The organism is Nodularia harveyana UHCC-0300, assembly GCF_034931085.1.
Lineage (GTDB): Bacteria > Cyanobacteriota > Cyanobacteriia > Cyanobacteriales > Nostocaceae > Nodularia > Nodularia harveyana.
Genome location: NZ_JAYGHG010000016.1, coordinates 1 through 57,671, shown reverse-complemented (window position 1 = coordinate 57,671; position 57,671 = coordinate 1). Strand labels below are relative to the sequence as shown.

Genomic DNA, 57,671 nt, shown 5'->3' with positions numbered 1-57,671 from the left:
TAGCTTCCACAGTCTCGGTTCCCGGTGTAATTATCTATGGTGGCAGACAATCTCTGCGTTTAGCTAAATGGTTGGAAGCAGCACATCCAGTTGCGTTAAATTACATACCCGGCGAGCCAAATGGTTTAATATTAGAAGCTGGTTTAGTAGAGAGATGGGTCGTGGCGACCTTTGAAGATGCAGATGTGGCTGCGGTTGGGAAAAATTACCAACAGCGCCAACAACAAAGCCGAGGATTACACTTTTTGCTAGTCCAACCCGATGATTCCGGAATGACTTCTACAGGCTTTTGGTTATTACAGACAGAAAAATAGGTTACAGATTTTTTATCTCACAAATTCCTCAATTTTTTCTGTTTTTGGTTGACCATAAGACAACATTTTTACTAACACTTGTTCCGCAACAGCTTTAACTACATTAATGCTTACCGAATTTCCAAGTTGGTGGTAAGCTTTATCATCATTGGGATGAAGTGAAAAACTATCTGGAAAACCTTGTAACCTTGCTGCTTCACGGGGAGTTAGTCGTCGCACTCGCTGATTATGATACACCCCTAACCTATTTGCATCACTGGCAACTAAGGTTACTGAAATTTTATTTGGATCTACGAATTTATAAACTTCAAATGAAAAATTACCAGATAAAGGTTTGTACTTTCCATTAATCAGTTTAAGATATTTTTTAGCAACTAGTGAGTCTAACACTTCTCGAAGATTAGGATAATCACAAAAACTAGCTATTTGTTCCTGAGTTAATAACTTACCATCTTGTTCTTTACCAAATTCCTTATTCCGTCTTTTTAATATGAAACGGTTCATCAATGCAATTTCTTCTCCACTACATTCACCACGCAGTCCTAATTCCCAAGAATGAATAGAGTTTCCTCCGCGATAATCAATTAGTCTCACGCCATGCAAGCGATTTAAATCATTGTTAAATATCCGTTTTAAAGCATTAATAAATGCTGGAGAACAATCATATTTACTACTAGGATTATTTTCTAAAATATCAACAACAGTTGCAGGTGGTTTTGGTTTATGAAACAAAGACATTTGTTGCGGATTATAAGTATGGGAATCTTTCGGTCCCACATCTGACATCAAATCAAACGCAGGTGTGGCATTTAGAATACCTATTAAATAGATTCGGACACGGTTTTGTGGTAAACCAAAGTTTGCGCTATTGAGCAAAAAAGCATCAAAGCTGTAACCTCTTTTTTTAATTTCGTGTTTAATAGTTGCTAGAGTTTTACCTTGGTCATGACTATAAATTCCTCGGACATTTTCAAAAATAAAAGCTTGTGGTTTATATGTATCAAGTAACCTAGTAATTTCAAAAAATAGTGTACCTCGTGTATCGCCAAAACCTTCTTTTTTCCCAGCATGAGAAAATGATTGACAGGGAAAACCAGCTAATAAAATTTCATGTTCTGGCAGTTTATCTATCAATCGGACATCACCTAATGACTTATGATTGAAGTTAGTTTCATAAACGAATTGAGCATCTGTATTGATTTCACTACTTAAAACACATTCACTTTCTATATTTAAGGAATTAGCTGCTTGTTCAAAGGCTAATCTAATTCCGCCTATTCCTGAAAATAAGTCAACGAACCTAATTTTTTGCATCTTTTAAATTATTTATTATGTAAGTTTATTCTTTAAACATTAAACCCATTTATTAATCTAGAAAATAGTCGTTTAAAAAATCACAAAATACATCAAGTTCCTCACGAGAAAATGCCACTGTACAATGACTATATGAACAAATTATCCTGAGAGCGTTTTCTCGCTGAAAGTTACCAGCACCATCGAGGACATAACCTATTTTATATCCAAGTGTTTCAATTTGCTCAAACCGCGATTTTGCTTGTCCTGCTTTTCGCTCAATCACACTATTTGTAGTTACTTGAAAGCTGATTTCTATAGCTACATACTTATTCTCTTTAGAAAGTACAATATCAAATGTTGTCGGATTATGATCTTCAGTATGACTTATTCCTGGTATCTGTCCATTTGCTTTTATATTAACATTTGGAAGATTAAGGTGATTTTCTAAATATTCTTTTACAAAAGTTTGAGTAATTTGTCCTAAACTATTTGATTGGGAACCAGCAGTAATCCGACTAACCCATATATATCTTTGTTTAATAAATTGTTGTAGTTTATCTGTTCTACCTATGTAGTTACCAATTTCACATTTTACTAGGATTTCTGAAACTTTTTCGTTTGTCGAATTACTACCAAACAAAATCAAAGCTATGATGTCTTTGTGCAATTGGGAAAGAGGTTGGTCTTCCAGGATTTTTTTGCCAGTTATACCAAGTTTAGTATTGTTGAGTTGACCCTGGACAGGCAAAACTTTAAAACTATAAGAGTAACTTGCTGTATCCCATAAATAGTCTAACTTTCTAGCCGGAAATATTGATTCAAACTGACTATTTAATCGGTGAATCATTTCACCCCCAAAATCAGCTAAAACAAGCAAATGTTTCAAAAATAGATTTGCTGGGAGGCTAGAAGATTCAATAATTTGAAATATTCCGTCTAAATTAGATACACTAACACTCAAAATAGCAATAAATTGGTCTTGCGTTTCTATAAGTTTGGGAATTACACTCAGTTCGGCTTCTTGTTTTGATAACTCTGAAGGCCAAAACATAGAGGCTAACTTACGTAAATCCTCAACATTTCTCTGATAAACTGGATTCAACATAATCAATGTGTTATGCTAATAGGCTGATTGGCTAACCCGAAGCTACTGCTGTTTCTTTCCATGAAACAGTTAGTTAATGATTTCTCTTTAATCATAATCACTGTCTTCGAGAGTCAAGATTATTACTGCGTATTAAAATTGACTATTAAAATTTTAGTATAGTTACTCAACCTGACCAGACATAAACTATGGTTTGAGCTTAACCAATACCATTATTACTGGGATTTAACCCGTGCTTGCTTGACCATTGCAATCAGAGTTTGGTGAGCATCTTCTGAGTCTACTAAAACATGATCAAATTCAATCCGCACTGGCACAGTTTCTGTATTTACCTGTGCTGTCAAATTCATTCCCTCAGCGTCAATTGATAGCATTTCTGCGCTGGTCGCATCTGTAATTCCCCCAAAAGCCTGGGCATAAAGAACTACTGCACTAGCATGATCTTCGTTCATGTGTGTACAAATGCGTGAGCTAATTTCAGCAGAGAAGTTATCAGGCATGGTATTATTAGAGACCAATTATGCAAGTGTTAGCACAATTTTACGCTAATTTGTCCAAAATTTGCAGGTGGGGAAATTATCACCAAAAACTTCCGTATCTAAACCGGATGATTTCACAACTAAAGTAAAAATTAAATTAAGATCAAAGTAAAATTTGTCAAATGCCGTTTATGTCTCTTTGCGGAAATTCAGCAACTGCAAGTGTAGCCCAACTATTCAAGCTAAAAGCCGATGCTCGAAACTAGTCAACGTCGAATTGTGATTGGGGATGTCCATGGTCATTATGAAGGTTTGATGAAACTGATGGAGGCGATCGCCCCCGGATCAGAAGATCAAGTATATTTTTTGGGAGACTTAATTGATCGTGGCCCTAAAAGCTCAGATGTAATTGATTTTGTCAAAGATAATAATTATTGGTGTCTGCTGGGAAATCATGAGCAGATGTTGTTAAAGGTTGTGACTGACAATAAGCTTTCTACACCGGCGATGCAAGCATGGCTGTATACTGGAGGGCAAGCAACTTTAGCTAGTTATAAGGACGCTTCTATTCCTCAAGAACATCTGGAGTGGCTGAAAACTTTGCCCCTGTACCTGGATTTGGGAGATTTTTGGTTAACTCATGCTGGCGTTGATCCTCGGATACCCTTAGCAGAGCAAACTGCCAAGCAATTTTGCTGGATACGTGATGAATTCCATAGCATCGAGAAACCATACTTTTCTGATAAGACGATAATCATCGGACATACTATTACTTTTACCTTCCCTGGCGTTCCTCCTGGGATGTTGGTACAAGGTCAAGGATGGCTAGATATAGATACTGGCGCTTATCATATCCGTAGTGGCTGGTTAACTGGATTGGATATTACAAATAACTTAATTTATCAAGTCAATGTTTTTACTAATGCTATCCGCTCTTTACCCTTAGCTGAAGGGGTGGTGATGGTGAAGCCGCCGAAAAGAGCAGCTCGCGGCGATAAACAGCGAGCATAGCTAATGGTTGGCATTTCAGCTAAAGTATGGGGCGGATGTTAGCTCGATAAGCTACATTATCTAACCCATCACGCTGATTGCTAGCTTGGGCATTAATCGCACTTTGGAGGGCATTAATGCGATCGCCTGTACCGGGGTGAGTACTTAAAAATGTCGGCATAGAACCACCTTTTTGCATCAACTTCCGCATAAAGGAAACCATACCCGCCGGTGCATAACCAGCCTCTGTCAACGTTCTCAATCCTCGATTATCCGCATCAAATTCATCTTTACGGCTGCGGGGACGATTGAGAGCCAATTCTAAACCAATTCCTACAGCTGCATTGCGATCTAAACCTGCGGCAGAAGTTACACCATTAGCCAGCGCTCTTTGCCGCATCTGTTGTACTAAGTGTTTACCAGTAATGTGACCAATTTCATGGGCGATCACGCTAGCTAATTCCGCTTCATTTTCTGCGGCTTTCATCAAACCTGTGTGGACATAGACATAACCCCCCAAAGTCGCAAAGGCATTAATACTATCATCCTCAACGACTTGGAAGGTAAAGGGAAGATCGGGGCGATCGCTATTAGCTACCAAGCGCTGACCAATTTTGTCCACATAGCGATTAATTTGAGAATTGCGGCTAAATTTAATATCACCACTTTGCAACTGCTGATTCATCTGCTTACCCAGATCAACCTCCTGGCGATCCGATAAATTAGACATCTGAATTATCTGTATTCCCTGGAAAAGAAGAGACCGGATATCAAAGGCTTTTCCCGGTAGAGATGTAGTTAGGCACAAACTCACAGCCACTACTACTGAAATTAATGGATGAAACCACTTTCGCCGTAAACTATGATGATTTGCCAAAAAGCTTTTCCAATTCATTGTTATCAGGTTAATAGGTTAAATAATTAGACGTATTTCGATGCTTCTAAGTTGCATTATTGGCTAAAAAAGCACCTTGTATACCAGTATTGTTTTGCTAAATTTACTCCTCACCAGTGATCAACTAAAGCAACTTCTCCTGTTGCTGACAAAACTTATTGCTAAAATCAATTATTCCGCTTATCTCTAGGAAAACTGTGTATGGCTATTTTAGATTCCAAAGGTCGCTTGTTCGGTAAAATTAATCTTCTTGACTTCGGTGCTGTACTAGTTATTCTACTAGTGATGATTGGTATATTTGTTGTTCCGGGACCTAGTGGTTCTGTAGCCCAAGTTGGGAGTACAACCTCACCCATAGAGGTAGATTTAATAGTTCGTGGTCTAAATATCCGCGATCCCGAACGGTTATTTGCTCAAGGATTTACCAAAGGTGGTAAAACTAACGTGATTATCCGCAATCAACCCTACGGACAAATTGGCATTAAATCTATTCAAGTCTTACCTCGTACTTTAACAGTTTCCCAACCTGATGGTTCCGTTAAAGAATTACCAGATCCGAGAGCAAACAACTTTAGTACAGATATGCTGTTAACTCTGGAGGGTAAAGCCCAAGTGACCGACAGTGGACCAGTATTAGGTAATAATAAAGTTAAAATTGGTACAACTTTTGAATTAGAAGGTTTTAACTACAACTTCAATTCTAGCGTTATTGATATTAGAGTCTTAGATAAATAGTTGCAAAGAAAGCTAGCCCCTAAATCCTATTTCTGAGGCTAGCCCTGGGCATTATCAGTTATCAGTTATCAGTCCAGAGAATTAATTGGGTGGAAATCCCTGACTAAATCGGCGTGATCACTGTTCCCTGTTCACTGTTCACTGATCCCTGTTCCCTGATGTAATCCAGCATTGGTAAAAATTGCCGAATTAACCCAATAGTTACAGCTGGGAGTTCCAACTGAGGCGTTAATCCTACATTTTCCACTGGTTGAAAGATTCGGATGGCTTCGGGGTTCTTCTGGGAAAGACGACGACCAATTTCGGGTCCAGTAAATTCTGATTGTTGTCCCCAAATAATTGCAGTGGGAGTTTTCAACTGTTGAATGTATAGAGACAAATCAAAACATAAGTCGCCACGAACAAAAGACAGGGCGGCATATTCAGCATTTGGTTGTTGGGCTGATTCCAGATAAGCGGCCACAATTTCCTCGTATATGCGATTAGGTTGGGCAAATTGCCGTTGTTCTAAAAAATTCCGAATACCTGCACTTGTGGCAATTCCAGTGCTGTAAAGTAACCGATCCAGAATCGGAACGCTAACTATCTGGGCGAAAACGCTGCGGGAGTAGTCTTGACCAAAATCGGATAGTCCGGCTGGTGTGATGAGAATTAGAGATTGAAATAAATCGGGATAGGCGATCGCCACCCGAATTGTCAAAGCCGCAGTTAGAGAAGAAGCGATCACCCTCACAGGCCCTGTACAAGTTTGTTGGAGAAACTCCCGAATCGTCGTCAGATAATCATCAATCGTATAGTTACGGACTGGATGTTCCGACCTACCCCAACCAATTAAATCTGGTGCGAGAATCCGATATTTCGCCGCAAAAGCCGGATAAACTTTCGACCATTCATAAGCAGAAGACCCCCCACCAAAGCCGTGGAGGAATACCAAAGTCTCCTTCTCATCTTGTTCGCTTAAATCCTCCTGCCAAGGTGAGCTAGTAGCAGTATAATAAACCATCTTACCTAGTGAGGTAATTATGGAGCGTTGTGCAAATCCTGGTGGCTGAAACATAAGTATTAATTGAATTTCTGTAATCCTGACTGGAGATAACGGAGAGTTGCTTTCACCCCAAGCACCAACCTGTGGAATGTCAACTTCCGACAATTATAATTATCGGCGAAACCATGATTATGCACCTCTGGCCTCCGTGAGATTAACATTTAACAAATGGCTGTTTCTCTCCCCGGTCCAGTTATTCTTATACATTAGTAATGATTGTAATTAAGTAAGGAAACACTATGGCAAAGGCTTCATTTTCTTGGCAGCAACTGATCAACGAGAGTCCTCACTGGTCGCTTTTAAACAAGACAGGAAGCCCAAAGCATCGCACCTTCAAGCCTTTATCTGGGCCGGGAGGCATTCTGGGCTTTTTCACAGTTATTGTCGCCATGCTGCTGTGGAACTGGAAACTGTTATTGGCACTGATGTTTGGCGTTGGGGTAATGTTATTAGTTTATTCAATGCAAAAATGGGATTGGCAATTGCGCTTATCCCGAATTTATCAGTTTTTAAACAGTCCCAATTCTCGTTTAGCCTTGGCAGTAATTAGTGGTGGTATTGCTACTATTAGCACATACATGGCTGCTGCTATTTGGGTGGATTCCACAAGTTCCTGGATTGCCGCCGGTGCGATCGTGCAAGGTTTGGCAACTTTATTAACTTTAGTTTTATTGATGTGGCAAATTGTCAGTTTTTACGGCAACCAACAGCAGAAAAACTTGGATCAGTTATTGATTAATTTAACGGCAGAAGATCCTTTAAAGCGTTTGATTGCCATTCGACAATTAGCTAAAATAGTCACCAGTCAGCGAGTTGACTCTCAGGTGCAGCAAGATGTTGTGCAGTGCTTGCAACTATTACTCAGTCAAGAACAGGAAACGGTGATCAGAGATGCGGCTTTAGAAAGTTTACAAGCTTGGGATAGCTGGCGATCGCTCCCATCCAGCCAAGTTACAGCTTTCACACCTTTATCGACAAAGTTAAAGGTTCCCATTTCTTAGGGAGTAGGGAAATCTGTTTCTTTCCCCACCTCCTTGGCGATCGCTACTTTTTACCAAAAAAATGGGTTTAAAGCCCCGTCACTTCGACAGGTGTTACAGTGAGCCTGTCGAACTGCTCAGTGCATCGCCTTCTAGGACGGCTTTCTGATATAGTAGTGGGAACAGGCAGGGCATTGTCTGTTGGGCGAGATGGTGTAAGACTGGCTATGCCTGCAACTGTTGTTTGAACCCAGAATCTCCGCACTTTTAGGGCGGGGAGTATGTCAATGTCGGTAAATCTTACCATTCCGCACTTGCACAACTGAGTGATTGCACCGACGCACCAATTGTTCATCGTGGGTAGTCACAATTACAGTTGCGCCAAAGGTATTTAACTTTTGCAGAATCTGCATGATTTGCCAAGAATTATCAGGATCAAGGTTTCCTGTGGGTTCATCAGCCACAAGTAAAGGAGGCGTACCGACAATAGCACGAGCAATGCTGACTCGTTGTTGTTCTCCACCAGAAAGTTGATCGGGAAAACAATCAGCTTTAGTCAGTAAACCTACTAGCCTTAAAGTTGGTTCTAAACGTCGGTGAATTTCCTGACGAGTATACCCTTGAGCTTCTAAAACAAACTTGACATTTTCCGCCACCGTTCGCTGGGGAATCAATTTGTAGTCTTGAAATACAATCCCAATACGTCGCCGTAATCGGGACAGGCGATCGCCCCGCAAAGTCCTGATATTACAGCCATCTACAACTACATCACCTTTTGTTGGTAATTCTTGACCATACAACAGTTTTAATAGAGTTGATTTCCCCGAACCACTTGGCCCTGTGATAAATAAAAATTCTTGCTTTTTGACCTCTAGATTCACATCTAATAAAGCCTCACAGCCATTTCCATAGGTTTTTGTCACCGAGCGCAACTGTACCATTGCAGCTTTAGTGCTACCATGACTTTGATTATTGTCTTCTGCCGTGTTGATAGATTTGTCCGTAGTCTTTGGGGTTATTGATACTGGCATTACGAAAGTTTCCTCACATCCTCAACCAATTGACACTCTTAAAGCCAGATCCCCCAGTGGTATTGGGGAAATTCCACTCGAAAGCTTAGTCATCAAGTCTATATCGCACCCCTAGCTGTAAAACGATAAATAAAAGCTTTCACAGCAAATTGTGGTAAAGCCAACATCCGTCGCCAACGCCAGGGTTCTTGATAAAGCCGATACAACCATTCCAAATTGTTATTTCCTAACCAAGCCGGAGCGCGATTTTTGTTTCCTGACCAAATATCAAAGCTACCACCCACACCAACCCAAATTGCTTGGGGACATAAATCACGGTTTTCGGCAATCCATAACTCTTGACGTGGTACTCCCAAACCCACAAAAATCACTTGTGGTTGCAATTCCATGAGTGTTTGTTTTAATTGTGCCTCCTCTGCCGGAGTATGATAGCCAGCATGACTACCTACTAAATTTAAGGTAGGAATTTCCCTCTGCCAAAATTCTGCGGCTTTTACAGCTATTCCTGGCGCTCCACCATAGAAAAAAACTTTTGTATCTATCTGCTGTTTTCCCAGTTCTTGCAAAAGTTTTTCTGCTAGCTCAATCCCTGGACAACGCTGGACTTTTTGCCAAAAGAGCCATCGTAAATACAGAACTACCCCCGCGCCATCTGGAATTACTAACTCGGCATTTTGAATCACTTCAGCCAGAGTGGGGTTTTGTTCCGCTTGGATAGTCATTTCTGCATTGAGAGTAACTACATGAGTACCTCTGCTTTCTTGCAGGCATTCTAGCAACCAGCCTGGATAGTTACTTGTGACATGAACTGGTATTCCCAGTACCGAAAACACTTGCAGAGGTTTAAACATAGACTATTTTTAATTTTAACTATACCCATATCAGATTCTCTCGACCGCTAGTTTATCAAATTTTTTCAGGGAGCAAAAAACAATTATTTGAACCTAGAGCAAAATGGAAAAATTAGTTACCTGAGATTATCTGACCCATGCCATGAGTCTATTTTGAATCCCCAATTGACTCAATAAAACCAGAGGTAGCTAAAACTACATGGCGATCGCATTTAGTAAGGATTCTAGTTTGTCAAGCCTGTAATTCTGAATATCATTCTGAGAAACCACCTCGGATATTAGTAATTTAATTTCTGCTGACATATTGGATATCCGGTTCCATACAGAAAAAGCGCCATAAATCAAGTACAAAAATGACTGAGACGCGATTGTTGCAATTATTACTAGTGTTGCTATTCGTTGTTAATTTACCATCCCCAACTACCGGGAATACCTTTGAAAGGCCCCGCAATATCACTTGTCACCCAACCACCATAAAAGTTACCGGGTTGCGGTTGCACTTTTTCTCCATCCACATAGCAAGCATCCATGAGATGAGCATAAAAAGCAACATGATCTTTAATAGATGCAAAAGTTGGTGTCGGGTCGGGATAAAACCAAGCCGCATTCTGTGCTTCTTTATCACCAACGCGGATAGTGTAGTAAGCAGCAGCGCCTTTCCACTCGCAAAAACTAGATTTTGGCATCCGTACTAGATGTGACATATTGATGTCATCAGGGGGGATGTAGTAACTCGGTGGATGACTGGTTTCTAAAACCCTTTTGGCATTGTGGGTTTCTGCAATTACGACTTCATTAAAAATGATTTGAATATGTTTACTTGTATCTTCTAGACGAGGAGGACGGGGATAATCCCAAACAGATTCTTGTCCGGGACTAGGGTTAATGCGTTGGGGATAAACCATAATCAATCAAGATGAAAATTTTACAAGCAGGTCAAATTAGCGAATAGCACCTACTCAAATTGTGCCAATTTCTTTTAAATATACCGTACTGAATGGTTCATCTGCTCCCAAGGTGTAGTCTTCAATTAACCCACGACGATTGATAGAAATGTCATTTTCTTTCTTGATAACTACGGTAGAATCATCGAATACATCCCGTACTAACATCATCTCTGTTGGTGTCGGGTTATCTAAGACCACCATTCTACTACCTTGATAAAACATCCCCTGTTTTTCCAGGACTGGTTCTTGATACTCAGTAATTAGTAAATCAAGTTGGCGATGACGCAGCAAAGCTTCTACGTTACTATTGTAATTTCTGCTGAATACTTTTTGGGAACGATTTATAAATACTGCATCATGGCAAACCGCTCCTATTGTCCAGTCAGGATGTTCCGCGAGAATATGGTCAATTGTGACTTGTAATTCGGCAACTGAAATTTTATTAAAGGTAATAATTGGGATTCTGGCTTCTGCACCAGACTCAAAAAAGGTTTCTAAAATCCGAGAAGGGACATCAACACTTTCACCAACCGCAGGATTAAGATGCATTAAAATTCCCGGTGCGGCGTTAATTTCCAAAATGGCGAAATTACTACTGGTCTTCCAAGATTCTGAGAGGTTTTCTGCAATCACATCAATGCCTAAACAAGTTAATCGAAAGTTTTGGGCAATGTCTTGAGCTAAGATGATGTTTTCCTCATGAATTGTGGATGTAGCATCGATGCTAATGCCACCAGCTGAAAGATTAGCAACTTTACGAAGATTAACTGTGCATCCTTTTTTGATCACACTATTTAAGGAATAACCTTGTTCGTCTAGGTAGATTTCCATTGCTGCATCACACTGGATTTTAGACATGGGTGAGGTGGGTGTATCCAGGCGTGCGGGTTGACGATTTTCGGCGCGGATTAACTCTGCAATGGTGGAGTAACCATCACCGATAACTGATGCGGGACGGCGTTCTATAGCGGCGACAAATTTACCGTTCACACACAATAAGCGAAAATCTGTTCCCGAAATGCTTTTTTCCACAATTATCCGCCTTGATTCGTCTTCGGGAATTGCGGCTAATGCACTCCTATAAGCCGATTCTAGTTCTCTGGAATCTCGCACACCAGCTGTCACGCCAATTCCTTTGTGACCAACTACGGGTTTAACTGCTACTGGATAACCTATTTCTTTGGCTACTTCCAAGGCTTCTGTTTGGGAAAAAACAATCTCACCTTCTGCTATTGGTAAACCCAAGGCTTGCATAAATATTTTGCATTCATCTTTGCGGGTGGTGAAATCTGAATCTAGATGGCTATCACAATCAAAGGTTGTGGCTATACCACGCACTTGTTTTTTACCGTAGCCATATTGCATGAGTGCTTCTGACCATAAATAAAAGGTGGGAATAGCTTTTGCATGAGCTGTTCGCAATAGGGCGTAAACTGTGGGGCCACCGTAGACAGATTCTCGGAATTGTTGTTGAAGAATTAACAGTTTTTCGTCAAGGATGAATTTTTTGTTTTGGGTGATGGCTTCAAACCAATCCCAGACTAGGAAAACTACTGCTCTAGTGGTGCGTTCATGTAGCGATTCTAGGCTAATCCTTGTGTAATCTGGATATGCTTTAAGATTCCAACGATTGAGGTGTAGTCCCATGTCTAGTTTACCGACTTCTGAGGCAAGTATGGCAAACAGATGGGCGTAGGATTGATAAGTTTGTTCTTGGAGATGGGGATAGCGATCGCCTATCCTGGAAATATAATCTTCAATGGCTAAGGGCTGTTTAGATTCAAGTACAGCAAAATCAAATACTAGCGCCCCTGTCTCTAAATATGGATTAGGTCCAAGGTAATTTTTTAAATTGAAAATATCAAATACATCATTTCTTCTAGCATTAATCCGGACTAAACCTTTACTTTTCTGTTGAACCATTAGATTATAAACCTTCAGTAAAACACCCTGAATCTGTAATTTAAGTTTTGGTTATTTAGATTTATGGATTATCGATGAGTTGTGATGATTATTTAGCAATTATTAAACTGGTTATGATTAGGCACTTTTATCCCTAAGCATTATACACTTATTGCATATAATTTTCAACTGTTCTCAGCCTGAATGACTGGGAAATATGAGAAATTATGCAACGGCTAATTCTACAGAATCTCCTACTGATTAAGCTCCGAATATACCAAAATAAATCGACAATTGCCAAGGAGTGAATCATGATCACTGCTTTTAGATGTTATAAACTTTTCTAGTTTAATTGAGGAAGAGCCAATGATTTAACTAGTTCTTAATCTGAGGATTAATCTCCTAATCTATCAAATGGATGATTTTCTGGATCTAATTGTCATGCTTTATTGAAATTAAATAATTTATATCACCAGCTATCATGACAGAGAATACAAATAAACGCCAACTAATAATTATTGGCGGGGCTGAAGATAGAGATGGAGATTCCGAGATTTTGCGGGAATTTGTCCGTCGTGCTGGCGGTATTAAAGCCCACATTGTAGTTATGACAGCTGCGGCCGAACTACCAAAAGATGTAGGCGACAATTATATTAGAGTCTTTGAGCGTCTAGGCGCTGAAACAGTGCGGATCATTGACACAGAAACCCGTGATGACGCTTGTTCATCCACTGCTTTAGAGGCGATCGCCCAAGCAACTGGAATATTTTTTACAGGAGGAGACCAAGCCCGCATTACCAGCATCCTCAAAGATACAGAATTAGATACAGCCATTCACCAACGCTTCTCCCTAGGTATGGTTATAGCCGGTACAAGCGCTGGAGCCGCAGTTATGCCAGATAAAATGATTGTAGAAGGAGATGCTCAAACCCATCCACGCATGGAAATTGTAGCTATGGGTCCCGGACTGGGTTTTTTACCAGGTGTAATCATCGACCAACATTTTTCTCAGCGCGGACGCTTGGGGCGCTTAATTTCAGCCCTAGTCCAAGAACCCGCCGAATTAGGATTTGGTATTGATGAGAATACAGCAATAGTAGTCACTGATAGTCAAATTGAAGTAATTGGAGAAGGTTCAGTGACAATCATTGATGAGTCTGAAGCCGTCTACAATAACATGAGCGAAATTTTAAAGGATGAGCCATTGGCAATTTTTGGAGCTAAACTCCATATTCTACCAAATGGTTATAAATTTGATCTTCACACCCGCCAACCTATACTAAATCAAAGGTCTGTAGCAAAAGTCCTTCCAGAAACATAGATCATAGACAGTTAATATATCCACATAACACCCTAGACAGTGAAAATACTCATTGCTGAGTCATAGCAGCAGGTTGAGGGCTGTGATATCATGGGAGACTGCTGCATACATTTAAAATAACTAGAAAGTGAATCGATCATGGCTCTGACGCAACAGCGCAAACAAGAAATAATGTCGAACTATCAAGTTCACGAAACCGATACTGGTTCTGCTGAAGTTCAAGTTGCTATGCTGAGTGACCGCATTAGTCGGCTCAGTTTACATCTCCAAGCCAATAAAAAAGACCATTCTTCCCGCCGGGGACTATTGAAGATGATTGGTCAACGTAAGCGTCTTCTGGCGTATATCCAAGCAGGTAGCCGCCAAAAATATCAAGATTTAATTGCTCGTCTCGGTATTCGGGGATAGGAAGTATCGCTTATGTCTGCTGAAGAATCTGAGCGCAGTCGCTTACCTTTTGAACCAAAAACCAAGCGCCAAAAACCCCCCAAAGCTACAAGCAAACCACAAGTACAGCCCAAAAAATCTGAACCCCAGGTTAGTAACCAGCCGTCTTTTAAAAAACAAGAGATGGCAATTCCTCCAGTTGTTAGCCAAAGGATGATACGACGGGTGACTGGATTTTGTGGAATACCAACAGTTTTGGGTATTGTCACCTTAGTAGTCAGCTATTTACTAGCCATCTACACAGATATCAAACTACCTCCCATTGCCGTGTTATTGGTGAATATGGGATTATTTGGTATCGGAGTTGTGGGGATAACTTATGGTGTTCTCTCAGCCTCATGGGATGAAGACAGAACCGGAAGCCTATTGGGTTTAGGTGAATTTAGTACCAATTGGGGTCGAATGGTGGAAGTTTGGCGCGAAACTCGGCAAAAAAAGGCATAATATTTGGCGCTCAGATACCAGACTAACTGCGGTACTGAGTCAATTGTTCAGTAAATGTTGAAGTGGAAATCTCCTAACTTCAACATTACTCAAGAAAAGTTGATCATGTTAAACTCAAATCTTGACTCAACCACAAAATACCTGAGCGCCCTACCTTTTAGAATCAAATAAACTTTCAATTTGCCACAGTAAATTCAATATTTAAACTATCTTTAATCACACATATAATCAGGTAATTTAAAATGATTGTAGTTATGAAAAGCGGTTCCCCAGAAATGGAAATCAACCGCATTACCGAGGAACTGATTACCTGGGGACTAACACCAGAAAAAATTATCGGTCAAAACAAGGTGGTGATTGGTCTAGTAGGTGAAACAGCAAGCTTAGATCCGTTACAGATTCAGGAACTCAGCCCGTGGATTGAGCAAGTTTTGCGGGTAGAGCTACCATACAAACGCGCTAGCCGCCAGTTTCGCCACGGGGAAGCCTCAGAGGTGGTTGTTAATACGCCAGATGGAGATGTGATCTTTGGGGAACACCATCCACTAGTGGTTGTGGCTGGCCCCTGCTCAGTAGAAAATGAAGGGATGATTGTGGAAACGGCACTGCGCGTTAAAGCCGCAGGAGCGAAGTTTTTACGTGGTGGCGCATACAAACCCCGAACTTCACCTTATGCCTTCCAAGGTCATGGCGAAAGTGCTTTAGAATTGTTGGCTAAGGCGCGGGAAGTAAGCGGTTTGGGGATTATTACTGAGGTAATGGATGCTGCGGAACTGGAGATGATCGCTGAGGTGGCTGATGTGATCCAGGTGGGAGCCAGGAATATGCAAAACTTCTCCCTGCTGAAAAAGGTGGGGGCGCAACCAAAACCAGTGCTGTTAAAGCGGGGAATGGCGGCGACTATTGAAGATTGGTTAATGGCAGCTGAGTATATTTTGGCGGCTGGAAATCCGAATGTGATTTTATGTGAGCGGGGAATTCGCACTTTTGACCGTCAACACACTCGCAATACTTTAGATATATCTGTAGTGCCTGTGTTGCGGAAGCTGACTCACTTACCAATGATGATTGACCCCAGTCATGGAACAGGTTGGTCGGAATTAGTACCGTCAATGGCGATGGCGGCGATCGCAGCTGGAACTGATTCCTTAATGATTGAGGTTCACCCCAACCCTGCTAAAGCTTTATCTGATGGTCCCCAATCTCTGACACCAGACCGTTTCGACCACTTAATGCAAGAATTAGCTGTGATTGGTCAGGCGGTGGGACGATGGCCGCAACCAGTAGCTGCTGTCACTAATTAGTGTCAAATTAGAGACGTTGCAAGCAACGTCTCTGTGTACTTAGCGCCGTCTACCCCTAGAACCAAATGAGCGACTGCGAGTACCCGAAGACTTTCCACCAGAACCAAAACTACTGCCACGGTTGCGTGTTGTGGAAGTGGATCTGTTAGAAGGTTTTAAGTTACTGCTACCAACACCGGAACCTGTGGGGCGATTGGTTGTAGTTGTACGGGTTGTATTGCGTACATTTGAACTCCCAGGGGATGATCTTCTCACATCTCCTGTAGTCCGGAAAGTTGTCCGATTCCGCTCAACTGCTGGTGGTGCATTGTAGCGAGTTTGATAGTTATTAACCGCTTGACGATAGGTACTACCATAACCACCAACACCACTGAGGACTCCTCCTGATTGATAGACAGGTGGTACGTAATATTGGGGTCTAAATAACATATTACCGATCGCCTGACCAGCGATGTTACCAGCTACAGCCCCAGCAAAAGGAACCCAAAAGTTACTTTCTCGTCGCACTATGACTGTTTCTTGTTGTCCTGTTTGGGGATTGGTTTGGGTTTCGGTGACGTTGTGGAAGTATTCAATTTTAAAGTCTTCTGTCATAAACAAGGCTGGTTGTCCGTTTTCCACCTTTAAAGAAGTCTTTTTCCCTTCCTTGATTTCTTCATCGGTCAGCCGCGCCATTTGTAAATTTTCGGTTCTAAAATTTGGGGGTGTGCTGTTGAGTAAAAACAGTGTATACTCCCCTGTACCATCATCAAAGCTAGCTTGCTGCACAGGATATTCACCATCACTCAGCCGAGTAGGTGTAGAAGAAGTACGGGTGACATTCCGATTTTGAGATCCGGTTTGGTTGGAATCTCCACAAGCAACAGTTGTTAAGCACAAAGTTAGTGCTAAACAAACAACCGTAAATTTTCGTAATAATCTCATCAGCATTTGACTCTATCCTATTTTTGAGCTTAACAGGCCTCAACGCCAGTGGTCATGTAGGGATTCCCCACTAATTACAATGGAATTAATTCTGGGTAATATTGTAAGAGTTGATCGTTTGTGAGTTCATCACCTAATTTTGCTGGTGAGAAATGGATCTGAATGGCTCGCAGCTTTTGTTTATAGTGTAAATTGATTAGGGCTTTTAAAGCATCTTTTAAGGCTGGGATATTAGATAGATCGGTTTCTAAGTCGGGAACTTCCCCTTCGTAGGCTACTGTCAACATGACAATGACGTTGCGGGTGACAGGGATGGAAAAAGCTTCATCACCAGCACCGTTACTGATATCCAGGTCTGCGCCGTAGCGTTCCCCAGAGTCACTAAATAATTCATTGACGTAATCTCCCGCTTCACCTTCATCCCAAAATACTTCGCCTTCATTAGCAGCAGATAGCCAAGCTTCATCGTATCGCAATAGGGTTTCGCTAATTTCTACTAATCCTTCTCCTAAATCATGAAGGTCTCCATCAGATGCGATCGCTTCTCTTGCTGTAGTATTTAATACTCCTAAAAGTGGGGCAACATCAGACCCAGATAAATGCAAAAACAAACGACAGACTACATAGCGAGTCCGACCAATCATTTTATTAAACCGCTCGCGCATTTACTTGCTCCGTAATTGTATTTAAGTTAATTGTAAAATGATAACTATACTAGAGAGTAAGGGAAAAGAGGAGTCCGGGGCTTAATTGTCAGTTATATAGCTAGATAGAGCGCACTATTAAATAAGGTAATTTATACCCCTAATTTTTAGCCCCAGATAAAATGGCTTTGCTCCCTCTTTACTATTAACTTATATAGTGAAAGCCGTTAATAAAATCCACAACCATATTTAAAGTTTCAGGTGCCAATTCTGCGGATTTTCTGGATATATTCGGTAAAAATTTCACATCTGAACCAGAAGAATTAATAAAACGTTTACCAAAAAGAGGGTGATCATAGACAATTAAGGTTTGAGCGCTGGAATTGGTTAATATTGTTTGGGTAGGTACTTTATAAAAATTTAATTTGGCAGCTAGTTCCAGGTTTTTTTTCATTTTTTTAATGATTTGAGCCTGGGTAATAGCTTCATCGACAAGGGGACTTAATTGCTGAGTTTTATGAGGTGCTTTTAATCCTAAACGAGATATATCCTCTTGCTGCAAGATTTTGAGGATTGCGGAAATATTTTTTTGGGTATTAGTAGCATCTTGAAATGGTAGTATCGCAATATAAGCTGTAGGTAATAAAGCTAAGTCATTGTCTACTCGAAAAGTCAAGACAGTGCGGCGACGACTGATTTCCAGAGTAGGGGGTTGTTTTAATCCTTGGTATTCTTGAGCAATTTGGTAATAAGAACCAGCCAGGGCAAAATTAGCCTCGTGTTCTAGGGGTGCATCAATCACAATGCGGATAGTCGGTGCTGTTTCATTGAAAAAGTCCCGTGCATCTTCCCCGGTGAATTTTTGAATAATTGAGCGATCGCCTTTAGGACTAAGATCAACCCATTCACAGGTAATACCTTCAGTTTTTAAACCAAAACGGAAAGTGGAGTAAAGTTTAGATCCTGTTAAAATTGCACCTGTTAAGTCTGCGCCACTCCATTCCACTTTCATTAAAGTTGCCTGAGTTAAATCGGCATGAACTAAGCTTGTATTAGTTAAATTTGCATTAGTTAAATCTGCGCCACTTAAATCAGCCCCACTCAATTTAGCGCCACTTAAATCAGCCCAGCGAAGATTTGCGCCACTTAAATCAGCCCAACGAAGATTTGCGCCACTTAAATCAGCCCCACTCAGATTAGCTTGATTGAGATTAGCTTGTTTGAGGTCAGCATCGCGCATATTTGCACCACTGAGGTCACTACGACTCAAATCAGTGGTGTTTAAGTTAGCCATCTCCAAGTTAGCTCCCACTAAGGAACTACCTCTGAAATTGGCTGTACTTAAATTGGCGTGACGGAGATTTGTTTGGCGGAGTGTAGCTTCTCGTAAATCAGCATTTTTCAAGTTAGCTTCAAACAAGTCAGCACTAGTGAGATCAGCGCGAATTAACTCAGCACGTACTAGTGATGCTCCCCGTAATTGAGCGCCATTGAGATTAGCTCGAATCAAGTTAGCGACATTGAGACTAGAATTATTCAAGATGGCTTTCTCAAGATTGGCTCCACGTAAGCGAGCTACATTCAGCTTGACATTACTCAAGTTGGCACCACTGAGATTTGAACCACTGAAGTTAACTATACTCAAGTCAGATGAGCTTAAGTTCACACCACTGAGTTTGACACCACTCAAGCTAGCTTCACTCAGGTTAACACCAGTAAAGTTGATTACTCCTGCTGCGTATTGTTCTAGCAATTCCTCTACAGTCATCAATCCTACCCCTCAAATACCAACTATTAAAGTTGGTAAGTATGCAAAAAATAAGTGGTCAAAATCAAAAATGAAAATTGGTATTTTAGGACTGGGACTAATTGGCGGTTCTTTGGGTTATGAGTTGCGATCGCAAGGTTATCATATTTTAGGAGTCACTCGCCGACAGTCTACCTTGGAAAGAGCGATAGCGCTTGGTATTGTCGATGAAGCATCTGTTGACATGAGCCTGTTAGCAGCCGCAGAGGTAGTTTTCATTTGTACACCGATTGCCCTAATTATCCCCCAATTGCAGCAGCTAATTAATTATCTGCCCCTTAGTACTATTATTACTGATGTGGGTTCAGTCAAAGTCCCCATCGTCCAGGCTATCACTCCTCTATGGGAAAATTTCATCGGTGGTCACCCGATGGCGGGAACCGCAGATAGTGGTATAGAAGCAGCACAAAGAGGTTTATTTTTAGGTAAACCCTATATCCTCACACCAGATGCTAGCACACCCAAGAGAGCAATTTCAGTTTTAGAGAAAATTGTGCGATCGCTAGGGGCTAATCTTCATTTATGCGAGCCAGAGAAACATGACCGAGCCGTGAGTTTAATTTCTCATTTACCTGTGGTGGTAAGTGCAGCCTTGATAGGGGCTTCTATGGCTGAAACTGATCCTCAAGTCCGGCAATTAGCGCAAAATCTCGCCAGTTCAGGTTTTCGGGATACCAGTCGTGTCGGTGGTGGTAATCCCGAATTAGGAGTCATGATGGCGCAGTATAACCGCCAAGAATTGTTAAATGCACTGCAACAATACCGCCATAACCTTGATGAATTAACTAACTTAATTGAGCAAGAATATTGGGCAGCTTTAGAATTAAAATTGCAGTCAACAGCCATAGCGCGACCAAAATTTATTGACTAAAGCCTCTATCGAGAAAGACTGACCAAAGAAATAGGAGTTCAAGCAACTGCTAGCCTAGAGCCTAAACTTGAAAAGTTCTAGCTAGCATCTACAGGCATTATAGAGATGGATATTGGAGAACTCCTCGACTAAAGGTCAAAGGATTCCTTCTTCAAACAACATCACCTCTATAAGCCAATAGCTTTTCTCTCCGATGATCAAAATAGAGTCAAACGACATAATATTCACCAGATGGGGCAAGTGATACTGTCACAGATTTAAGTTTTTCTTTTTTTTCGATCAAGAGCAATTGTCACATGACCATATACTTTTACAAAATATGGCAGCCTTATGGCTGTTTTTCTAACTTTTCTCCCCACAGTATTCAAATTCAGGGTACTTATTGGCCTACAGTGGAGCATTATTATCAAGGGCAAAAGTTTGTTGGCAGTGTAGATCAGGCAATTATACCCCTGATCCAGGCTGCCGACACTCCAGAAGCCGCAGCAGCTTTAGGACGTTGCATCACTCGCCAACTCCGCCCAGACTGGGAAACAGTCAAAATTCAAGTTATGCGAGCAGCCGTACTCAAAAAGTTTCTCACTCATCTGGATATTAAAGAAATTCTTCTCAGCACAGGTCATCAAACCCTAGTAGAAAATTCACCCAACGATTATTTCTGGGGCTGTGGAGCAGAAAGAACTGGTGAAAATCATCTTGGCAATATCCTCATGAGTGTGCGTGCAGAAATCAGAAATCAGCCAATCGCAACTTTTGACAGTCATTTATGGGAGAATAAGTTAGATTGACAGTAATTAAGTATTTGCTAGGCCGGGGGAATGTTCTCATTCCCTTTCTACACTGATATTTTTTTATTCACGATACCATAAATTAACTAGTTGATTTATGTTCAATATTTAACTGTCGTGAAATTTCATAAATTCAAGAAATGATCGAAATCACACCTGGCAATTTTTCTCAGATGCATAGTCTGACTTTATACATTTTTAAATACAACAGATAACATCAAGTGATGAATCATAACCTTTTGTTAACTGTAAAATACTTGCACAGCAGTATCAATGATTACTTTTTAACTTTTTTGATAATTTTTTAGGTAACATAGTCATGGGATTAATTGATGAACCCAGAGCTTGGGAAGCAACCTTTCATCAACAGAATTTATTACATCGGATTACTCATCAGATTAGGCGATCGCTCGAGCTGCAAGAAATTTTAGCAGCTACTGTTGCCGAAGTGCGATTGTTTTTAGACACAGATAGGGTGATGGTATATCGATTTGACGCTGATGGTAGCGGCGAAGTCGTTGCCGAATCCATTCATCAACAGCGTCTACCATCCCTATTAGGACTACACTTCCCCGCCGATGACATTCCCCTAGAAGCCAGAGAAATGTTTTTGGAAACACGGCAACGTTCCATAATAGATGTCACATCTGGGAAAATCGGACTATCACCACTCAAATCTCGAAAAACTGGTAAATATCTCCCAGAAGAAAGCATCAACTATCGGCAAGTAGATCCCTGTCATGTCCAATACTTGACTGCAATGGGGGTAAAGTCCTCCCTCGTCGTACCCATATTACATCAACAGGCTGGAGAAAAGGCACCCAATCGCCAACTGTGGGGACTATTGGTATCACATCATAGCGAAGCACGCACTGTTTTAAAGGAAGAACTCAAGATAGTTCAACAAGTAGCAGATCAGGTAATGATCGCCATTTCTCAAAGTAATTTACTTACAGAAGCCCGTGCCAAACAAGAGCGAGAAGCCACAATTAACAGAGTCTCCACACTGTTACATCAACTACCGATAATGCAATTAGAAAAAGCCTTAGAGGAGGTGATTACCGCATTTAAGGGTGTAGGTGGCAGAATTTACATTAATCACACTGGCGAAATATACACATCCGGAGAACAGCCCCAACTCCCCTATAACTTAGATAACACCGCCATTGAACATCATCCCCAATGGCAAAACTGGATAGATGAATTGACACCAGGTAAGGTGTGGGCAATTACTGACCTCTATAAAGAACCACGGTTAAGAGTTTTAGCTCCGGCTTTTCAAGGAACTCCCATTCGGGGACTGATGTTAATTCCCCTACACACTCACCAGACTTTTATTGGTGTAATCAGCATTTTTCGCCCCGCATTTGATAGCGAAATTCTATGGGCGGGAAAACATGATCCTAATCAGCGCCAACAATTACCCAGGTTTTCCTTTGAAATGTGGCGAGAAGAAAAAAAGGGGCAAGCGCGGGAATGGAAATCTGAAGAAATTGCCCTGGGGGAAGCTTTGTCCTATTACTTCTCCATGGCGATTCACCAGCAGCAAATGTACCAACAGGTACAGGAACTGAATGCTAACTTAGAATCTCAGGTAAAAGCACAAACGGCTGAACTAGAAAAATCATTACAACTTGCCAAAGCTGTTCAGCAGGTCACAGAGCAAATTCGCAAAACATTAGACCTGAAAACCACCTTGCAAACCATCGTCAAGGAGGTACGCCCTTTAGTCAAATCAGACAGAGTATTAATTTATCAGTTGTTTGATGAATCCGGTGGTGAGGTAATTGTCGAAGATATTAATGACAACTTTCCGTCGGTTTTAGGGATGAAAGCCCCATCAGAATGCTTTCCTGATGAGTCTTCCCGTTTGTACTTTCGGGGCAGAATTAGGGCAATTGACAATGTGTCAACGGCAGATATGAGTGATTGTCACCGAGAGTTTATGCAGAGTTTGGGAATACAAGCTAACTTAATTGTGCCAATTAATATTAGCCATCAACTCTGGGGTTTACTAATTGCCCATCAATGCGATGCTCCCAGAAATTGGCAGGATGGGGAAATTTATTTACTGCAACGGCTAGCAGATCAAGCGGCGATCGCCATTCAACAAGCCCAACTCTATGAACAAACCTGTGCTGCTGAAACTCAAGCTAAAGCCAAAGCTGGACAATTAGAAAGTGCTTTATCGGAACTGCAAGCAACCCAGTCTCAATTAATCCAAACAGAAAAAATGTCCAGTTTAGGGCAGTTAGTAGCAGGTATAGCTCATGAAATAAATAACCCAGTCAACTTTATTTACGGTAATCTGTCTCATGCCAATAACTATATCCAAGAACTCCTACAATTATTAGACCTCTACAAACTCCACTATCCCCAGCCTCATGAAGAAATTCATTCATTAATTACCGGAATTGATTTAGATTTTTTATTGGAAGACTTACCAAAAACTATATCTTCCATGCAAATAGGAACTGACCGCATCCGTTCCATAGTATTATCTTTACGCAACTTTTCCCGGTTAGATGAAGCTGAAAATAAGGCTGTTGACATACATGAAGGCATAGATAACACTTTATTGATTTTGCAACATCGCCTGAAATCAGGTTTTAAATCAACTGGGATTAAAGTCATCAAAAACTATGGCAAATTACCAGCAATTGAATGTTATGCCGGTCAGATTAATCAAGTATTTATGAATATTCTCAGTAATGCTATTGATGCCTTAGAAGAGCAAAGTCAACTAGCAACAAAAGGGACTTCTCTTCCGTCACCCATCATCTGGATTTCTACTCAAGTCTCTTTAGACCAATCCCGGTTAATAATTCGTATTGTTGACAATGGTCCAGGAATTACCGAGGAAGTGAAGAAACGCATTTTTGACCCATTTTTTACTACTAAGTCCGTTGGTAAGGGTACAGGACTAGGACTAGCCATTAGCTACCAGATTGTTGTCCAGAAGCATGGTGGAGTCATGGAATGTATCTCCAATATTGGTCAAGGCACAGAGTTTAGGATTTCCCTTCCTATTCAACGTTAGTATTAACTGGTAAAGCTTAAGTAAAGTTTAATTGCAAAACTAACTAAGCCCATATATGAACTGCTAATTTAATAAATGAAGCTACAAGCTTCCCTGGCAGATGCAACAGCTAAATTAGGAATGCAAGAAGAGGTAACAACGCTGTTTAACTTAATGTCTGTCTCGGACCAAACCCACAACACCCAACGCGAAAACTGATATTTCCTCAAGTATTAACAATCAGAGGGCGCTGTACTAATTCTGATTACTTTTTTAGGGTAATTAAGTTAAATACATCCCTGATTATGATCAATAAATGAGAGGAAATGATTACAGCGAGTAGATGTTTGGGTGTTGTTATTTTAATAGCTATGTTTGGGGTAAAAAAGCCCAAGATTTAAAGTATTGGTCTTCAGATTAAAGATTAGTGGAAATTGCTTCTACCGGACAGGTAGGAATACACTGCTCACAAACGATACAGCGCGATCGCGTGAATGCCAACTTGTATGTTTCTGGTTGCAAGCTGAGGGCTTCCGTGGGACAAACACCAGTACACAAGCCGCAATGGACACATACATCCTCATCAATGACAATTTCACCTAAATTATGGGAAACACTGATATGATGCGATCGCATCCACTCAATAGCTTCATCTAAGCGATCAATATCTCCAGATAACTCCACCACCAGTTTGCCAATTTGGTTAGGCGCAACTTGGGCGCGGATAATATTCGCCGCCACGTTAAATTCTTTAGCCAGTAAGTAAGTAATCGGCATTTGAATCGCGCGTTTGGGAAAAGTGATAGTCACTCGTTTTTTCACAGTTTTAGGAGAAAGTAGTTTCTGTTCTAGCTTAGTGCTAACTCCCTAGAGACGAGAAACCCAAAGCGTTAAACTAAAATAAAGACAATACTTAACAAGTTTTAACAAATTCCCTATGACCACCGAATCCCCCATTAATTCTACATCTGGAGCGCGGCTGAAAAATTTCTTAATTGCTATAGTAGCGATCGCCCTCAGCGTAACCTTAATCTTAGGACTCAGAAGCGAAACCACCTCAACATCTTTAGCCGACCTAGATCAAACATCCACTCCCTTAGAAGTAGCTGTCAGCAACGGTAAACCCTCAATCATCGAATTTTACGCCAACTGGTGTACCGTCTGTCAAAAAATGGCTCCTGATATTGCCGAACTCGAACAGCAGTATGCTGACAAAGTTAACTTCGTCATGTTGAACGTAGACAACAACAAATGGCTACCAGAAATGCTGAAATATCGAGTAGATGGCATTCCCAACTTTGTATTTTTAACTAAAAATAGCGAAACCATCGCCCAAACCATCGGAGACCAACCCCACACAGTCATGGCCAGTAACTTAGAAGCCTTAATTGCTGGTGTATCTTTACCTTATGCTCAAACTAGCGGCGAAGTTTCCCAATTTAGCGCACCAGTGACACCCACAAACAGTCAAAATGATCCTCGCAGTCATGGTAACCAAGTAGTAAAATAGACTATAACTATCCCCTCAACTAATAGCTACTAAATCCCACCGTGTTTCTTCAGGGTGGGTAGTTCTCCATTAGGTTAAAATATAGACGTGCCAACAATCTCCCAGATAGCAGCATTTTCACTGAACTTCAGAAAATAATAACAGAGGTCTAACATGACATTACCTCTATCTCCTAAAAATAAGCAAAAAGCTTTATCTGGAGTAATCTCCCGCATTCGTGAATGTGTGGACATAGATGCAATTTTTAAAACCACAGTCACTGAACTGCGCCAACTCTTAAATACTGATCGAGTAGGAGTATTTCGCTTTTATCCTCAATTGGGATGGGAAGGAGAATTTATTTATGAAGATGTCTCCTCGGAATGGAGTTCAGCCTTAAAAGTCAAAGTCCATGATAATTGCTTTGCTAGTGAGTTTGCTGCACTCTATCAGCAAGGTCGAATCAAAGTCATCACTGATATCTATGGGGCTGGGATAAATAATTGCCATGTCCAAATGTTAGAAGCCTTTCAAGTCCGCGCTAATATAGCTTCTCCACTGATAAAAGGTCAGGATTTATGGGGATTGCTGTGTATTCATGACTGTCATGGCCCCCGACAATGGAAAACCTCAGAAATTGAATTTGTTCAACTCATCTCTGAACATCTTGGCATAGCTTTACAGCAAGCAGATTACTTAAAAAAAGTACAAATTCAATCTACGGAAATCGCAGAAGCTCAAGCCAGAGAAAAATCAGTCACATGGCAAAAAACCATCGCCAGAACTATAGAAAAAATTCGTCAAACCCTGGACTTGGAAAGTATTTTCCACACTACTACACATGAACTCCGGCAATTGTTAAATGCTGACCGTGTATCTATCTATCGCTTTAATCCCGATTGGAGTGGTGAATTTACCTTTGAATCTGTAGGTGAAGGCTGGATTTCCGTTGTAGATGAGCAATTTAAAAACCCAAAAATAAGTAAAAATGTTAGTGACTGTACCGCAAAAGAATTAGCGCAAATTCCTGCTATAGACACATATTTAAAAGATACAGAAGGTGGAAACTTTACTAAAGGTGAAGTCTATCGTATTTGTAATGATATTTATAGTGCAGGTTTCAGCGACTGTTACATTGAAATATTAGAAAGCTATCAGGCAAAAGCCTATGTGATCATGGCTATTTACCACGGTCAAAAAATTTGGGGCTTGCTAGCAGTATACCAAAACACTGGAACCCGGAATTGGGAAGAAGATGAAGTTTATTTACTGACTCAAATTAGCACTCAATTAGGGGTAGCAATTCAGCAAGCAGAATTACTACAAGAAACCCAACGTCAAAAAGAAGAACTGGCACAGACCCTTAAAGAATTAAAACAAACTCAAAGCCAGTTAATTCAAAGTGAGAAAATGGCAGGTTTGGGACAATTAGTTGCAGGAATAGCACATGAAATTAATAACCCTATTACCTTCATTTATGGTAACGTAACCTATGTTAATCAATACACTCAGGATTTACTTAAATTACTGGGTATTTATCAACAAAAGTATCCCCAGTCAATTAATGAAGTTAAACAACAATTCCCAGAATTAGATTTAGATTTTATTATTGATGACTTACCAAAAATCGTTAACTCTATGCTCACAGGTGCAGAGCGGATATCTGAATTAGTTATGTCTTTACGCACTTTTTCGAGGATTGACGAATCAGGAATGAAGCCTGTTGATTTGCATGAAGGTATTGATAGCACTTTATTAATTTTAAAACATCGTCTGCAACCACAAGGTAATTCTTTTGCTGTGGAATTAGTTAAGGAATATGGTAATTTACCTCGATTATCCTGTCATGCAGCCCAGATGAATCAGGTATTTATGAATATTATTAATAATGCTATCGATTCTTTGCAAGAATCTGTTACAGATGGTAGAACAACTCACAATCCAAAAATTTCGATTCGGACAGAATTAATAGCCGATAAGAATATTTTAATTCGGATTTTTGATAATGGTTCTGGCGTGCCTGAAAAATTGCGATCGCGCATTTTTGAACCTTTCTTCACCACCAAACAACCAGGTAAAGGTACTGGCTTGGGTTTATCTATTAGCTACGATATTATTGTTAAAAAACATAGTGGTAAAATTGAGTGTGTTTCTCAGCCAGGTAAGGGTTGTGAGTTTCTCATAGAAATTCCTATTAAACAGTAGGGTGGATTAGCGCAGCGTGACCCACCATTCTCCTGAAATTTATGTTATTGACAACCACCAACCCAGCCTACAAATTAGAAATTTTTTAACTAACCACAGAGGCGCAGAGAACACAGAGAAACACACATTGAATGCAATCGGTTAAAATTTAATCATGAGTTGTACCATCTGGCATGGTAGCACCAGCAAGCTTTGCTCCTTCCAGGTTTGTTTCCAATAGGTTAGCACTTTGCAGATTAGCATCACTCAAATTAGCTCCACTTAAATTAAGTTTTCTCAAATTTAAACCAGTTAAATTAGCTCCACTCAAATTAGCTCCACTCAAGTTAGTATTATTAAGATAGGCTCCCACTAGGTTGGCTTTTCTGAGTCTGACATTTTCTAGGCTTGTAGAAATGAATTTTATCTGATGGAGATTAGCATTATCAAAATTTGCTTCACTCAATTTTGTGTTATTTAAGCTAGCTTTACTCATATCTGCATCTTGAAGATTTGCAGCACTGAAATCTCCAGAAATTATGCTAACACCACGAATATTTGCACCTTTGAGGTTAGCTTGAGTTAAATTAATCTTTTGCAGGGTTTTTCCACTCAAATTGATTCTAGCTAAATTACAATTGCTAAAATCTCGTTCTCCAGCTTCATAAAGCCGCCAAAATTCTGTACCATCAATAGGTATATCCTGACTTTCTAAATCGGATGCGTAAGTTCTGTTAACTAACCACATTATGCGCTCAAGCTGAAACTCCAAATTAGTAAAATCAGCTTGATTTTCTGGCTCATTTTCAGCAACATCATTTTCTGATTCTGCTTCATTTACCACAATTTCAGGATTTTCAGGATTAGTAATCTCTACTAGCAAACTCTGCTGACTGGTTTGCTTTTCGACTCTCTCAAAAAACTGCTTGATAACCTCAGTATCATCTAAATTATTCTCCGCAGTTGAAGCGTCACAATTATCTGCACCTTCAGCCAAATTTTGTGAATCATTGAGAGATTGTTGGAACTCAGCAAATTGTGCATTTAAAACTATAAATTCTTTTTGCAGCAATTCTAATTTATGTATTTCTGGTCTTTCCTGAAAATCTTGTTTCAACTGATCAAAATACTGTTTTAACCAAGCAATATTTTTTCTGCGGATATTCTGTTCAACTTCCAACTGGGAAATCCGCGCCGCCAAAGATTCTAAAGTAATTTCAGAGTCAGAAATATTCATTAATTGATCGCTAAATATATAAAGTGACTATATTAGGACTTACGCAGAAATTACGGAATAACTAACCACAGAGACGCAGTTATTAAGGCTTTGGTGCGTTACGCTACCGCTAACACACCCTACGTGTTTGTTCAATAATCAAATAGTAGTCCTATATAAAGTGACTATATTTATAAATTACCCAATTTTACGCCCAGACTAACATCTAAAGCTCCTTGAATCTGTTTTTTACATCAGAAAAATTCCTAAAAAAAACTTGCCTCAGAAGCATCACACCCCCAAGACAAGCCATATATCTAAATTATTTTCTTCCTTCACTTCCTCCGCGTCTGGGAGGTTTGTTAAAGCTGCTTCACTTCCGAAACCAACTTAGAAACCATATCCTTAGCGCTACCAAAAAGCATAGTGGTTTTTTCTTTGTAGAATAATTCATTATCTACACCGGCAAAACCTGTACTCATTCCGCGCTTAATCACAATTGTTTGCTTTGCCCGATCTACTTCCAAAATCGGCATACCATAAATTGGACTATTAATATCACTACGCGCCGCCGGATTTACTACATCATTAGCCCCAATTACCAAAGCCACATCCGCAGCTTCTAATTGAGGATTGATGTCATCCATGTCATACAACTGGGTGTAAGCCACATTGGCCTCAGCCAATAACACGTTCATGTGTCCTGGCATTCTTCCCGCGACAGGGTGAATGGCATACTTAACATCAACACCCATGCGTTCTAACTGGTCTGCCAATTCTCGCACAGTATGCTGGGCTTGGGCAACAGCCATCCCATAACCAGGTACAATAACGACGCTACGGGCATAACCCAACATCATCGCCCCTTCCTCAGCATCAATGCTACGGACAGTTTGATCGCCTGTAGCACTTGTAGCACCACCAGCGCCGCCAGCAACCGCCCCACCAAAAGCACCAAAGAGGACGCTGAACAGAGAACGATTCATGGCCTTACACATAATCTGGGTGAGGATTAAACCAGAAGCCCCCACCAATGCGCCGGCGATAATCAACATATTGTTCATGACCACAAACCCGGCTGCGGCTGCGGCTATCCCAGATAGGGAGTTTAACAGGGAAATTACCACAGGCATATCCCCCCCACCGATGGGAAGGACGAACATGATACCTAATAGTAAAGAAACTCCCACGACTCCGAAGAATATGGGTAAGCTATCGGGTGTGATGATTAAATAGGCGCTACCGACTAGATAACCAATCAGCAGCAAGAGGTTAAATGGTTGCTGGAAAGGTAATTTAATGGGGGAACCACTGATTAAACCTTGCAATTTGGCAAAGGCGATAAAACTACCTGTTAAGGTGACACCACCGATTAACACATCCAGCAAAATGGAAATGTTGACATCTAGCGGTATGGGTTCAGATGCGGCGATTAACCGCCAAAATTCGGCAACGGCGATGAGTGCGGAAGCTGCACCACCTAAACCATTGAGTAAACCCACCATTTGGGGCATTTCTGTCATTTGGACTTTGTAGGCGGCGATCGCCCCAATACCCGCACCAATAGCCAAGCCGACCAAAATCATTTGATAGTTCAACACCTGCTGATCTAACAGTGTGGCGACAATAGCCAACAGCATTCCTACAGCAGCAATCACGTTACCATTTCGCGCTGTGGCTGGGGAACCGAGTTTTTTTAAACCCAGAATAAATAACGATGCAGCGACTAAGTACGTCAGCTGAATCCCAGTTGGTAGAAAATCGCTCACGCCTTAACTTCCTTTTTCTTGAACATTTGCAACATCCGATCTGTGACGAGAAAACCACCGACAACGTTAACCGTCGCTAACACCACAGCAATTAAACCGAGAATGACTGAAATACTAGTATCTTTCGCACCAGCAGCCACAATCGCCCCTAATACAGCGATCCCTGAAATGGCATTAGAACCAGACATTAAGGGTGTGTGTAAAGTTGGTGGGATTTTATTGATGACTTCAAAGCCAATAAAAGATGCCAAAACAAACACAAACAAAGCAGCAAGTAACGCTTCTGTCATGAAATAAAAACTCCTGTTGATCACCGCAAATCCAGACAAATAAACTCTGATCTGTGGTTAATTAATGTGTTCCAATCTGAGAACCCAAAGCCTCTAGCGCATCTTTCACCCGTTGATTGCGAATTTCTCCGGCGTGGGTAATACAAGCCGCATTCACGATGTCGTCTGCAAAATCTACCTGTAGGGCTTTGTCCTTGACTAATAATTGCACCAAGGATGTGAGGTTCTTAGAATACAACTGACTAGCGTGAATCGGCATTGATGAGGGTAAATTGATCGGTCCAATAATTGTGACCCCATTCCAGACAATATCTTTACCTGCTTCGGTACAAGCACAGTTACCACCCTGATCGGCTGCTAAATCTACAATTACCGAACCGGGTTTCATTTGTGCCACCATTTCCTCTGTGACTAACCGTGGGGCTTTTCTCCCTGGTACTTGGGCGGTGGTAATCACCACATCGGCGTTTTTAACGTGTTCGGCGACAACTTCTTGAGTACGTTGTTTACTAGCTTCGGAAATTTCTTTAGCATAACCACCTGCTGCGGTGGTTTCTTCTTCTAGTTTGACTTCGACAAATTTAGCCCCTAAACTCTGGACTTCTTCTTTAACTGCGGGACGAATATCAAAGGCTTCCACCACTGCACCCAAGCGTCTAGCTGTGGCGATCGCTTGTAATCCTGCGACACCAGCACCCATAATAAATACTTTAGCTGGGGCAATAGTACCGGCGGCTGTTGTCAACATAGGAAAATACTTCGGTAAGGCCGCAGCCGCAATTAATACAGCCTTATAACCTGCGAGTGAAGCTTGGGAAGACAAAGCATCCATACTTTGCGCCCTGGTAGTCCGGGGGATCATCTCCATACTAAAGGCTGTAATTTGGCGACTTGCCAGTTTCTGCGCTACTACGGGATTTCCCAAGGGGTTAAGGAAGCTAATTAATACAGATCCTTCTCGGAGTAATTCCACTTCAGACCCACCATTTTCGCGCTCTTGGGGTGGGCTAACTTTTAACAAAATGTCTGCTTCACCCCATAATTTAGCAGTATCACTGATAATTGTGGCTCCTGCTGCTTCGTAGGCAGAATCGCTAAAATAAGAGCGTTCTCCCGCACCTGCTTCTACCCATACTTCCAAACCTTGTTTGATTAATCGGGTAACGGTGTCAGGGTTTAACGCCACACGTCGTTCACAAACTTCAATTTCTTTAGCAACTGCTATTTTCATGAAATCTCCTGGAGATAAATACCTCTTTCTGTGGGGAATATGTGATTTTCCCTTGATTTAACCTTGAGGGAAGTAACTGTCTGCGATCGCTTTTTCTGGTGAATTGAACTTTGCCTTTAATAATCTCAATTTTCCAGTCTCAGCCTCACTTTTCCCTTGCAGATGTCACACTTGCTGATAGTTACAAATAGGTTTACATATTGCAAATCCTAAATTGATTACCAAATTTGCATCTTTGTTTTTAGATTGTTTTAGGGATTGCAAAATTTTAGTATTCTTTGTTCACGTATTCTTTTGGCTTGATAGTTTCCAAGTAATTTCTGAATGATTGCCACCTTCAATCAAGCTCATTTTCATTAATCTATCTCAAGTTCATCGGCGATCGCTGACTAGACAGATCAATTTTTATTACAAACAATTTATATTAAGATAGATTTATACATATTTAGAAACAAAATTAAATCCCAAATGTATTTCTATATGGGGTATATCTTACCAAGTTCCTGGTAAAAACGTTTACGTAAACTAGAGTTTCATTTGTTACTAATTTCACCAACACTCAAGATTTTCAGGCTGATGGCACTTTTTGTTTGCGTGTAACGTCAATCTTTGGAGTGTCAGTATTACAGTTTAGTTACAAAGACTTTTATTAACATATTTTCTGGTAGAGGAAGCCGATACTATGCAAAAGTTAAAATTTACCGATTCTAAGCGCCAATTGCCTCTCATACTTCTTTCGGCTTTAGCCGTCACTAGTTCTTTACTCGCTGGATTTCCAGTGATGAATCAAGCCCATAGCTCAGAAGGACTAATACTATTTGGCGGTGTCAAAAGCGAAAATCGGCTATCCTACAGATTTGATTTTGGTGGACGAGCTAATAGCTGGGATCGAATGAGACTCAGAATACCAGCTAAAAAAATGAAGTTAGCAGCAGCTCAGTTTGCCATTAGCTACCCAGATTATTACGAAGGAAGTTTTGACCCCAAAGAAATTGAAGTAAAAGTGAAAGGCAAAAAAGTTGCTCTGAATGAGGTGAAGTGGAATAAAGAAGCCCACCTATTGGAAATTTTTCCTGAAGAGCCAGTACCAGCAGGAGGAGACGTTGAGTTAGTGTTATCTAACATGAAAACCCCGAATTTTGGCGGGATGTATCACTTTAACTGCCAGATTCTCGCTCCTGGAGATGTACCAATACTGCGTTATATAGGAACCTGGCTTGTGGATATCTAGTATTTCTTAAGCAATACAGAGAAGCAGAACGGGAGTGGGGAAGAAAGCGTTGCTTTAATGTTCCGTCAGTAGGCTTGCTCTCCAATAACGTCACCCCCAACCCCTATCTGCCTAAAAAATATTAATTATTTTTAGCTGTTGTAGTGATATAATAACAGATTGTAACTTTTTATAAAAATCGCCTAAGAGGAGAACGGAATGAAGAGAACCCTGGGCGGCACCTGCCGTAAAAGAAAAAGAACCTCTGGTTTTCGTGCCAGAATGCAGACACCAACCGGAAGAAACGTCATTCGGGCTAGGAGAAAAAGAGGTCGTCATCGTCTGAGCGTTTAGGAAATTTCCAGCACAAAGAACAGATGTGGCTTTGCCCAAAGCAAATCGATTAAAATCACGAAAAGATTTTCAGGCAGTTTTCCGGGAAGGAATTCGTCGTCATAGTTCTCATTTTATCTTGAGAGCTTTACGTCCTTCAGGTTTAAAAAAGCCTTCCTTGGATACTGCAACCGATGACCAACCATTATGCAGCAGCAAATTTGGCGTTTCCATCAGCACCAAAGTCAGCAAAAGAGCAGTAATTCGTAACCGAATTAAACGGCAAATTACACAGGGGCTGCATCAATTGTTACCAAAATTGAACCCAGGCTGGCGGGTAGTTATCGTTGTCAAACCAACAGCAGCAGAATCTAAGTGCGTAAGCCAACAATTTCTGCAAGAATTAGAAGAGTTGTTGGTAAAAGCTGAGGTATTTAATGGGCATTCGTGAAGAAGTTTATTATGAGGGCGGCCCCCACATTGGGGACTTAATCCTCAATACATTGATTGGAATAACTGTTATCGGATTACCACTGACAGTTGGAGCAATCGTCAGAGCATTATGGCTACGCTTCCGCATCACCGACCGCCGAATTTCGGTTATGGGAGGTTGGAGAGGACGCGATCGCACTGATATCATTTATTCAGAAGTTGTCAAAATCGTCAAAGTTCCCCGTGGCATTGGCTTGTGGGGAGACATGGTAATCACCCTCAGAAATGGTAGTCGCCTAGAAATGCGGGCTGTTCCCAACTTCCGCGAGACTTATGACTACATCAATGAAAGAGTTACAGCTAGAAATCCCCTATATAGCGATGCTGCTAGTAAATGATAGGGAGTAGGAAACACCGGCGCAAGGGAAAATTCAAAAAAAATAGCACTTATTCACTCTACTTAAAGTCCTATTTTTTTCTCCCCTGCCCCCTGCCCCCTGCCCCCCTGCTTCTTCTTCCCCATTCGGCTATCCGTAGCGTAGGATAGTCATATAGGAATCGTGATTTAGATAAATTAGATTCAGTTAAGTTTACAGTAGCTCAGGTTAAATTCAGAATAATGGATTTTGGTATCGGGTTTCTTTCAAACAACGTGATGCTGCCAATCATAGATTTTTTCTATGGAATTGTGCCTAGCTATGGATTGGCCATCGTTGCCTTGACATTGATAATCCGCTTCGCGCTCTATCCCCTGAGTGCTGGTTCAATTCGTAATATGCGGAAAATGCGAATTGTACAACCTCTCATGCAGAAGCGGATGGCAGAAATTAAAGAGCGGTATAAGGATAATCCGCAAAAGCAGCAAGAGGAAATGGTGAATGTCCAAAAAGAATTTGGCAACCCATTAGCAGGATGTCTGCCCCTATTACTGCAAATGCCAGTATTATTAGCGCTGTTTGCCACATTGCGGGGGTCACCTTTCGCTGGTGTAAACTACAGTGTTAACTTGCAAGTCTTGCCCTCTGAGCAAATTGAACGCATTCAACCCCAAGCCTTTGCTACTTCTCCGCAAAGTATTTATATTGCTGATGGGGAACGCGCTCGCGTCACAGCTATTCTTCCTGGCGGTAACAAATTAGCCGTAGGAGAAAAAACTAAGATTCAATATCAGACCATAGAAGGCAAACCATTTCAGGCGCTGTTAGCAGAACACCCAGAAAATAACTTAGTCCCACAATGGACAGTCACTAAGGGCGAGGAAAGAATCAAAATAGATGCTGAAGGCAATGTAGAAGCCTTAGAACCAGGAGATGTGACCATTCAAGGTTCAATCCCTGGACTAGCAGCAGAAAAAGGATTTTTGTTTATTCAAGCTTTAGGTAGAGTTGGTGCGACAAATCCTGACGGAGAAATTAATTGGGATATTGTCTCAATGATCTTGTTTTTCGGGGTTAGTCTTTACGTCAGCCAAATGATTTCCGGGCAAAATTCCAGTGGTGGAAATCCACAACAAGATACAGTTAACAAAATCACACCAGTTATATTTTCGGGAATGTTTTTCTTCTTCCCTCTACCAGCTGGGGTATTGATGTATATGGTAATTGGGAATATTTTCCAAACTGCTCAAACCTATGTTCTCTCACGTGAACCTCTACCAGAGGGACTACAAGAAATTGTAGCCATACAAGAGAAAGAAGTAGCAGCAGAAACGAAAAATTTACCATTTGAGCCAAAGAGTTCTAAGAAAAAGACTACAGGTTGATGATGGTGGAAAGTCCGATGGAAAGAGGGCAGCAGTGGTTAACAACCCTGCTGCAATTAACAGGAATACCTGCGGAAACTAAGGGGAATCTAGAAATTGACCCGCCTCAATTGGAAAATTCCCCAGAAATAGATAGCTACTGGTTGACGATTGATCAAACTAACCTAACTGAGGAACAAATCCGAATTTTACTTGGCCCTGAAGGTTCTGTTATTGATTCGATTCAGTATTTAGCTAATTCGGTACTAAACCTCAGCTTACCTGAAGCAGAACAAGCTTTTTATACCATTGAATTAAATGGCTACCGTGTCAAAAGACAAGCCGAAATTCATTCAATGGCGGTAGCCGCAGCAGATGAAGTCCGAGCTTCTGGACAAGAAGTAGAAATAAAATCTCTCAGTTCAGCAGAAAGACGGCAAATCCACTCTTTCTTCCAAGAATGTGCAGATTTGCAAACCTTTAGCCGTGGGAGAGAGCCACACCGTTATTTAGTAGTTTGTCCAGCGACGGCGACTGAATAATGGGAGTTAAAGTAGGTTTGTATTAGGGAGTAAGACATAAAAAAATATTCCCAAATTTCTTGTGTAGCAGGCATACTTCTACAAGTGTTACAGTGATTTTATTGAACTGTTTAGTACAAGTCTTGCCTGCTAATCACCAAGGATGTGCGATCGCTATTCATCCTACAATATGCCCTTATTAGCAGAAATGCTGATAGTAAAACCTATATTTTCGTTATTATATCAAAATCCTATGGATGCAATTTTTATTCCGCAGCTCACCAAAGCCCCAGAGAGGACAGAGGAAATTCCAGTTGAAGAGTTTCTCCCTGGTCTAGAAAGCTTAACACCTGTTCGTGGTCGCTTGCGAGTGCAGCATCATGGTAATTACTTAGGTATCTCTGGTGAAGCAGAAACAATTGTCACTTGTACTTGTAACCGTTGTTTGCAGCAATATAATCATCGTTTGATGGTGAATACCAAAGAAGTTATTTGGTTAGATGAACCTGATCATCAATTACAGGATTTACCTTTAGAACGGGAAGTGGTGATGGAAGATTTAGTGGAAACCATATCACCAGATGGTTATTTTTATCCCAGTGAATGGTTATATGAGCAGATGTGTTTAGCATTACCTCATCGTCAGCTTTGCAACCTTAATTGTGCAGGTATTTTGAGTGATGATGCTGAGGCTTCTGAGCAGCCTGTTGATAGTCGTTGGGCTTCTTTGGAAGCGTTGAAAAAGCAACTTCCGGGGTAACTAAATGTGTTAGATGTTAGTTTTTGTGATGAACCAGAGAAACGATTTAGTAGTTTACCCAGCTAATTTAAAATATTCACCAATAAGCCCGGTTTCTGTGAGGAATCGGGTTTTTTAAAGTAAATTCCTAAATTAAGTTAAATTACCAGTGATACAATTAACTCAGTAAATAAATGATACAAAATGTTTATCAAAAAGCTACAAGCATTTAATTACAAGTCATATCTCGACTCTGGTTTAATGGAATTTACTCCAGGTATCAATATAATTGTTGGGCGAAATAATGCAGGTAAAACATCATTACTGGAATTACTGACATTAGATTTTGAAAGTCATCCTCATAAAAGTATAAAAACACTACCAAATAAGACTTCTAGAATACAAAAGCGAAAATCTAGCGTAGAAATTATTTGGCAAATTAGCACAGAAGAAGTACGGAATTTTATAAACGATTGGTCTCCTAATATTGGAATATCAAAACTAAGCAAAGTATTTTTAATTCGACCTGAATATAAATATAATAGTTTGAAAGAAAACCCTAAAGATGAATTTATGCATATGCATATGGATGAAGCATTTGAAAAATTTAAAAATACATTAGAAGTTCTATATTTTTGGGAAATAAAAATATTTCTACCTTCTGACATAAAAATAAATAATAATAGGTTTAAGGTATTACCTAATTCTAATTCATTTGAGCTAATCTCAAGTATTAATGGTGATGATTTTTATAAACTTAAATTTAAAAGTCCTGAAGGATGTTCTTTTTCATTCAATATTACCAAACAAGAAGATGCTGATACAGTAAGACTTGTTGAATGCATAGTATATATCTACCAAAATATAGTTTATAAAATGTTTGAGATATTTTATAATCGTATTTATAGATTTAAAGCTGAACGACTAAATGTAGATAGTTGCAAAGCTGAAAATAATCATGAACTAAAATCAGATGCCTCCAATCTTGCCGAAGTATTATTTATTTTGCAAGGTAGAATCCCAGGGATGTTTGCTCAATTTAATGAATTAGTTTCAATTATTTTACCTGAAATTAAATGGATTTCCGTAGTGCAAAAAGAGGACTCTAATGTCGAAATAATGGTTTGGAATTTAGACCCTAAACTCAATAGAGATGATTTATCACTTCCTCTATCTTCTTGTGGAAGTGGAGTTGGTCAAGTATTAGCAATTTTATATATCCTGGTTTCTTCAGAAGAACCTAGAACATTAATTATTGATGAACCACAATCATTTTTACATCCAGGTGCAGCGAGAAAACTTATAGAAATTATTAAACAATTTCCCCAGCATCAATATTTTATTGCTACTCATTCACCAGAAATTATCACAGCAGCTAATCCATCTAATATTATCAAGTTGCAATATCAAGATTGTGAAACAAAAGCTTCGGTCATAGATTCAAAAAAAATAGAATCACAAAATGCTATTTTAGATGATCTTGGAGTTAGGCTATCTGATGTTTTCGGTGCTGATAATATACTTTGGGTAGAAGGTCAAACTGAAGAAAAATGTTTTCCGTTGATAATAGAAAACTTATTAAAAATACCATTGATGGGTACTAAAATTTTATCAGTTCACAGTACAGATGCACTCTTGGATGGAAAACGCTCTGATCTTGTTTTTGATATTTACCAAAAGCTGACAACGGGAGCAAGTCTTTTTCCCACAGCTATGGGATTTATCTTTGATAGAGAAAGTAAGACAGAAAGGAAGATTCAAGAATTAGAGAAGAAAGGTGTAAAATTTTTACAACTACCAATGTATGAAAATTATCTTTTAGTTCCAGAGGCAATATCAGCCATAATTAATCAAGAAGCTACATGGTTAGAAGAACTTATAACCAGCAATCAAGTTCAGCAATATCTACATCTTGATAGAATTACGAAAGAAAAGGAATATTTGCTTCAAGGGGTAAAAAAAGAAGAAATTTTAGATGATAATTGGTTGTTGAAGGTTCATGGCGCAAAGGTTCTTGAAGCTATATTCCGAGAATTATGTGACTCTAAATTAGAATTTAGAAAAACTAAACATTCCCCTATGATTACAGAATGGCTAATTAAAAATCAGCCTGAATCCTTATGCGGACTTTCAGAAGAGTTGAAAATATGCTTGAATAAAACTAAATAATTAATTTTAAAATAATTAACTAATCATCCTCACTACACAAGAGAAATTAAGGAATCGGCATTTAATGTATAACATGGGCAAGATGCCTACCCCACAAGAGTTTAATGTAATTTAAATATGCAACCTAGATGTTTTTACGAATTACGAATTACGAATTAAAATTATGAATTTTCGTGAAGAATTTAAATTGCTGCTACGCGCCCGCTACCCGTTAATTTATATTCCTACTTATGAGGAGGAACGGGTAGAAACTGCTATTCGGGAAGAAGCCGCAAACCAAGGTAATCGCCCTGTCTATACTTGGGATTTTGTAGATGGCTACCAGGGAAACCCCAATGATGCGGGATTTGGTAAGCGTAACCCCTTACAAGCTTTGGAATTTGTGGAAAAGTTACCAGCGTCAGCACCGGCTGTTTTGATTTTACGGGATTATCATCGCTTTTTAGATGATGTGGCGATCGCCCGCAAACTTCGCAATTTAGCCAGACTGCTGAAATCCCAACCCAAAAATCTGGTGTTACTATCGCCCCGGATTGCTATTCCCGATGATTTAACCGAAATTCTCACAGTGGTAGAGTTCCCTTTACCCGCAGCACCAGAAATTAAAACTGAGGTGGAACGTTTACTACAAAGCACTGGTAACAATTCCCTTTCTGGAAAAATTCTCGATGACTTGGTGCGCTCTTGTCAAGGGCTGTCTATGGAAAGGATTCGGCGGGTTTTAGCCAGAGCGATCGCCTCCCACGGAGAATTGCAACCAGAGGATGTAGACTTAGTTTTGGAGGAAAAACGCCAAACTATCCGCCAAACCCAAATTCTGGACTTTTACCCCGCTACTGAGCGTATTTCTGATATAGGGGGACTAGATAACCTCAAAGAATGGCTACTGCGTCGGGGCGGTTCATTTACAGATAAAGCCCGCCAGTACGGATTGCCGCACCCCCGTGGTTTAATGTTATTAGGTATTCAAGGTACTGGTAAATCTTTAACAGCAAAGGCGATCGCCCATCACTGGCATTTACCCCTATTACGCCTGGATGTGGGACGATTATTTGGTGGTTTAGTCGGTGAATCAGAATCCCGCACCCGCCAAATGATTCAAGTCGCCGAAGCCCTCGCCCCCTGCATTCTCTGGATTGATGAAATCGATAAAGGCTTTTCAGGACTAGGTGCTAAAGGTGATGCAGGTACTGCTAGCCGGGTATTTGGGACTTTTATTACCTGGTTAGCCGAAAAAACCTCACCTGTATTTGTGGTTTCCACCGCTAACGACATCCAAGCCCTACCGCCGGAAATGTTGCGTAAAGGGCGATTTGATGAAATTTTCTTTGTGGGTTTACCTACCCAAGACGAGAGAAAAGCGATTTTTAACGTTCATTTATCCCGACTGCGCCCTCATAATTTGAAAGGTTATGATATTGACCGACTAGCTTATGAAACACCGGATTTTTCTGGGGCTGAAATTGAGCAAACCTTGATTGAAGCCATGCACATCGGATTTAGCCAAAACCGTGATTTTACTACCGATGATGTTCTGGAAGCTGCTAGTCAAATTATCCCCCTGGCGCGTACAGCTGTGGAACAAATTCAACAACTACAAGAGTGGGCTGCATCTGGAAGAGCGCGGTTAGCCTCAAAGCAGAGTCCATTAAGTGATACTTTTGGTAAGCTAAGTTAACGCATTTATCCACAACTGGGATGACACAGGTAATTAATTCTATTAAATGTAAATATTCAACATTTCACCATACACTACTATTGATTATTGGTGATGAGGTGATGATCTGATGCAAACGATTTCTAATGTATTTAAGTTTATACTAGGCTTTCTCTTGGCGATCGCCATTTTAATCGGTAGTGGTGCTGCTGTTGCCCTCTATTTCATGAATCGGAGTTTAATACCTCCAGATAAACCTATTTTTGCCAATGATAGTCCCTCTTTGCAAAACCAAAGTCCCCAAGCCACTGAAGTAAAAGCTACCCCAGAAACGACTCCAACCCCGACCCCGACAGCTACTCCAGAACCCACGGAAAAATTACCACCAGGGGCTTACCGAGGAACTGTAACTTGGCCAGCAGGTTTGAGTGTGCGGGCTGAACCCAGCGTAGAGGCTAACTCAATTGGTGGAGTTCCTGTTAATGAAGAATTGATTGTCTTGGAAAACAGTCAGGATCAAAATTGGCAAAAAATTCGTACACAATCTGGACAAGAAGGTTGGGTAAAAATAAATAATATTCAACGTATTGAATAATGCTGAGATGCAAGGAAGTGGGGAGTAGGAAAATAATGACTTTCTTAAAGATAGTCCTTCCTTATCAGTTTAAATTATACAGAAATTCAATCCGTTTGTCAACTCCCACAACCCTTCTTTGCGCTTTTATAGCAACCGCCAAGGTGGTTAGGACACAAACGGATCATAAAACCATTGTCATTAAAGAGTTTTAAGGCTTCTCCCTGCTCCCCTTCGACTTACTTCGACTGCGCTCAGTACAAGTCGCTCAGGGCAAGCCTGCTCCCTGCTATATATGGGAGGAACTTAATTAACTATATAGACAAACTTAACTGGGAACCTTCCTGGTTTTTATGAACTTCGATGCGGGCTTGAAAAGCTTCTTTGAGGTGGGGCATATGGGTGACAGTCAGTATACAAGCAAAGTCACCAGCGATCGCATTAATAGAGGCAATCAAGCGATCGCATCCTTCCGCATCCTGAGTACCAAAGCCCTCATCTATAATTAACAATTGTAACGCCGCCCCTGCCCTCTGAGCCAATAATTTCGCCAAGGCTAAACGGATAGCAAAGTTGATTCTAAATGCTTCCCCACCAGAATAAGTCTCATAAGCTCGCGTTCCCCTAGAGTCAGCAATTAAAATATCTAAAGTATCAATCAGCTTGGCATTTTTTTTCTTAGCCTTACTACTGCGCCCAGATTTTTGAGTGATAAATTGTACGTGCAATTGATTAGCACTCAACCGCGATAACAGTTGATTTGTCTCGGCTTCTAACTGAGGTAACACATTCTCAATCATCAGTGCTTGGATACCATTTTTACCAAATGCCTGTGCCAATTCCTGATAAACTCGTTGTTCCTGCTTACAAGCTTTTAATTGCTCCTGCTGTTGCTCATACTGATGTTGCAGAGCTTCCAATTGCAGCATTAACTGTTCTAAACGCCCCAAATTCGAGATTTTCTCATCCAGTTGCCGGCGACGGCTGTGAATTTGCTGCTCTAAAGCGTTAATTTGCTCAGTGGGGTTGGCTGACTTCTCTAACTCTTGGGTAATATTGGCAATTTCAGCCACCAATTTTTCCCGTTCCTCCCATCTCTCCTTTCTCGAAACCTCTAAATCTTGCCAGCGTTTCTGGAGTAGGGGATACTGCTGCTGGGCTGATAAAAGTTGTTGATGACGTAATTGCCAAGATTGGGTTTGGCGCACAGCTACGCGCAGGTTGTTATGTTCCTCGGAACTGTAACCAATTTCCCTAATATATTTCTCAAGTTGAGCAATTTCTTGAGCGCAGTCAGAATCAGTTTTATCCTGCTGGATTTGAGTTGTTAATTGGGAAATTGTCCCTTGTAATTCTGGTTTACGGGCAGTTATTTGAGCTTGTCGCTTCGCAGCATCTTTAATTTGCCCTTGTTTAACTTCAGCCCACCGCCAACGGTCTACTTCACTGCGAGCTAGAGCGTGGTCTTGCTCATTGTAATTCAATTTTTGTAAATATTGATCTAATTCCCGCAGTTCTGCTTGCTTGTCAGGGGCGTAATTACTACCTTGTAGCGATCGCTCTAAATGTTGCTTTTCAGTACCCAGTTGTTGTAATTGTTGTTCAGCGTCACTAGTAGCTTGCAGTTGGGCGGCTAACTGTCCTCTTTGTTCTCGTAAGCTGTCATAGGGCGACAACTTTTGATGAATTTCTCGATATTCCTGCCGTAATACCTGGATTTCTCGGTCTGAAACTGCCATTTGTTCCCGAAATACCCACAATTGTCCCTCAGTATCCTGATACTCCGCTTGGGTTTTATCTACCACTCGACTCCAGTGATGTTGGTCTAAAGGACGCTCACACAACGGACAAATTGCGTCGGGGGTACGAAGCATCTGTAATTTTTGCTCCAGTTCCCCCAATAATCTTTCATACTCTCGTTGTTGCGCTTGCAGACGTTCCATAAAATGCCGTCTTTCCTGTCCTTTTTCCTGCACTCGTTGCAGATAAACCTTATCTTTCTCCATCTGCGAAATCTGAACTTCTAAATCTTGCGCTGCTTTTTGTAGTTGCGGTTGACGTTGTGAAGCCCGTTGGAGTTGGTTTTCTGTCGCTTGTAACTGTTCTAGACGTGCTATTAAACCAGCTTGAACTCTATCCAGTTCACCTTGCAAATTTTGCCGTTGTTGTAACAAAGGAGAAACCTGCATTTGCAGTTCATCTAATTCACTCACACGGCGACGGGCGGCGGTAAGTTGTGCTAAAGCAGCCTCGACATCACCAGATTTATTGAGAGTTTGCTGAATTTCTGGCTCTTGTTGTTCTAATGCTGTTAATTGTCCTTGAACTTGTTGCAGTTGTCGTTCCAGTTCGTGAATTTGCTTAGTTAATTCCTGGTTTTTTTGTTGCAATTGTGCCGTTGCACGGGTATATTCTTGGAATTTAGTGGCTAATGCTTCTTCTTGAGCTTGGAGAGTTTGATATTCTGTAAACCCGTGTTGAATTTCAGTTTCCTGATTTAAGATGACTTCTAAATCCGAGAGTTGAGTCTGCACTGCTGATTGTTCTTGTTGCAGGCGATCGCCATCTTGAGTTAAATTTTGATATTGTTGTTTGACAAAATTCAGTTGTTGTTCCCAATTTTGGCGCTGGTGCAGAACAACTTGCAAACTTTGTAATTGAGTATTCTCAAAAGCCTGGACTTGTTGCAGTTGGTTAAGTTGAGCTTCTAATTCCGCTTTTTCAGCCTGTGTTATTTCCCGTTGTTGTAGTTGAATTTGGCTCGACTCCAAACTCCGCTCTAATTCCTCACCCCTAGCTTTCAAATGGCGGGATGTTTCTTTCGCCCGTTCTTCCAACTGATCATATTGATTCAGCTTTAATAACTCTGCTAAAATTTCCTTGCGTTCACTAGGACGCTTGATCATGAACTCATCGGCACGACCTTGACGCAAATAAGCCGAATTAATAAAAGTATCGTAATCCAGTTTGATGTGTTCTAAAATTAAATCTTGGGTAGCCCTGATTCCTTTACCCGTGATGGCGCGAAACCCAGAAGCTGTTTCTATTTGAAATTCCAAAGCACCAGTACCACCCCGAACTCTGGTACGAATTACTTGATATTTCTGCTGATTACATTGAAAAGTATAATCAACCCGAACTTCTTTCGCACCTGAATGAATCACATCATCTTCAATACCGGCACGGCTTTCACCCCAAATCGCCCAGGTGATTGCTTCTAAAAGAGAAGATTTACCCGCACCATTAGAACCACAAATACAAGCAGTATGCAAACCCCGAAAATCTAAAGTTGCATCACGGTAACTGAGAAAGTTTTTGAGGATAAGTTGTACTGGAATCATTCAGGCTATAGCGCCACATCTAATGTTTTACGAACTAGCAGTACAGATGCACTCTTTGATAGTTTAGCTATGTGATTATCACTATTCTAGTCTTTAACTCAGTATTTTTACGAAAATTAACAATTTAATCACCAAATTTTTCGACTATGACTATAGTCATGGTTCAACACAATCAGAAACAATCGCCACAAATCATCGTCATCTTATAGACCACAGACAGCACAAGCATAATCATGATTACCCTTCCGCAATGGAAATCTAGAAGCGCCGCATTTATGGCAATGGCAATTACCACCACTGCTGTAATGCCTATCATTAGCTTTGCTCCTGCTCATGCCCAGTATAATATTAACCAATCGCGGACAGTAACTATTCCCGCTAACTCCAACGTCAGTTTTCCGGTGACATACGACAAAGATAAAATTGTGGTCAATCGCGGGGAAACATTAGACCTGACCTTAAAAATCTCTAACGATATCACCGATAGTTCCAGAAACATCCTAATTCCCAGAAATACGGAAGTCGTAGGAAGACTAGAACCTGTATATTTCGACAACAGAAACACCAATAAGGAGAATATCAGAGGTGTGCGGTTTGTATCACGGGAATTAGTGTTTCCCTCTGGTCGTCGTCAACCAATTAACGCTTCTTCTCAGATAGTCACCAGAACTGAAAAAATCAGTAAAAATGATAGCAGTAAAATCTTAAGAGATGCGGCTATTGGTGCTGGTGCGACTAGTGCTATTTCGTTAATTACAGGTAACCGGAGTATTGAAGTTTTAGAACCTGTAGCTGGTGCGGCGGCTGGTGCTTTAGCCAGTGTACTCCTACGGAAGCAAGAAGTTGAAGTCTTTGTTTTAAGACCTGAAGATGATTTGAGACTAGTACTTAATTCTAATTTAGTTTTAGACCGCTACTAAGCTGCACTAGTAATTTGCATTACCTTTCATAAGCGATCGCCATTGTAACTATTATAGGCGATCGCTTAATTTTTTATCCTGTTTCCTCGCCGTTGATAAACTTCTCCACCCCATTTTCTTTAACTAATGGGAACTCTGATACGGTAATTTCTATCAATATTAATCTATACCAAAAGATAGAGATGATAGATAGTTGAATCCTCAGAGACTAACAGTCAAAAATGTTTCATTAACTGGCAACTATTTTTATTCTTCTCCCGTCTCAGTAAATATATAAGTTCGTTTTAGTTTCCTGTTATTAGTAATTCCTCATGGAATGATTAATTAACTATCAAGCCCCAAAACGGACTATATAGCACCATCCCATTTTAATTTGTGAAATACTCATATTCATCCCGCTTCTGTCAGATGCCATGCTTAATTTGACCAAAGCAGACATCTTTATCAAGAAATGGTCTGAAGTAAAAGTCATCTGTGTTTATCTGTGTTTAATTCCTTATTACTTGTAATAAACTCACCCAATACCAGATATAAACATTAATTTGACACAGGATAAATATGAATTTTTCAAATTACCAAAGATTGGGGTTCAACTGATTAAAAGAGAAAAACTTAGGAACTTTTAATCCCACGAATTGTCTAAAGAAAATAAGAGAAACAAATTAATTTTACTGGAGTAAAGAGCAATGTTTAATTTAAATCGTTGGCAATCTGGAACTGCAACTTTGATGGCTGTAAGCGTCACAGTAGGAACTGTAGCACCCTTTATTGGAGCCACACCATCTTTAGCACAAACCAGATTTTCTGATGTTTCATCTAACTATTGGGCAGCACAATTTATTGATCAATTATCACAGAGAGGTGTGATTGCTGGTTTTCCTGATGGTAGTTTCCGTCCCGAAGAACCAGTAACCCGCGCTCAATTTGCTTCCATGCTTGATAGCGCTTTTTCAAAGCAAGCAGAACGGCAAGGAATCAATTTTGTAGATGTTCCTAGTAATTTTTGGGCATCTAATGCCATTAGACAATCTTATACAAAGGGTTTCCTATCAGGATATCCCGGTAATCGTTTCGAGCCTAATCAAGCTATCCCTCGCCAACAAGTTTTGGTTTCTTTAGCCAACGGTCTCGATTATTCTCCTACAGCTAATACCCAAACAACTCTGCAAACTTTCAGCGATAGCTTTAATATTGCTGACTGGGCGCGTAGTCCCATCGCCGCCGCCACTGAAAAGCGAATTGTGGTCAACTATCCGAATGTGAGCTTCCTCAACCCCACTGGAACCGCTACCCGCGCCCAAGTAGCAGCTTTTATCTATCAGGCTTTAGTCAGTTCTAATCAAGCTTCAGCGATTGTTTCACCCTATATCGTCGCGCTGCAACCCACAGGAGCAATATCTGTAACTATTCCTCAAGGGACAGCTATTCCTATCAAGTATGATCAGGCGGAGAAGATTCTGGTCACCAAGGATGAAACAGCACCTTTGACCCTGACAGTAGACCAAAATGTTGTGACTCAAGAAGGAACTGTTGTGATTCCAGCTGGTAGTCGAGTAGTCGGAAAACTTCAACCGGCTCAAGGTGGTTCGCAATTTGTGGCGGATAAGTTAGTCTTGACTACAGGTGAAGAGTATCCCATCAATGCGTCTTCTGAAGTTATTACTAAAACTGAAACCATTAGAAAAGGTACTAGCACTAATACAATTCTCCGGAATACTGTGTTAGGTGGTGGTGCGGCGGCTGCGGTTTCTGCTGTTACAGGCGATCGCGCAGTGGCTACAGAAGAAGTCCTGGGTGGTGCAGTGATTGGTGGTTTATTTGGTCTGTTCTTTGGTAGAGATCGTGTTGAATTAATCTCCATTGAACCAAATACAGATTTACAAATGACAATTAATCAACAATTCCTCGTTTCAGTCAAATAGTTGTGAGTCATGGGGAAGTTAGAATCTCACATCCCCTCATCTCCTTTCATCGGTAACCAAATTATAAAAGTAGTTCCTGGTGCATTGGCTGAAGTCATAGTTGAGTTAATAGCAGGGCTGAAAATTTCAATTTCACCCTGCATTTGTTTGATTAATTCTTTGGCGATCGCTAGCCCCAAACCACTACCAGGAATTGCCGTTTGCGCCTGTATTCCCCGATAATGACGTTCTCCTAAATGTGCTAGATCTTCTGGGGGAATGCCTTTCCCTGTATTACTAATAATTATTCCTTGAAAGTTAGCTTTTTCTGCTCCTACTTCAATCGCAATTTTGCCTCCTGGAGGCGTATATTTTAAAGAATTATCAATAATATTACTCAGAACTTCTTGTAAGGCTTTGACATTAGCTTTTACTAAGGGTAAATTTTCAGGAATTTCTACTAAAAATTGCAGATGGCGTTCCTGTGCTATAGCTTCAGCCGACACTAATAATGGTGTTAATAAATCAACTATAAAACAATCAGTTTCTTTCTCTCCTGTTCCCGGCAATAATAGCAATGGCTGGGTTTCTTTTTGGACAGTTGCTTCCACAAAATCTTGGTTTTCATTTAATGACAAGGGGGCTAAATCTGCCTCTGTCCAGTCAATTACTTGATCGAACTTTTGGAGTAATTCTTCTAGGCGATCGCTTTCCCGGACGATGTTCGCCCCCACATCGCGGTTGGGATCACCTGGTCGCAGTCGTTTTAATAGCAGTTTCCCGAAGGTGCGTAATGCAGTTAACGGGTTACGAAACTGGTGTAGGAGGTTATCGAGCAAATCTCGCTGCTGTTCTTGGAGAATTTGTTGTTGATGTAGTTGATGCTGTAACCAGGCGCGACGTTGATCTAGAATACAGGCGATCGCCAGCGTCTGGGCTATTTTTTGAATTTCGCTTTGTTCCTGTTCATTCCATACCCGATCTTCTCTAGCCGTCACCAATAGCCCCATCATCACACCTTCATGGATCAAAGGCAGCACAATTTGGTATCTATTCAGCCGAGATTCATCTGAAAAATCTGGTGGCTCTGCATCACCTTTACCTGTCTCCTCCGATGAAATCGGTGATCCCTTCCCTGCTTGCAATAACTTACTTTCTGGTTGAGGAATTACCAAAACATCAGCAACCGTCGCCATCTCCTTTCCTGGTTGTAATACTGCTGTCTCCGGATAAACTACCACAGGAATCAGTTTCGCCTCACCAGCAGGAGCATCTACCAATTCTTGTGTTAAGTAAACAACACTTAAAGACGCACCCAGCCCTTGGGTTAGCAGTGCTATTTGCTCTCGGCACAGAGCAACAAAATCTGAACTGGCAGACATTAACATTTTTTAGCTTTTGCTCAGGATCACAGAATTTGAGGGAAGATAGAAGAAAGTAGCTTTATTTTTTCTCACTCTTTGAATAAAGCTTAACTAAATCTTTGCAGTAATGGTTTGCACCAGGGGATTATATGCTTTACCAATTTCAAATATTATGTTTTCTGTATCAAAAGTTTAAAAAGTATTGATATTTTGAACTAGAACTTATATAATTGCGACGGATTTTGTAGCTATAACTACAGTCTATGGCTTTAAAGAGGAGGAAAATAAGTTGGCTAGAAGACGTAAGCGTAAAAGTCGTCGTCGCCAAGAAGGACGACGCATTCTAGAGCATGTGCCTCAATATAGCATCGAAAGTGGCGAAGAAAAACCTGTGACAGCAGCGAGAAAATTCATTCAAGCTGAAGGAATCGCGCCACCTGCATTGCTACTTGTAAAGCGAAATGAACACACTACAGACCGTTATTTCTGGGCAGAAAAGGGGCTGTTTGGCGCTCAATACGTAGAGGAAAACCATTTCTTGTTTCCCAGCCTGCGGACATTAGAATCTCCAGCAGGAATGGAACCAGTGGCTGTGGCTAGCCGCTAAATCATACATAAATGGTTAACTTTAAAGTGTGGAATATAGGTTCCAATCATCATTTAACTGGTAAAGTTGCGCAGTTTATCAAAATTTTTTGTTTTTTTTAAGTTTGTGACTGATTTGCCAGGATATCCAGTCCAGTTAAATAGACTTAATTGGACTTAATTCGACTTAATCGGAAAATCAACTTCCCGTCCAATCATGTTGGTTTTTAGGAGTTGATTTCTCATAACATGATGCAGAAAGGAGTCAAATAGAGCAAAATGCATCCGCCAGTGAGAGTTGAGTTGCGCTCTCCTCTAATGGATTGCCCAAGAAGCTCTGTAAGCAGATATAGTTTTTTCCCTACGATGCCATATTGTAGGGAAAATTATGTCTATTCAGCAGATTGTAACTGTAACGCTCTCTGCAACTCCATAAGTTCGTCTCGATGAGCAATAATAGTAATTTTGCTTGGAGAAGATAGTTCACCCCGGTTAGCTTCTTCTATCTGGAAACTTACCGTCTCAACTCTTCCGGATTTTTTCCAATAAAACATACCGCTTAAAGGTGAAAGTATTACCAATGTCAGAAACCAAGTACCGAAGTTAGGAAAAAGTAGGGATAAAACCAAAGCCAGACAGAGCATACCCGCAAATGATAGCAGCGTTAAAAACACAGCTAAAAACCAACTCGGTTGCACAAACCCCTCAAAAGTTACTTGATTTTTGTCTCCGTCTATTGCGGCTACTTGATAAGAACGTGAGCGAAAGTACTCCTTAACTCTTGGCATTAAAGCAGCTTCGTCTTGTTCAGAGACAAGTTCTGCTTTTGTTATCCGGTCTTTAGTCGAAGCCCGAATAAAGAAAAACAGCCCCACTGATAACAACAAAGTCAGCAGTAAGGTAGATGGTAAAATTGGATTATCCATAAGTAAATTATGATTATTTGTATGGGAGTAGAGCTATTTACGATCAATTATTCATTAATTTATCCTCCCCTTACTGTAATCTTGCCAAAGATGCGCCAAATTCCCTGATTGTTCTTGCCATTCTAGAGAAACTTGGTACATCCGCCTAGGTCTTCCGCGCCCTTCCAGTTTCTTCCAATACCCAGTAATAGCCCTTTCATCTTCCAGAAATTTGATCGCACTGTATAGCACAGTATCCGAAAGCCGATAGGTGGGATATTCAGTTTCCAGTCGCTGGATCAACTCAGTTCCGTAGGATTCACCTTGCAATAAAATATACAAAATGTAGCAAACGGCTAGCTCCTGACAAAGATAAGTTGGCGGAGGATTCTCAAAGAATTGATATATATCCTCAAGTTTCATGGTTTAGTAAATGGCTAAAAAATGCCTGATAATAGTGGTATCTACAATCCTGGTAAACAGTATATAGTGCTACTAGAAAATAAGCAGTGATATAGGACTACTTACGCCGATTTTTGCCAGAGTAAACATTGTAAATCTAGCCACACGCTTCAGTCGCGGGACGAATATACAGGTTTTAGGAGCGCAAAATATTACGTTCCTACTCAAGTTATAGGTGTGTTAAAGAGGAGCAATTAAAGCGATCGCCTGGCCACTGTCACAGTGTCAAGTGATGCCACACTAGTTAGAAGTGCTGAAGCAGCAAATACCATCGAAGAAATTCTACAAGGAAAATGCCACTTTGTCTGCAAAAGTTAATAAACACTTTGTTTTACAGTAATTATCCCAGGGACTGGGTTAAAAGCCTAAATACTTACATCCCATCTAGTAAGTGTGATATTAAATTTAACAAGTCCTTACGATATTGGTAATCAGTATGTCAGAAAACTCCGATAGCCCATCTTCTTCCTCTACTCTCCGCGCGATCGCCAAAACCTTTCGCCTCACAGGTTGGATTAGCTTTTGGATTCAATTAGTCTTAGGTGTTGTTTCTGCCATTATTGTCCTGCTGTTTGCCATCTTTAGTCAGAGACCAGATAGCAGCAGTAATAATCCTGGGACTGGGTTTGGCGTATTTTTAGCAGTTTGCGGCATAGTAATTTTAGCTGGCGGTATTTATTTAGCTTTTCGTTACACCCAAATTGGGAGTCAATTACAATCCTCAAATTCCAGCAACCGCCCTCGTAAAAGTGAGACATTGCAAGTTTTACGCCTGGGACTGTGGATAAATTTAGTGGGAATGCTCGTCACATTATTGGGTTCACAAGCCATAGTGGGGACATTGGTAGCCAGGTCAATATCTCCCCAAGCAGCAACTACTCAATTATTTGACCCCACCCGGATTATTAGCGGTCTAGATATGCTGGTAGTACAAGCAAACATCAACACCGTCTCAGCCCACTTCGCAGGACTAGCAGTTTCCATTTGGCTACTGAATCGCATTACCAAAAGTTAAAAACGCAAGTCAGAATCAGAATTAATATAGGATTTTCTAGCTTTAGCGAAATTGGCAAAGCAGAACTTTAGATTCACAATAGCTTTCATAGCAAGCAAGCCAAAATCAGTATATGCTGATGTTTTGGCAAAAAGACACTAGAGAAAAAACAAAAGAAAAATCTGTGCTGGATATTAAGCAAATACGGGAAAATCCCCAATTAATCCAAGAACGCTTGAACAGTCGTAGTGGTAAATACGACATCGCACCCATATTAAATTTAGATAAGCAGCAACGGGAACTGGAAGGGACACGCAGTCAACTCCAAGCCCGTAGTAACGAAATTGGTAAAACCGTCGGACAGAAGATTAAATCTGGTACTGATCCTAAATCTCCAGAAATTCAAGACCTGCGGGACGAAGGTAACTCCGTCAAAACTCAATTAAGTGAACTGGAACCCCAAGAAAAAGCCCTCAAAGCCGAAATTGAGCAACTGCTGCTAGCACTTCCTAATTTACCCAGTGAGTTCACACCTCTTGGCACAAGTGAAGATGATAATCAAGAAGTCCGACGCTGGGGGGATGAATATTTACCTGAAAACCCGAAGATTATTCCCCATTGGGAAATCGGCGAAAAAATGGGTATTCTCAACTTTGAGCGGGCTGTGAAAGTTGCCCAAAGTCGGTTTGTAACTCTGGTTGGTGCAGGTGCGGCTTTAGAAAGGGCATTAATTCAGTTTATGCTGAAGACGCAAACGGAAGCCGGCTATGTAGAAGTTAGTCCGCCCTTGTTAGTGAATACTGACGCTTTAACCGGAACTGGTCAGTTACCGAAGTTTGCGGAAGAAAGTTTTAAATGTGCTGATGATGAATTGTGGTTGATACCCACAGCAGAAGTTCCCGTAACTAACCTTTACCGGGGAGAAATTTTAGCTGCGGAAGAGTTACCAATTTATCACTGTGCTTATACTCCCTGTTTTCGTCGGGAAGCGGGAAGTTATGGGCGAGATATGCGGGGTTTAATTCGTCTGCATCAATTCAATAAAGTTGAGTTAGTAAAAGTTGTTCATCCTAGTTCTTCTTTTGATGAATTAGAAAAATTGGTAGTCAATGCCGAAGCAATTTTACAAGCTTTAAAATTACCTTATCGAGTCATTAATTTATGTACTGCTGATTTAGGTTTTGGGGCTACTAAAACTTATGATTTAGAAGTATGGCTACCTTCTTCTGGTAAGTATCGAGAAATTTCCAGTTGTTCTAATTGCGTTGATTTCCAAGCACGGCGGGCTGATATTCGCTTTAAGGAAGCTGGTAAAAAAGGGACACAATTTGTCCATACTTTAAACGGTTCCGGTTTAGCTGTGGGTAGAACTATGGCGGCGATTTTGGAGAATTATCAGCAACCAGATGGGACAATCAAAATACCAGAAGTGTTACAACCTTTCTTAGGAAGGGAAGTTTTGTGATTTAGATATCTGCTGAGAAAGTAGAGGCGTTTTAGGTTGCGTCTCTACTAAAATTTTGGATAATCTACCAAGTTGATAATATTAAAAATCACACTTATCAAACCAACGTGGTATCTTATTTTTAGACTTTAGAAAGTAGTACATGATATTTTTAGCAGTAGCATATGTTTTTATTAGAGGCTTAGATAATATTACATTCCATATTGAGTCTTTATCTCCTCCTCTATAATTTCTATCGCTTGTTTTCATATGAATAATACGATGACGAATACTTTGCAATTTCTGAAAGTCTTCCCATATTGTCTTATCATCTTTTAGACTTTTAATTTTAAGAACAGCAGGAAGAACATCTCTTAATTTTATATCTAAACTTAGATGCCTTTCAATTTGCTCTTTGTTATAATTCTTAGGAGATTTTTTTTTATCTACAACGATGTGAATATATTCATCTGGCAATTCTTCATTCACAAATGATTCTAATGAAGTATACGCAAAGACTATTGATGCCATCATTTGTTCATAGAATGCAAATACATCACTGTCTGGTAAATGACTAAACTCATCCTTATTTGAAAGGCATTTACTAATCAATTGTTCAGCTTGTAGATGAGATATTTGGGACAAATTGAGAAGTAATGCAGTAGCATTAGGAATGCTAATACCAATATCTTCTTTCCCATGATAAATTATTGCGGCTTCTGTCACTGCTGTTCCAGGAGGTACAGGAGTTGATGATCCAGGAGGAGTAAATGGGGCTGTAGTCCATGTCAGATTATTGATGCGCCAATCCATTCTACTTATGTGTTCTGGAGTCTGTTCATCCATACATTTACTAAATTAGTAATCTATTTGTTTTCACTATAACCTTAAGTAGTGCGATCGCTCATCTTGTAGGGTGTGTTAATGAAATGTAACGCACCATCTTTTATTGATATTTAATCGGTGCGTTACGCTGGCGCTAACGCACCCTACGAATTTAGGAATCGTACAAATCGCTTGATTGTATATCGAGAATTACATCAACTCCCTAATTCGGAGGATAAACTCCCTATTAAATAAATTTATGAATACTTGAAAACTGCAAATCTTGCGGATTTACAGATAATCCATGTTTGAAAGGATTATAATGAATGTAATCACACTGTACCATAAAATCCTGTTCATCTCGGATTAAATAATCCCAAAAATGATGTTGCTAAAATAATGAAAGCATCTGAATATTTAATTGTGATGAAGGTGGTTTTGTGTGTTAAGTTCCAGCTTTACGCGGATGTTTAGCACAAGGTGAAACTTTAGAAGAAACGTTGCAAGAATTGATAGTTGTGAGAAACTTATGGTTGGAAACAGCCGAAAAATACGGTCAAAAACTCCCAGATATTGAAAATGCGATCGCTAAAGTCAAAGCACTAAGTAGTGTGTAATTATTACTCTTATACTTATAATCGTGTGCAAACAAATTGAATTTGATACAATAAGTTCAATTATGAGCTAGCTGTAGTTGAGATATGGTGAAAGAATTCAGTGTAATTATTGAGAGAGATTCAGATGGTTACTTCGTGGCTTCAGTCCCCAATCTAAAAGGCTGTCACACACAAGCAAAATCCCTAGATGAGCTAATGAAACGTATCCAAGAAGCAATAGAACTTTGTATAGAACTTGAAAATTCTGAAAGTGAACCCTTGGAGTTTATTGGTATTCAGAAAGTGTCAGTCCAAGTATGAGTAAACTCCCCAGTTTGACAGGTACTGAAATAATCAAGGCTTTACAAAAAATAGGTTTTGCTGTGGCCAGGGTTAAAGGTAGTCATCATATTCTTATTCATCCTGATGGGAGGCGTACTGTTATTCCTATTCACTCAGGGGAAAATATAGGGGCTGGATTGCTTTCTCAAATTTTGCGCGATTGTCAGTTAACAAAAGACGAATTGAAGAATTTGTTGTAGCGTTTAGGCGTAGATCATCGTAGCGATCGCACCAGTGCTAACTTGTGAGTTCTTCCAAACTATAATGAGAGAGCCTAAAGGTAAATGACACCTGGATTGCACCATTGAAGGAGAAATCATGTTAGACGAAGTAACTGTTGAACAACGTTTAAATACCCTTGAACAAGCGGTTTTTGATCTCCAGCATAAACTTGAAAGTAAGCTTATATCTGAGAACTGGCTAGAAAAACTCATTGGTTCTGTCTCTAATGAGGAGGTTTTTCTGGAAGCTTTAGAATATGGACGTGCTTTTCGTCAATCTGATAAGCCGGTTAATGAGGATGACGATTAAGGGTGAAATATCTGCTTGATACCGATCACATCAGTTTTTTACAGCGTCGTTCTAGTTCAGAGTTTAGCCGATTAACCATGAGGATGGCTCAACACCCAATCACTGATTTTGTCTTATCGGTGGTTAGTTTTCATGAGCAAGTGCTTGGCGCTCATAATTTCATCAATCGTTCCCAGACCAATAGCGATATTACTCGCGGATATACACTTTTGTTAGAAATTCTAGAAAGTTTCGCAACTGCCCCCATTTTGCCATTTGATGCTGGGGCGATCGCAGTATTTGATGAATTGCGAGAACAAAAAGTTAGAATTGCGACGATGGATTTAAGAATTTCCGCGATCGCTATATCTCGTAATTTAGTATTATTGACCCGAAATATTGGTGACTTCGGCAAAGTTCCAGGTTTAGTGACAGAAAATTGGACTATATAGAGTAGATGTAGCAGTGCGTAGCCAGTCGTAGCGATCGCTTGAATATTGTAAGTAAAATATTTACATTGGTAAAAGCAGATTTAGACAGATGGAGGTTTATGATTCCCATCAATGAAGCTCAACAGCAGTTACAGAATTTAATTGATTCCGTAAATCAATCCCATCAACCCATTGTGATTGCAGGACAAAGTAGCAAGCAATGCAGTGTTATTGTCTGAAGCTGACTGGACATCTGTACAAGAAACCCTGTATCTTCTCTCACTACCAGGGATGAGGGAATCAATTAGAGAAGGACTAGCAACGCCGATTGAGGAGTGTGATCGGGAGTTAGGATTTTGTATGGAATAGTGCGATCGCAACAGCGCTAACTTGTCAGTTCTTCCAAACTATAATAAGAGAGCGCAAAGGTAAATGAGACGTGGATTGCCATGCTAAAAAGTTATGAAGCTATTTATGAAAACGGTCAAGTAACATGGGTATCGGAACAGCCCCAAGTTAATGCTGCTCGTGTGATTGTCACTATTATAGAAGAAACTTTTCCAGCGAAAAAACGGCGCACTCCCCCAGCATCTATTGCTGGTAAGGGCAAAACCTTGGGAGATATTATCAGTCCTATTGTGAACGAAGAAGAGTGGGAATGTCTGAATTAATAGTCCTCGATACCCATATCTGGTTCTGGTTTGTTACTCAAGATTTTGCACGATTTCCCACTCGGTGGAGAGAAGCTATCGAAACGGCTGGACAGGTTGGTGTTTCGGTGGTTTCTTGCTACGAAATTGCATTGGCACAACAGCGAGGAAGACTGGAATTACCCTGTGCTGCTAATCAATGGTTTCAGGAGGCATTGAAACCCACAGATATTACATTGTTTCCCTTGACGGCGGAAATTGCTTGCCGTGCTGTGGAGTTGTCTCAAATCCATAAAGATCCATTTGACCGCTTGATTATTTCTACAGCACTGGAATATCAAGCAAAGTTAGCCAGTGTTGATGGCTTGTTCTCTAAATATCCTGAACTTGAAACTCATTTAATGAAATAGTCCATTACTGTACCTTAACGTAGGTATAACTCTATTTTTTGAGATTAGTATTTGCAAGTGCGTAGGCGTAGCCAGTCGTAGACATCCCTTCACTCAACCCAGCCATTGTCTGATCCCGTAGGATGTGTTCAGACTCCTTAGCCATTCCTTAACTATTACCAAAAAACTGGGTCTAAAGCCTCGCCGTTCTACGGCGACTTTTATATGATATAATTTGTTGCGTATAAGTTTTCCACGTAAAATGATTGTCTTAGAGTTCAAAGCCAAAGGGAAAACAACTCAATACACCGCTATTTA

General features: G+C 40.5%; 57 protein-coding genes (1 of these 57 running past the window's edge). 35 read left to right on the top strand and 22 right to left on the bottom strand.

Annotation, left to right across the window (positions count from 1 at the left end):
* Nucleotides 1–314 carry the 3' end of a Tab2/Atab2 family RNA-binding protein gene (locus tag VB620_RS11420; RefSeq protein WP_407674199.1) on the top strand. The gene continues 481 nt to the left of window position 1, outside the view, so 314 of the gene's 795 nt are visible here — the last part of the coding sequence; its start codon lies off the left edge, out of view; the stop codon is at nt 312–314.
* Between the two features lie 12 nt (nt 315–326).
* Here VB620_RS11420 and dcm read toward each other — a convergent pair whose 3' ends face one another.
* The 3 genes from dcm to VB620_RS11405 form a co-directional block, all read right to left on the bottom strand.
* The gene (dcm, locus tag VB620_RS11415) at nt 327–1,628 is read right to left on the bottom strand and encodes a DNA (cytosine-5-)-methyltransferase (RefSeq protein ID WP_323196270.1); all 1,302 of its coding nucleotides are present in this window, start codon (nt 1,626–1,628) and stop codon (nt 327–329) included.
* 52 nt (nt 1,629–1,680) lie between these two features.
* Complete coding sequence (locus VB620_RS11410; protein ID WP_323196269.1) at nt 1,681–2,715, bottom strand: restriction endonuclease; 1,035 nt, start codon at nt 2,713–2,715, stop codon at nt 1,681–1,683.
* Between the two features lie 215 nt (nt 2,716–2,930).
* Complete coding sequence (locus tag VB620_RS11405; protein WP_323196268.1) at nt 2,931–3,215, bottom strand: DUF2470 domain-containing protein; 285 nt, start codon at nt 3,213–3,215, stop codon at nt 2,931–2,933.
* 231 nt (nt 3,216–3,446) lie between these two features.
* Here VB620_RS11405 and VB620_RS11400 point away from each other — a divergent pair, with 231 nt between their 5' ends.
* Nucleotides 3,447–4,205 (top strand): metallophosphoesterase family protein, encoded by a 759-nt coding sequence (locus VB620_RS11400; RefSeq protein WP_323196267.1) that lies wholly within the window; start codon nt 3,447–3,449, stop codon nt 4,203–4,205.
* A gap of 19 nt (nt 4,206–4,224) precedes the next feature.
* Here the strand turns inward: VB620_RS11400 and VB620_RS11395 are convergent, their stop codons facing one another.
* On the bottom strand, nt 4,225–5,079 hold the full coding sequence (locus VB620_RS11395) for a M48 family metallopeptidase (RefSeq protein ID WP_323196266.1): 855 nt from the start codon (nt 5,077–5,079) through the stop codon (nt 4,225–4,227).
* Between the two features lie 201 nt (nt 5,080–5,280).
* Here VB620_RS11395 and VB620_RS11390 point away from each other — a divergent pair, with 201 nt between their 5' ends.
* A complete protein-coding gene (locus tag VB620_RS11390; RefSeq protein ID WP_323196265.1) occupies nt 5,281–5,814 on the top strand; it encodes a DUF4330 domain-containing protein in 534 nt (177 codons plus the stop codon).
* A gap of 103 nt (nt 5,815–5,917) precedes the next feature.
* On the opposite strand, the gene VB620_RS11385 is transcribed toward VB620_RS11390, so the two are convergent.
* Complete coding sequence (locus tag VB620_RS11385) at nt 5,918–6,871, bottom strand: alpha/beta fold hydrolase (protein WP_323196299.1); 954 nt, start codon at nt 6,869–6,871, stop codon at nt 5,918–5,920.
* A gap of 227 nt (nt 6,872–7,098) precedes the next feature.
* Here VB620_RS11385 and VB620_RS11380 point away from each other — a divergent pair, with 227 nt between their 5' ends.
* The gene (locus VB620_RS11380) at nt 7,099–7,860 is read left to right on the top strand and encodes an armadillo-type fold-containing protein (RefSeq protein WP_323196264.1); all 762 of its coding nucleotides are present in this window, start codon (nt 7,099–7,101) and stop codon (nt 7,858–7,860) included.
* Between the two features lie 263 nt (nt 7,861–8,123).
* Here VB620_RS11380 and ftsE read toward each other — a convergent pair whose 3' ends face one another.
* The 4 genes from ftsE to VB620_RS11360 all read right to left on the bottom strand — a co-directional run bounded on the left by ftsE (nt 8,124) and on the right by VB620_RS11360 (nt 12,591).
* The gene (ftsE, locus tag VB620_RS11375) at nt 8,124–8,870 is read right to left on the bottom strand and encodes a cell division ATP-binding protein FtsE (RefSeq protein WP_323196263.1); all 747 of its coding nucleotides are present in this window, start codon (nt 8,868–8,870) and stop codon (nt 8,124–8,126) included.
* 98 nt (nt 8,871–8,968) lie between these two features.
* On the bottom strand, nt 8,969–9,721 hold the full coding sequence (locus VB620_RS11370; protein WP_323196262.1) for a WecB/TagA/CpsF family glycosyltransferase: 753 nt from the start codon (nt 9,719–9,721) through the stop codon (nt 8,969–8,971).
* A 407-nt stretch (nt 9,722–10,128) separates the two neighbouring features.
* Nucleotides 10,129–10,626: a DUF427 domain-containing protein gene (locus VB620_RS11365; protein WP_323196261.1), complete on the bottom strand. Its 498-nt coding sequence runs from the start codon at nt 10,624–10,626 to the stop codon at nt 10,129–10,131.
* A 54-nt stretch (nt 10,627–10,680) separates the two neighbouring features.
* Nucleotides 10,681–12,591 carry an ATP-binding protein gene (locus VB620_RS11360; protein ID WP_323196260.1) on the bottom strand — a complete coding sequence of 637 codons (1,911 nt, stop codon included), beginning with the start codon at nt 12,589–12,591 and terminating at the stop codon, nt 10,681–10,683.
* Nucleotides 12,592–13,051: 460 nt separating this feature from the next.
* On the opposite strand from VB620_RS11360, the gene VB620_RS11355 reads away from it, so the two are divergent.
* From VB620_RS11355 to aroF, 4 genes are all read left to right on the top strand, one after another.
* Nucleotides 13,052–13,891, top strand: coding sequence for a cyanophycinase (locus VB620_RS11355; protein ID WP_323196259.1), 840 nt, complete (start codon nt 13,052–13,054; stop codon nt 13,889–13,891).
* Nucleotides 13,892–14,029: 138 nt separating this feature from the next.
* The gene (gene rpsO, locus VB620_RS11350) at nt 14,030–14,299 is read left to right on the top strand and encodes a 30S ribosomal protein S15 (RefSeq protein WP_323196258.1); all 270 of its coding nucleotides are present in this window, start codon (nt 14,030–14,032) and stop codon (nt 14,297–14,299) included.
* Between the two features lie 12 nt (nt 14,300–14,311).
* Nucleotides 14,312–14,782 (top strand): PAM68 family protein, encoded by a 471-nt coding sequence (locus VB620_RS11345; RefSeq protein WP_323196257.1) that lies wholly within the window; start codon nt 14,312–14,314, stop codon nt 14,780–14,782.
* 242 nt (nt 14,783–15,024) lie between these two features.
* On the top strand, nt 15,025–16,086 hold the full coding sequence (aroF, locus tag VB620_RS11340) for a 3-deoxy-7-phosphoheptulonate synthase (RefSeq protein ID WP_323196256.1): 1,062 nt from the start codon (nt 15,025–15,027) through the stop codon (nt 16,084–16,086).
* Between the two features lie 39 nt (nt 16,087–16,125).
* Here the strand turns inward: aroF and VB620_RS11335 are convergent, their stop codons facing one another.
* From VB620_RS11335 to VB620_RS11325, 3 genes are all read right to left on the bottom strand, one after another.
* Nucleotides 16,126–17,016 carry a hypothetical protein gene (locus VB620_RS11335; RefSeq protein ID WP_323196255.1) on the bottom strand — a complete coding sequence of 297 codons (891 nt, stop codon included), beginning with the start codon at nt 17,014–17,016 and terminating at the stop codon, nt 16,126–16,128.
* A 68-nt stretch (nt 17,017–17,084) separates the two neighbouring features.
* Nucleotides 17,085–17,675: a DUF1517 domain-containing protein gene (locus VB620_RS11330; RefSeq protein WP_323196254.1), complete on the bottom strand. Its 591-nt coding sequence runs from the start codon at nt 17,673–17,675 to the stop codon at nt 17,085–17,087.
* Between the two features lie 184 nt (nt 17,676–17,859).
* A complete protein-coding gene (locus VB620_RS11325; RefSeq protein ID WP_323196253.1) occupies nt 17,860–19,422 on the bottom strand; it encodes a pentapeptide repeat-containing protein in 1,563 nt (520 codons plus the stop codon).
* 70 nt (nt 19,423–19,492) lie between these two features.
* Between VB620_RS11325 and VB620_RS11320 the strand changes: the two genes are divergently transcribed.
* From VB620_RS11320 to VB620_RS11310, 3 genes are all read left to right on the top strand, one after another.
* On the top strand, nt 19,493–20,332 hold the full coding sequence (locus tag VB620_RS11320; protein ID WP_323196252.1) for a prephenate/arogenate dehydrogenase: 840 nt from the start codon (nt 19,493–19,495) through the stop codon (nt 20,330–20,332).
* Nucleotides 20,333–20,628: 296 nt separating this feature from the next.
* Nucleotides 20,629–21,120, top strand: a complete 492-nt coding sequence (locus VB620_RS11315; RefSeq protein WP_323196251.1) for an NADAR family protein — start codon at nt 20,629–20,631, stop codon at nt 21,118–21,120.
* 319 nt (nt 21,121–21,439) lie between these two features.
* Entirely contained in the window at nt 21,440–24,160 is a 2,721-nt protein-coding gene (locus VB620_RS11310; RefSeq protein ID WP_323196250.1) for a GAF domain-containing protein, read from the top strand.
* 396 nt (nt 24,161–24,556) lie between these two features.
* On the opposite strand, the gene VB620_RS11305 is transcribed toward VB620_RS11310, so the two are convergent.
* Complete coding sequence (locus VB620_RS11305) at nt 24,557–24,961, bottom strand: NIL domain-containing protein (RefSeq protein WP_323196249.1); 405 nt, start codon at nt 24,959–24,961, stop codon at nt 24,557–24,559.
* A 115-nt stretch (nt 24,962–25,076) separates the two neighbouring features.
* Between VB620_RS11305 and VB620_RS11300 the strand changes: the two genes are divergently transcribed.
* Both VB620_RS11300 and VB620_RS11295 read left to right on the top strand, forming a co-directional pair.
* On the top strand, nt 25,077–25,649 hold the full coding sequence (locus tag VB620_RS11300) for a thioredoxin family protein (RefSeq protein WP_323196248.1): 573 nt from the start codon (nt 25,077–25,079) through the stop codon (nt 25,647–25,649).
* Between the two features lie 153 nt (nt 25,650–25,802).
* Complete coding sequence (locus VB620_RS11295; protein WP_323196247.1) at nt 25,803–27,833, top strand: GAF domain-containing protein; 2,031 nt, start codon at nt 25,803–25,805, stop codon at nt 27,831–27,833.
* A 148-nt stretch (nt 27,834–27,981) separates the two neighbouring features.
* Here VB620_RS11295 and VB620_RS11290 read toward each other — a convergent pair whose 3' ends face one another.
* The 4 genes from VB620_RS11290 to VB620_RS11275 all read right to left on the bottom strand — a co-directional run bounded on the left by VB620_RS11290 (nt 27,982) and on the right by VB620_RS11275 (nt 32,318).
* Nucleotides 27,982–29,049: a pentapeptide repeat-containing protein gene (locus tag VB620_RS11290; RefSeq protein ID WP_323196246.1), complete on the bottom strand. Its 1,068-nt coding sequence runs from the start codon at nt 29,047–29,049 to the stop codon at nt 27,982–27,984.
* A 341-nt stretch (nt 29,050–29,390) separates the two neighbouring features.
* Nucleotides 29,391–30,797 carry an NAD(P)(+) transhydrogenase (Re/Si-specific) subunit beta gene (locus tag VB620_RS11285; RefSeq protein WP_323196245.1) on the bottom strand — a complete coding sequence of 469 codons (1,407 nt, stop codon included), beginning with the start codon at nt 30,795–30,797 and terminating at the stop codon, nt 29,391–29,393.
* On the bottom strand, nt 30,794–31,087 hold the full coding sequence (locus tag VB620_RS11280) for an NAD(P) transhydrogenase subunit alpha (protein ID WP_271733442.1): 294 nt from the start codon (nt 31,085–31,087) through the stop codon (nt 30,794–30,796). Before VB620_RS11280 ends, VB620_RS11285 begins: the two co-directional genes overlap by 4 nt.
* Nucleotides 31,088–31,148: 61 nt before the next feature.
* Nucleotides 31,149–32,318 (bottom strand): Re/Si-specific NAD(P)(+) transhydrogenase subunit alpha, encoded by a 1,170-nt coding sequence (locus tag VB620_RS11275; RefSeq protein WP_323196244.1) that lies wholly within the window; start codon nt 32,316–32,318, stop codon nt 31,149–31,151.
* Between the two features lie 682 nt (nt 32,319–33,000).
* Between VB620_RS11275 and VB620_RS11270 the strand changes: the two genes are divergently transcribed.
* The 10 genes from VB620_RS11270 (at nt 33,001) to VB620_RS11225 (ending at nt 41,715) form a co-directional block, all read left to right on the top strand.
* The gene (locus VB620_RS11270; RefSeq protein WP_323196243.1) at nt 33,001–33,549 is read left to right on the top strand and encodes a DUF2808 domain-containing protein; all 549 of its coding nucleotides are present in this window, start codon (nt 33,001–33,003) and stop codon (nt 33,547–33,549) included.
* Nucleotides 33,550–33,747: 198 nt separating this feature from the next.
* Nucleotides 33,748–33,882, top strand: a complete 135-nt coding sequence (gene rpmH / locus VB620_RS11265; RefSeq protein WP_089091234.1) for a 50S ribosomal protein L34 — start codon at nt 33,748–33,750, stop codon at nt 33,880–33,882.
* Nucleotides 33,883–33,907: 25 nt separating this feature from the next.
* Nucleotides 33,908–34,312, top strand: coding sequence for a ribonuclease P protein component (gene rnpA / locus VB620_RS11260; RefSeq protein ID WP_323196242.1), 405 nt, complete (start codon nt 33,908–33,910; stop codon nt 34,310–34,312).
* A complete protein-coding gene (locus VB620_RS11255) occupies nt 34,299–34,691 on the top strand; it encodes a PH domain-containing protein (RefSeq protein ID WP_323196241.1) in 393 nt (130 codons plus the stop codon). The genes rnpA and VB620_RS11255 overlap by 14 nt, the downstream gene beginning before the upstream one ends.
* Before the next feature lie 221 nt (nt 34,692–34,912).
* A complete protein-coding gene (gene yidC, locus VB620_RS11250) occupies nt 34,913–36,055 on the top strand; it encodes a membrane protein insertase YidC (RefSeq protein ID WP_323196240.1) in 1,143 nt (380 codons plus the stop codon).
* Nucleotides 36,055–36,576, top strand: a complete 522-nt coding sequence (locus VB620_RS11245; RefSeq protein ID WP_323196239.1) for a Jag family protein — start codon at nt 36,055–36,057, stop codon at nt 36,574–36,576. Before yidC ends, VB620_RS11245 begins: the two co-directional genes overlap by 1 nt.
* A gap of 232 nt (nt 36,577–36,808) precedes the next feature.
* Nucleotides 36,809–37,315: a YceD family protein gene (locus tag VB620_RS11240; protein ID WP_323196298.1), complete on the top strand. Its 507-nt coding sequence runs from the start codon at nt 36,809–36,811 to the stop codon at nt 37,313–37,315.
* Nucleotides 37,316–37,555: 240 nt separating this feature from the next.
* Nucleotides 37,556–39,463 (top strand): AAA family ATPase, encoded by a 1,908-nt coding sequence (locus VB620_RS11235; protein ID WP_407674198.1) that lies wholly within the window; start codon nt 37,556–37,558, stop codon nt 39,461–39,463.
* Between the two features lie 163 nt (nt 39,464–39,626).
* A complete protein-coding gene (locus tag VB620_RS11230) occupies nt 39,627–41,141 on the top strand; it encodes an AAA family ATPase (RefSeq protein WP_323196237.1) in 1,515 nt (504 codons plus the stop codon).
* 109 nt (nt 41,142–41,250) lie between these two features.
* On the top strand, nt 41,251–41,715 hold the full coding sequence (locus tag VB620_RS11225) for an SH3 domain-containing protein (protein WP_323196236.1): 465 nt from the start codon (nt 41,251–41,253) through the stop codon (nt 41,713–41,715).
* A gap of 293 nt (nt 41,716–42,008) precedes the next feature.
* Here the strand turns inward: VB620_RS11225 and VB620_RS11220 are convergent, their stop codons facing one another.
* Nucleotides 42,009–45,035, bottom strand: coding sequence for an SMC family ATPase (locus VB620_RS11220; protein WP_323196235.1), 3,027 nt, complete (start codon nt 45,033–45,035; stop codon nt 42,009–42,011).
* A 233-nt stretch (nt 45,036–45,268) separates the two neighbouring features.
* Between VB620_RS11220 and VB620_RS11215 the strand changes: the two genes are divergently transcribed.
* The gene (locus VB620_RS11215) at nt 45,269–45,955 is read left to right on the top strand and encodes a conjugal transfer protein TrbI (RefSeq protein ID WP_323196234.1); all 687 of its coding nucleotides are present in this window, start codon (nt 45,269–45,271) and stop codon (nt 45,953–45,955) included.
* 686 nt (nt 45,956–46,641) lie between these two features.
* Nucleotides 46,642–47,877: an S-layer homology domain-containing protein gene (locus VB620_RS11210; protein WP_323196233.1), complete on the top strand. Its 1,236-nt coding sequence runs from the start codon at nt 46,642–46,644 to the stop codon at nt 47,875–47,877.
* A 26-nt stretch (nt 47,878–47,903) separates the two neighbouring features.
* On the opposite strand, the gene VB620_RS11205 is transcribed toward VB620_RS11210, so the two are convergent.
* Nucleotides 47,904–49,244, bottom strand: coding sequence for a GAF domain-containing sensor histidine kinase (locus VB620_RS11205; RefSeq protein ID WP_323196232.1), 1,341 nt, complete (start codon nt 49,242–49,244; stop codon nt 47,904–47,906).
* Between the two features lie 265 nt (nt 49,245–49,509).
* Between VB620_RS11205 and VB620_RS11200 the strand changes: the two genes are divergently transcribed.
* Nucleotides 49,510–49,827: a DUF3155 domain-containing protein gene (locus VB620_RS11200; RefSeq protein WP_323196231.1), complete on the top strand. Its 318-nt coding sequence runs from the start codon at nt 49,510–49,512 to the stop codon at nt 49,825–49,827.
* 370 nt (nt 49,828–50,197) lie between these two features.
* On the opposite strand, the gene VB620_RS11195 is transcribed toward VB620_RS11200, so the two are convergent.
* Both VB620_RS11195 and VB620_RS11190 read right to left on the bottom strand, forming a co-directional pair.
* Nucleotides 50,198–50,731: a cofactor assembly of complex C subunit B gene (locus VB620_RS11195; RefSeq protein ID WP_323196230.1), complete on the bottom strand. Its 534-nt coding sequence runs from the start codon at nt 50,729–50,731 to the stop codon at nt 50,198–50,200.
* A gap of 54 nt (nt 50,732–50,785) precedes the next feature.
* Complete coding sequence (locus VB620_RS11190) at nt 50,786–51,133, bottom strand: PadR family transcriptional regulator (RefSeq protein ID WP_323196229.1); 348 nt, start codon at nt 51,131–51,133, stop codon at nt 50,786–50,788.
* Between the two features lie 475 nt (nt 51,134–51,608).
* Here VB620_RS11190 and VB620_RS11185 point away from each other — a divergent pair, with 475 nt between their 5' ends.
* Together VB620_RS11185 and serS are read left to right on the top strand one after the other, a co-directional pair.
* Entirely contained in the window at nt 51,609–52,187 is a 579-nt protein-coding gene (locus VB620_RS11185) for a DUF3611 family protein (RefSeq protein ID WP_323196228.1), read from the top strand.
* Between the two features lie 163 nt (nt 52,188–52,350).
* Nucleotides 52,351–53,631 carry a serine--tRNA ligase gene (serS, locus tag VB620_RS11180; protein ID WP_323196297.1) on the top strand — a complete coding sequence of 427 codons (1,281 nt, stop codon included), beginning with the start codon at nt 52,351–52,353 and terminating at the stop codon, nt 53,629–53,631.
* An 81-nt stretch (nt 53,632–53,712) separates the two neighbouring features.
* Here the strand turns inward: serS and VB620_RS11175 are convergent, their stop codons facing one another.
* Entirely contained in the window at nt 53,713–54,456 is a 744-nt protein-coding gene (locus VB620_RS11175; protein ID WP_323196227.1) for a hypothetical protein, read from the bottom strand.
* Nucleotides 54,457–55,136: 680 nt separating this feature from the next.
* Here VB620_RS11175 and VB620_RS11170 point away from each other — a divergent pair.
* The 7 genes from VB620_RS11170 (at nt 55,137) to VB620_RS11140 (ending at nt 57,374) form a co-directional block, all read left to right on the top strand.
* The gene (locus VB620_RS11170) at nt 55,137–55,352 is read left to right on the top strand and encodes a type II toxin-antitoxin system HicB family antitoxin (protein WP_323196226.1); all 216 of its coding nucleotides are present in this window, start codon (nt 55,137–55,139) and stop codon (nt 55,350–55,352) included.
* Between the two features lie 14 nt (nt 55,353–55,366).
* Entirely contained in the window at nt 55,367–55,573 is a 207-nt protein-coding gene (locus tag VB620_RS11165) for a type II toxin-antitoxin system HicA family toxin (RefSeq protein ID WP_323196225.1), read from the top strand.
* A 118-nt stretch (nt 55,574–55,691) separates the two neighbouring features.
* The gene (locus VB620_RS11160) at nt 55,692–55,904 is read left to right on the top strand and encodes a transferase hexapeptide repeat containing protein (protein WP_323196224.1); all 213 of its coding nucleotides are present in this window, start codon (nt 55,692–55,694) and stop codon (nt 55,902–55,904) included.
* A 2-nt stretch (nt 55,905–55,906) separates the two neighbouring features.
* Nucleotides 55,907–56,335, top strand: a complete 429-nt coding sequence (locus tag VB620_RS11155; RefSeq protein WP_323196223.1) for a type II toxin-antitoxin system VapC family toxin — start codon at nt 55,907–55,909, stop codon at nt 56,333–56,335.
* Nucleotides 56,336–56,545: 210 nt separating this feature from the next.
* A complete protein-coding gene (locus tag VB620_RS20945; RefSeq protein ID WP_323196222.1) occupies nt 56,546–56,683 on the top strand; it encodes a hypothetical protein in 138 nt (45 codons plus the stop codon).
* Between the two features lie 80 nt (nt 56,684–56,763).
* Nucleotides 56,764–56,985: a hypothetical protein gene (locus tag VB620_RS11145; protein ID WP_323196221.1), complete on the top strand. Its 222-nt coding sequence runs from the start codon at nt 56,764–56,766 to the stop codon at nt 56,983–56,985.
* Nucleotides 56,973–57,374: a type II toxin-antitoxin system VapC family toxin gene (locus tag VB620_RS11140; RefSeq protein ID WP_323196220.1), complete on the top strand. Its 402-nt coding sequence runs from the start codon at nt 56,973–56,975 to the stop codon at nt 57,372–57,374. Before VB620_RS11145 ends, VB620_RS11140 begins: the two co-directional genes overlap by 13 nt.
* The last annotated feature ends 297 nt before the right edge of the window (nt 57,375–57,671 follow it).

Excerpts from the sequence above, each read along its gene's own strand:
- VB620_RS11230 (WP_323196237.1), top strand. The coding sequence starts at position 39,627 with ATGAATTTTCGTGAAGAATTTAAATTGCTGCTACGCGCCCGCTACCCG.
- VB620_RS11385 (WP_323196299.1), bottom strand. The coding sequence starts at position 6,871 with ATGTTTCAGCCACCAGGATTTGCACAACGCTCCATAATTACCTCACTA.
- VB620_RS11210 (WP_323196233.1), top strand. The coding sequence starts at position 46,642 with ATGTTTAATTTAAATCGTTGGCAATCTGGAACTGCAACTTTGATGGCT.
- VB620_RS11380 (WP_323196264.1), top strand. The coding sequence starts at position 7,099 with ATGGCAAAGGCTTCATTTTCTTGGCAGCAACTGATCAACGAGAGTCCT.
- VB620_RS11295 (WP_323196247.1), top strand. The coding sequence starts at position 25,803 with ATGACATTACCTCTATCTCCTAAAAATAAGCAAAAAGCTTTATCTGGA.
- VB620_RS11365 (WP_323196261.1), bottom strand. The coding sequence starts at position 10,626 with ATGGTTTATCCCCAACGCATTAACCCTAGTCCCGGACAAGAATCTGTT.
- VB620_RS11405 (WP_323196268.1), bottom strand. The coding sequence starts at position 3,215 with ATGCCTGATAACTTCTCTGCTGAAATTAGCTCACGCATTTGTACACAC.
- VB620_RS11300 (WP_323196248.1), top strand. The coding sequence starts at position 25,077 with ATGACCACCGAATCCCCCATTAATTCTACATCTGGAGCGCGGCTGAAA.
- aroF (WP_323196256.1), top strand. The coding sequence starts at position 15,025 with ATGATTGTAGTTATGAAAAGCGGTTCCCCAGAAATGGAAATCAACCGC.
- VB620_RS11270 (WP_323196243.1), top strand. The coding sequence starts at position 33,001 with ATGCAAAAGTTAAAATTTACCGATTCTAAGCGCCAATTGCCTCTCATA.
- VB620_RS11190 (WP_323196229.1), bottom strand. The coding sequence starts at position 51,133 with ATGAAACTTGAGGATATATATCAATTCTTTGAGAATCCTCCGCCAACT.
- rpsO (WP_323196258.1), top strand. The coding sequence starts at position 14,030 with ATGGCTCTGACGCAACAGCGCAAACAAGAAATAATGTCGAACTATCAA.
- VB620_RS11140 (WP_323196220.1), top strand. The coding sequence starts at position 56,973 with ATGTCTGAATTAATAGTCCTCGATACCCATATCTGGTTCTGGTTTGTT.
- VB620_RS11235 (WP_407674198.1), top strand. The coding sequence starts at position 37,556 with ATGGAATTTACTCCAGGTATCAATATAATTGTTGGGCGAAATAATGCA.
- VB620_RS11410 (WP_323196269.1), bottom strand. The coding sequence starts at position 2,715 with ATGTTGAATCCAGTTTATCAGAGAAATGTTGAGGATTTACGTAAGTTA.
- VB620_RS11185 (WP_323196228.1), top strand. The coding sequence starts at position 51,609 with ATGTCAGAAAACTCCGATAGCCCATCTTCTTCCTCTACTCTCCGCGCG.
- yidC (WP_323196240.1), top strand. The coding sequence starts at position 34,913 with ATGGATTTTGGTATCGGGTTTCTTTCAAACAACGTGATGCTGCCAATC.
- VB620_RS11320 (WP_323196252.1), top strand. The coding sequence starts at position 19,493 with ATGAAAATTGGTATTTTAGGACTGGGACTAATTGGCGGTTCTTTGGGT.
- VB620_RS11205 (WP_323196232.1), bottom strand. The coding sequence starts at position 49,244 with ATGTTAATGTCTGCCAGTTCAGATTTTGTTGCTCTGTGCCGAGAGCAA.
- VB620_RS11330 (WP_323196254.1), bottom strand. The coding sequence starts at position 17,675 with ATGCGCGAGCGGTTTAATAAAATGATTGGTCGGACTCGCTATGTAGTC.
- VB620_RS11195 (WP_323196230.1), bottom strand. The coding sequence starts at position 50,731 with ATGGATAATCCAATTTTACCATCTACCTTACTGCTGACTTTGTTGTTA.
- VB620_RS11170 (WP_323196226.1), top strand. The coding sequence starts at position 55,137 with ATGGTGAAAGAATTCAGTGTAATTATTGAGAGAGATTCAGATGGTTAC.
- VB620_RS11280 (WP_271733442.1), bottom strand. The coding sequence starts at position 31,087 with ATGACAGAAGCGTTACTTGCTGCTTTGTTTGTGTTTGTTTTGGCATCT.
- VB620_RS11345 (WP_323196257.1), top strand. The coding sequence starts at position 14,312 with ATGTCTGCTGAAGAATCTGAGCGCAGTCGCTTACCTTTTGAACCAAAA.
- VB620_RS11215 (WP_323196234.1), top strand. The coding sequence starts at position 45,269 with ATGATTACCCTTCCGCAATGGAAATCTAGAAGCGCCGCATTTATGGCA.
- VB620_RS11160 (WP_323196224.1), top strand. The coding sequence starts at position 55,692 with ATGTTAGACGAAGTAACTGTTGAACAACGTTTAAATACCCTTGAACAA.
- VB620_RS11275 (WP_323196244.1), bottom strand. The coding sequence starts at position 32,318 with ATGAAAATAGCAGTTGCTAAAGAAATTGAAGTTTGTGAACGACGTGTG.
- VB620_RS11360 (WP_323196260.1), bottom strand. The coding sequence starts at position 12,591 with ATGGTTCAACAGAAAAGTAAAGGTTTAGTCCGGATTAATGCTAGAAGA.
- VB620_RS11400 (WP_323196267.1), top strand. The coding sequence starts at position 3,447 with ATGCTCGAAACTAGTCAACGTCGAATTGTGATTGGGGATGTCCATGGT.
- VB620_RS11310 (WP_323196250.1), top strand. The coding sequence starts at position 21,440 with ATGGGATTAATTGATGAACCCAGAGCTTGGGAAGCAACCTTTCATCAA.
- VB620_RS11145 (WP_323196221.1), top strand. The coding sequence starts at position 56,764 with ATGCTAAAAAGTTATGAAGCTATTTATGAAAACGGTCAAGTAACATGG.
- VB620_RS11220 (WP_323196235.1), bottom strand. The coding sequence starts at position 45,035 with ATGATTCCAGTACAACTTATCCTCAAAAACTTTCTCAGTTACCGTGAT.
- dcm (WP_323196270.1), bottom strand. The coding sequence starts at position 1,628 with ATGCAAAAAATTAGGTTCGTTGACTTATTTTCAGGAATAGGCGGAATT.
- VB620_RS11335 (WP_323196255.1), bottom strand. The coding sequence starts at position 17,016 with ATGCTGATGAGATTATTACGAAAATTTACGGTTGTTTGTTTAGCACTA.
- VB620_RS11175 (WP_323196227.1), bottom strand. The coding sequence starts at position 54,456 with ATGGATGAACAGACTCCAGAACACATAAGTAGAATGGATTGGCGCATC.
- VB620_RS11395 (WP_323196266.1), bottom strand. The coding sequence starts at position 5,079 with ATGAATTGGAAAAGCTTTTTGGCAAATCATCATAGTTTACGGCGAAAG.
- ftsE (WP_323196263.1), bottom strand. The coding sequence starts at position 8,870 with ATGCCAGTATCAATAACCCCAAAGACTACGGACAAATCTATCAACACG.
- VB620_RS11255 (WP_323196241.1), top strand. The coding sequence starts at position 34,299 with ATGGGCATTCGTGAAGAAGTTTATTATGAGGGCGGCCCCCACATTGGG.
- VB620_RS11325 (WP_323196253.1), bottom strand. The coding sequence starts at position 19,422 with ATGACTGTAGAGGAATTGCTAGAACAATACGCAGCAGGAGTAATCAAC.
- rpmH (WP_089091234.1), top strand. The coding sequence starts at position 33,748 with ATGAAGAGAACCCTGGGCGGCACCTGCCGTAAAAGAAAAAGAACCTCT.
- VB620_RS11245 (WP_323196239.1), top strand. The coding sequence starts at position 36,055 with ATGATGGTGGAAAGTCCGATGGAAAGAGGGCAGCAGTGGTTAACAACC.
- VB620_RS11290 (WP_323196246.1), bottom strand. The coding sequence starts at position 29,049 with ATGAATATTTCTGACTCTGAAATTACTTTAGAATCTTTGGCGGCGCGG.
- VB620_RS11390 (WP_323196265.1), top strand. The coding sequence starts at position 5,281 with ATGGCTATTTTAGATTCCAAAGGTCGCTTGTTCGGTAAAATTAATCTT.
- VB620_RS11370 (WP_323196262.1), bottom strand. The coding sequence starts at position 9,721 with ATGTTTAAACCTCTGCAAGTGTTTTCGGTACTGGGAATACCAGTTCAT.
- VB620_RS11355 (WP_323196259.1), top strand. The coding sequence starts at position 13,052 with ATGACAGAGAATACAAATAAACGCCAACTAATAATTATTGGCGGGGCT.
- VB620_RS11240 (WP_323196298.1), top strand. The coding sequence starts at position 36,809 with ATGGATGCAATTTTTATTCCGCAGCTCACCAAAGCCCCAGAGAGGACA.
- VB620_RS11315 (WP_323196251.1), top strand. The coding sequence starts at position 20,629 with ATGACCATATACTTTTACAAAATATGGCAGCCTTATGGCTGTTTTTCT.
- VB620_RS11225 (WP_323196236.1), top strand. The coding sequence starts at position 41,251 with ATGCAAACGATTTCTAATGTATTTAAGTTTATACTAGGCTTTCTCTTG.